The organism is Stenotrophomonas sp. P2112 (assembly GCF_041897515.1).
Lineage (GTDB): Bacteria > Pseudomonadota > Gammaproteobacteria > Xanthomonadales > Xanthomonadaceae > Stenotrophomonas > Stenotrophomonas sepilia.
This window is the reverse complement of sequence record NZ_CP169216.1, coordinates 3,080,441-3,135,992: the sequence shown is the minus strand read 5'-3', so window position 1 is coordinate 3,135,992 and position 55,552 is coordinate 3,080,441. Positions and strand designations below refer to the sequence as shown.

Here is a 55,552-nt window from a genome sequence, read left to right as displayed (position 1 = left end):
CAGCAGCTTGACCAGCTCCATGCCGATGTGGCCCAAGCCCTGCACTGCGATGCTGGTCTTGCCCACTTCCTCATGGCCGAACTTGAAGCGCATCGCCGCCATCAGCGCCTGCAGCGCACCGTAGGCGGTGAACGGGGCCGGATCGCCGGATCCGCCATGGACCTGGTGCACGCCGGTCACGAACTGGCTCTCCAGGTAGATGTTCTCCATGTCGTTGACGTCGGTACCGACGTCCTCGGCGGTGATGTAGCGCCCTCCCAGCGAGTCGACATAACGGCCGAAGGCGCGGAACAGTACTTCAGTCTTGTCCACCTTCGGGTCGCCGATGATCACTGCCTTGCCACCACCGACGTTGAGGCCGGCCAGCGCATTCTTGTAGGTCATCGTCCGGCTCAGCCGCAGCACGTCGGCCAGCGCCTCGTCGGTGCTGGCATACGGACGCATGCGCACGCCACCCAGGGCCGGGCCCAGGGTGGTGTTGTGGATGGCGATGATCGCCTGCAGGCCGGCATCGTGGTTGTGGCAGAACACCACTTGTTCGTGGCCGGTGGTGGCGAGGGTTTCGAATAGCATGGCGTCTCCGATGGCGCGATCAGCGGCGAACTGCAGCGAACGGCCAGTGAACGGTAGGGTCCCAAAACAAAAAAAGCGACGTCGTCATGGCTGGGGGACGGGTCGCGCGGCGCCATTCTAGTCCATTCCCCTGGCCGGTGCCGTCGACATCGCATGCCTTCCGGTTAAAGAAGATGAAAGTGCGGCCGATGCTGCGACGACGGCGGGTGGCCGGATTGGCGTGAAGAGGCGGGCGGTCAGTGACGGCAAGGACATTGCAACGACAGGGCGGGCGGCGATGACAGCGGCCTGGTGGCGATCGCTGCGCGGCTGGCTGGCGCGTTCGACCGGGGCGGCACCGTCGCGGCTGGTTGCTGCGTCCCGCCAGGCGGTGGCCGCCGCAGCGGCGAGCCTGCAGGGCGAGGCGCTGCCCCCGGCCGAGATCGCTGCACATCTGCAACGTGGCCTGCATGCGCTGGCCCTGTACCCGCGTCTGGCCGGTGAATCCACGCCCGTGCAGGCCGCAGGGCTGGGCGAGGCGGTGGCGCGCGCGCTGCAGGACCGCAACTGGGCGGCCAAGCAGCTGCCCCGCCGGCCGCAACTGCTGCCGCAGCTGATCCAGACCGTCAACGACGATGCCGCCTCAGCGCGGGTGATGGCCGCGATCATCGGTCAGGACCCGGTACTGACCGGCAACCTGCTGCGCATCGCCAACAGCCCGGCCTACAAGGTGCATGAGCGCCCGGTCGAAAGCCTGCAGCGGGCGGTGACACTGGTGGGTACCGACGGCGTGCGGCAGATCATCAGCGCGGTACTGGTGCAGCCGGTGATGCAGGTGCAGTGCGAAGTGTTCCCGCAGTTCAGCACGATCATCTGGGAGCACGCATTGCTGGCCTCGCGCGCGGCTGCAGACCACGCACGCACGGTTACCTTCGGTGATGCTTTCGCCGCGCAGTGGCTGGGCCTGGTGCAGGGACTGGGCGCGTCACTGGTAATGCGCCAGCTGCTGCAGGAAGCGCAGGCCCGCGGCGAGGCCGTGGAGCCGGCGTTGGCCCTGCAGATGTTGCAGCAGTGGTCGTTGCCGTTGGCGCAGCGGGTCGCCGCCGCATGGGAGCTGCCTGAGCCGGTTCACCAGGCCCTGGCGGTGGATGCAGAAGGGGCGCTGGCCGACAGCCTGCGCCTGGCCAGCGCCGCCGCAGCGGCCAGCCTGTTGTGCCGCCATGGGCATGCCAGCCAGAGCCGCATGCTGGCGCTGCTGGAGCAGCTGCCTTCAGCGCCGCCGCATGCATTGCGCTGGATCTGGCGGCGCCTGCATGGGCGCAGCGTGGAAACGCTGGATGATGCCGGACAGGACCAGGCCGGCCCGGCGGCCTGAGTACTACAGCTGCGATTCGACCGGCAGCCAGCTGATGGCCCGCGCGGTCCAGCGCTTGCCCAGGCTCGCGCCGGGTTCGGCCTCCACCCAGTGCGGTGGCGGTTCACGCTCCAGCCAGCGTAGCCGGCCTCGGTCGTCCAGCGCCAGCCACCAGCTGTGCCTGGGGTCCGCCAAGCGCAGGTACTCATCGCGCAGCTGCGCCCCCAGCACCGGGTCGTCGAACAGTACGCCCATTTCGGTGTTGAGGTAGGCCGAGCGAGGGTCGAGGTTGAACGAGCCGACGAAGCCGCGGCGGTCGTCGACCACGAACGCCTTGGTGTGCAGGCTCGCGCCGCTGCTGCCGAACATGCCGGCATCGCCGGACTGCCCCTGCGCCTTCAGTTCGTACAGGTGGACGCCCGCTTCGAGCAACGGCACGCGGTAGCTCATGTAGCCGCCGTGCACGGCGGCGACGTCGTTGGCAGCCAGTGAGTTGGTCACCACGCCGACCTGCACGCCCCGCCCGGCCATGGCCGAAAAGCCATCCAGGCCTTCGTTGCCTGGCACGAAGTAGGGTGAGATCAACAACGTTTTGTGCCGGGCGGCCTGCAGCTCGCTGATCAGGGTCGACACCAGCCAGGCAGCGCGATCATCCCTGCGATGCTTCATCGGCGGGTCCGAGACGATGCGCACTGCACTGCTCCAGTGCAATGGCTCGGGACTCGGGCGTTGCCGCTGGCGCGATTCGGCCACGCGCGCAAGGTAGGGCCGGGCCACGTCCCGCTGCGCCTCATGATCCGATTCGCGCACCAGCAGGCGCAGCTGTGCATCGGTATGGAAGGCAAGCGCGGATACCGGAATGGCGGCCTCGCTGTTCCAGTAGTCGTCGAAGATCCGGTTGGCCTGCTCCACGGCAGGGCCGGCGACCAGCAGGTCCAGATCCTGGAAGTTCACATCGGTGCGCGCGCTGAAGTACTCCTCGCCGATGTTGCGGCCGCCGACGATCGCGACGCGGCCATCGGCGATCCAGCTCTTGTTGTGCATGCGGTGGTTCACGCTGAAGAAGCGTTGCACCATCTCCACCACGCGCAGGATGCCGGTCCGGTTGCGGAACGGGTTGTAGAGGCGGATTTCAATGTTGGGGTGCCGGTCCAGCGCCATCATCAGCGCGTCCTTGTCCTTGGCGTTCATGTCATCGAGCAGGATGCGCACGCGCACACCGCGCTCGGCGGCGTCATGCAGCGCCTTGGCCATCAGGTGGCCGATCAGGTCGTCGTGCCAGATGTAGTACTGCAGGTCCAGGCTGCGGCCAGCGTGCGCGGTGATCATCGCGCGCGCGGCGAAGGCATCCATGCCATCACTGAGGAACGCTACGCCTGATTGCCCGGGATGCGCGTCCTGCAGCGGCACGATCTGCTGGTCGATGCGGGTCTGCGCCGGCTGCAATGGCAGTACATGCGAGGGCGCGCCCTGTGCCTGTGGCGTGAGATGGTCGGCCAGCAGCAGCCCGGACAGGACCAGCAGCAACAGCGCGGCGAGGATGATTGCAGCGACGCGCAACAGGCGTCGCCACAGGGGCATGGGCAGGCTCATGCCTCGATGGTAGATCCACGCCCTGCGTGAAGGAATGCCTGCAGGATCGATAGGGCGTCAGCGCCCTTGACTTCGGCAAGGGATCCGACCCCGCGGGCGTCACGGATGGGGGGCGGACCCGTTTCTGCAGGAAAGGGCCCTGACCCGCAGGCCTCAGAACCGCTCGTCGCTGCCCAGGTAACGCCACTGCGCCGGCGGCAGCGGCCCCAATGCCACGCGGCCGATGCGCAGTCGGCGCACGGCCAGCACCTGCAGCCCGGCGGCGGTCACCGACACGCGCAGCCCCTTGGCGGTCAGCCCCTTGCCGGCAAAGCGCAGGCGCTGCTCGCTTTGCCAGCTGACCTTCGCGCCGCCGGATTCCTGCTGCAGCCGCGCCAGCAGCCACGGTCCTCGCTCGGGGCCGCCTTCGGCCACTTCGATCAGGTATTCCTGTTCGGTGCGGCCCAGATTGCGCTGTAGATGGGCCAGCGTGGCCGGATCCTGGCTGACCACCACCAGGCCGCTGTCGCTGGCCGGAAGTGCAGCGGCCAGCTGCAGGCCGTGGAAATGGCGCTGCAACGGACGGATGTCGCTGGCATCAAGTTCGCTGCGGCTGTCACTGCTGACCAGCGCACACAGGGTCTCAGCAGCAACGCCGGCCGGCTTGTGCAGCAGCATGCTGACCCGCTCGGCCTTTTCATCACTGGCCTGCTCGGCCACGACGATCACCACGCTGTCATCGACCGGGCGCTGTGGCTGTTCCACCACTTCGCCGTCGACCGTTACCCAGCCGCCTTCGATATAGCGCCGCGCTTCGCCGCGGGGGATGCCGAGCAGGGCGGACAGGCGTTTGTCGAGACGGATCGGTTCCATGGCGGGCAGGTCGGGCAGGGGGCGCGCAGTGTAGCTGCTGCGGCCGGTCAGCGCTGGCTGCGGTTGGCCAGCTCGGTCAGGTACAGACGGGTATCGAACTCCAGCTGCAGGTAATCCGGTTCCATGTGCTGGCACAGCTGGTAGAAGGCCTTGTTGTGGTCGGCTTCCTTCAGGTGGGCCAGCTCATGCACCACGATCATGCGCAGGAACGCAGCTGGCGCCTGGCGGAATACCGCAGCGATGCGGATCTCGCGGCTGGCCTTGAGGCGGTTGCCGTGCACGCGGGAAATGGCGGTATGCGTACCCAGCGCGTGCTTGATCACTTCCAGGGTGTTGTCGTAGCAGACCTTGTTGAGCGGCACCGACTTGCGCAGGTAGCGATCTTTCAGCGCCTGGGTGTAGTCGTACAGCTGGCGGTCGCTGCGCACCTCGTGCGGGTCGGGATAGCGCTGCTGCAGCCAGGGGCCGAGCTTGCCCTGCGCCAGCAGTTCGCTGACCTGGGCGACCAGGGGTTCGGGGTAGCCGGTGAGGTACTTCAGGACTGCCATGCAGGGGCGGCGGGGCGTCGGTAGAATGGAAGCATCCAAGATTACACGCGGTATGTACCAACCATGGCAAAGCCCAACGCGCTGCAGGAACAATTGCTCAAGGCAGGTCTGGCCAAGAAGTCGCAGGCCAGCGCCGCCGCGCGGGAGCAGGCCAAGGCCCGCCAGGGCAAGGCCGAATCGGCCTCGGCCGAGGTCCAGCGTGAGGCTGAACGTGCCCGTGCCGAGAAGGTCGAGCGCGACCGTGCGCTGGCCGCCGAGCGCAATGCCCAGGCCAGGCAGGCGGAACAGAAGGCACAGGCGAAGCAGATCATCGCGGCCCATGCAGTACCCCACAAGGGCGATGACGAGTATCGCTTCAGCGATGGCGCGGCGATCCGCACCCTGCTGATCGACCCCAAGCTGCGCAAGGCGCTGTCGGTGGGCGTGCTGGTCATCGTCGCCAATGGCGAGGGTTACGCCCTGCTGCCGCGCGCCGCCGCCGAGAAGGTGCGCGAGCGGGCCCCGGAGGCGATCATCGTCGACCACGGCCAGCCGGGCTCGACTGCCGAGATCTCCACCGGCAACGCCGAGGACGACGCCTACTACGCCCAGTTCCAGGTGCCGGACGACCTGATCTGGTAAGCAAAAAGGGGACGGAGGGGATTAAGTCGCGATCGCCCCGATTGGATCCGTTGGCGTTCTGCTCAGCTTGCTGAAGGCGCACCGGGCACGGCTCGGCGCAACACTGGCCTGCTCCTTTGTGGGCGGGTGTATCGTCCCCATATCAGGCGACACACCTGCGGAGGAAGACCATGGCCACCGGTTGGGCGGGAGATGGAGCGGTCCAGGACCAGATCGACGCCACCGTCGACGATGCGATCGCCCGCGCGCGCCGCCAGCTGCGGCAGGGCCCGGGCCTCGAGCACTGTGAGGAATGTGAAGCGCCGATTCCGTTGGCGCGACGTCGTGCTGTGCCGGGAGTTCGCCTGTGCGTGGCGTGCCAGCAGGCGCATGACGAAGAAGAGCAGGCGCATGCCGGTTACAACCGGCGTGGCAGCAAGGACAGCCAGCTGAGGTAAGGGGTGCTCGGCAGGGCTGCGCCATGCACCTGCTTGGAGCAACGGCAACGGCAACGGCAAAAGCGTGCTATCCGTGGGATGGCGGGGTGGGTCCGATTGAGGGGGACGCTGCAAGTACGTCCATGTAAGCTCGTTCGCCGCATCCATGCGGCTCACGCCCCCTCAACCGGACCCACCCCGCCTTCGACAGATTTCCGCGATCTGTTGGAACTTGCTGCTGATGGTGGGTGCCGACCGTTGGTCGGCACGGGGTCGGATCCAATTCTGACTATCGATATCTGACAGATGTGCCGACCAACGGTCGGCACCCACCAACAGCGCGCGGAATCTGTCAGAGGTGGGGCGGTGTGGGTGGGCAGGACCGTTGGCGCCATGGATGGCGCCATCGAGCCCCCATGGATGGGTTTACGGCGTGTCCTGACCACCCACACCGCCCCGCCATCCCACGGAATGCCGCTCTTGATCTTGCTTCGGCTTCGGCCTCTGCAGGTGCAGGGCGCAGCCCTGCCGAAAACCCCACCCTCAGCCGTCGCCCTGGATGCCGCCGGGGGCCTGCGCCGGGTCGCGCCAGCGGCGCACCGTGCGCTGGAAAAACAGGTTGTTCGGCAGCTGCAGCACCGTACCCTCATGGCCGTCGCCGGTTTCCTGCAGCGTGGTGTAGATCAGGTTCACGTCGATCACCCGCCCCTTCAGTCCCGGCTTCTCGCCGTTCTCCAGCACTTCGATGTAGTCATGCAGGCGGAACGGGCGAGTGGTGAAGATCAGCAACGTGCAGAAGATGTTGGAGAGCACGCTCCAGGCCGCGAAGAAGGCCACTGCGCCCACGGCCGCGAAGCCGGTGAACGCGGTCCACAGCACTGAAGGCTTCGCGCCGAGCAGGCTGAGGATATACAGCAGGGCGCTGAAATAGACCACGAAACTGGTGATCCGGCGCGCGCCCATCACCATTTCAGGTGGCAGCGTGTAGTGCTCGGCAAAGCGCCGGATCAGGCGACGGGCCAGTACCCGCAGCAGCCAGGCGACCAGCAGCACCAGCACGATCTGCAGGGCCACGCCCGCGTAGTTCAGCCATGGGTGGCTCCAGGCCGGCAGGTGATCCTTCAGCGACAACATCATGGGGGCGAGAACAGGTGGCGGGAACGGCCTCGATGTTACCCGGCGCGTGCCGGGGTTTCGACCATCGGCGACCACGCCAGGCAGACTAGCTCCTGTCGATGCTGCTGCAGGCAGGCGCGGCCGTTGTCGGGGCACAACCGCAAGGACAGGCCCGATGCCTGCAGCACGACGCAAGCGACGATTACCAGCAGGGCGGCGCAGGACGGGCTGGACATGGCGGAACTCCCTGGAGGTGTTTTCTCGAATGACCTTCCATGGATGCAGCCATCGTCGAAAAGGTTGCATGGCCTTGATCGGCGATCGGCTCTAAACCTTTTTCCGGGTCGCCGCATCCAAGCGATATGCTCGACACCACCATGCCAGCGCCGCCTGCCGCCCACGCCCCTGTCGACGAACCCGCCCTGGTGCGGGCGGCCGCCGCCGGTGACACTGCGGCCTACGAACTGCTGTACCGGCGCCATGCGCCGCGCGTGTTCGCTGTACTGTGGCGCCTGTGCGGGGGCCAGCAGGCGCGTGCCGAGGATGCCCTGCAGGAAGCGTTCCTGCAGGCATGGAAGGCGCTGCCGGGGTTCCGGTTCGAAAGCAGCCTGTCGACCTGGTTGCACCGGTTGGGCGTCAACGCTGCACTGATGGAACTGCGCGGGCGCGCCGCCGGGCAGGACCACGACAGTCTGGAGGAGGTCGACGGCGGCCTGCAGGAGCTGGCGGTGCACGACCGTTGTGCCGGTACCGAGCGCGACCTGGAGCGCGCACTCGCGACGCTGCCTCCGAGGGCGCGTGCGGTACTGGTACTGCACGACATCGAAGGCTGGAAGCACCAGGAAATCGCCGAGCAGCTGCAGATGGCCGTCGGCAGTTCAAAGGCACAGCTGCATCGTGCGCGCGGCCTGCTGCGCGCACGGCTGGGAGACATGACATGAGTACACACGAACACGATTCCGATCACGATCTGCTGGCCCGGCTGCGCGCGTTGCCCAGCGAGCGAGATGTTCCCGCCGATGGCTGGGCGCGCCTGTCGGCGCAGCTGCCGCCGCGCGAGCCGCAGGCGGCGCCTGTGCCGGCCGACAACGTGGTGGCGCTGCCAGCGCGTTCGCGGCGCCGCTGGTGGTTGCCGGCCGGCGCTGTCTTGGCGGCCAGCCTGGCGCTGTACGCGGTGGCGCCATGGCGCCACGTGCAGCCGGATGCGCCGGTGCCGTCTACCCTGCAGTTGCAGGCTGCGGCGATGACCGAGCAGTACCGGCAGGCGGTGGCCTCGCTGCCCTCAGGCCGGGCACCGGAATGGCAGCCGGCCCTGCACGAACTGGATGAAAGCGCGGCACAGATCCAGGCCGCGCTGGCGCAGGATCCACGTGCGCCTCACCTGCTTGGCCAGCTCAAGCGCACCTATGCGCTGCGGCTGGAACTGACCCGGCAGGCGGCCTATGCCGCCGAGTACGGCCTGACGACCTGAGGAGACCCCCATGACCCGAACCCTGATTTCCTGCTGTGTCGCACTGCTGCTGTCCCCTGCCGTGGCGCTGGCCGACACCCGCATCGACGAGCGCCACACCTTGGCTGCGGGCGGTCGCATCGAACTGAGCAACGTGGCCGGCAAGGTGACCGTGCGTGGCTGGGACCGCAATGATGTGCAACTCACCGGCACGCTCAGCGATGGCCTCCAGCTGCGCCAGGAGAAGAGTGCCAACCGCGTACGCTGGGAAATCGAGTATCCGCGTCGCAACAACAACGGTGGCGCGACGCTGGTGCTGAACGTGCCGCGTTCGGTGGAACTGCTGCTGAGCACGGTCAGTGCCAACCAGGACATCAGCGGCATCGATGTGCGTCGCCTGCAGGCCGACACGGTCAGCGGCAGCCTGAGCGCCTCCGGTCGCAGCGGCGACAGCAAGCTCAACACGGTCAGTGGCGGTGTCAGCGCGCGCCTGCAGACCCCGAAGCTGGATGTGAATACGGTCAGTGGCCGGATCGAGGCCGGCGGCGGCGTGTCAGGTGACATCGGTGCACAGACGGTATCCGGCCGGGTCGAGGTCGATGCCGGGCGGGTGCAGCGGTTGGCGGTGGAAACCGTATCGGGCAGCATCGATCTGTCGGCGGCCGGGCTGGCGCCGGGGGGCCGGATCAATGTCGAATCGGTGAGTGCGTCGGTCAACCTGCGCCTGCCACGCGCGGTTTCGGCGCAGCTGTCGGTGAACAGCTTCAGCGGGTCGATCAACAGCGATGCCGGCCAGGTGGAGCGGCCGCGCTACGGCCCCGGCAGCCATCTTGATACGCGGCTGGGCAGCGGCGACGGTGATATCCGCATCCAGTCGCATTCGGGCAGTGTTCGGGTAAGCCTGGATCGCTGAGCGCGATCCGGCAGGCCGCGGCGGCAGCGCCGCCGCGGTCGGTACTGGGTCAGCTGGCTTTCTTCAGCGCCCAGGTGGTGCCGAGGACTTCGATCTTGCCACCGGCCTTGCGGAACGCTGCCAGGTCCGAAGCGATCGAATCGCTGCTGACCACGGTGCTGGCGGCCGCGCCCTTGCGTTCGCTGCGGATGCTGTTGCTGGCCTTCGCGGGGGTCTTTGCCTTGCGGGGCATGGTTGCTCCTGTCAGGTGGAAGGGGAGGAAAGCGCCCAGGCATCGGCCTGGCGCAGGTAGTCCTGCCGCTCACGGCGGCAGTCACTGCCGCCCATCGAGAACTGGCGGCAGATCGCCGGGCGCTGCGAATAGATCGTGCAGCGCAGGTGATAGGGATCGATCGCCGCACACCAGCCTTCCTCGTTGCGCGCCATCACGGCACGGCCGTGGGTGTCGCGTGACAGGAACTGGCCGGGCACGTGGTCGCCGGGCTGCAGCAACACGGGCAGCCGGCAACAGACCGCGTCACAACGGCGGCAGTCGATGGGTGCATGTGCTGCGTCAGGTTGTAAGGCCTCAGGGGCCTGGCGGGTGCCCAAAGCGGGTCTCGATGGCGGCTCCGGTGGTACGCGGACCATGAACGAGCCAGGAAGGCATGGCCGCTAGGCCCGCAGGGCGGGCCAGGCTGCACCGTGGACACACACCGGCGTGGCCGGTGGAAGGTGCAGCAGGGTTCTAGCCGACCAAGAGTAACTTAGATCGCGTAACGTTTTGTTAATCCTGGCTTGCTGCCGCCAAAGCAAGGCCCTGGACCACGCCCAGCGAGGGCTCGCCGTGGACCATGCGGGCGCCCGGGAAGGCCTCCGCAACGGCCTGGCGCAGATACCCGGCGCGGGACATGCCGCCGGTCAGGAACACCGCGTCCGGGTCGCCGCCGATGTCGCTGCGGACCTGGGCCAGCAGCTCCCGGAGCTGCTCCAGATAACCATGCGCGGCTGCGGCCAGGCCGTCGGCGCTGCTGTCGGCATGCAGGTCGCGGGCGATGTAGTCCAGCGTGCTGCGATGTTCGCTGGCGGCGCTGAGGGCGATCTTGGCGCGCTCGACGTCGCGGTACAGGCGGGCGGTATTGCCGGTGTCCTGCAGGGCCTGCAGGCGCGCGCCCCACGGATTGTCGACATCGTCATACTTGTGCTGGCGGAAGTCGCGCTGGCGGGTCATGTCCTGCACGGTGGCCGCTTCCACATAGTGGTGGGCGGGCACGCGGGTGATGCCGCGGCCGAACAGCGGCATGTAGCTGGACAGGCTCAGCGCCAGGTCGATGTCGGTACCGCCGCGGGCGATGCCCCAGGCGCGGTGGATGCGCGGGGCGTCGTCGCCGCCGACTTCGGCGTGGGCGATATCGGTGGTACCGCCGCCGATGTCGACGATCACGGCCTGGTGCCGTTCGCGGCTTTCGGCGTGATAGTGCATGGCCGCCGCGGCCGGTTCCTCGAGGAAATCGATCTGGTCGAAACCGGCCTGGCTGGCGGCTTCGCGCAGGATGTCCAGCGCCTGGTCATTGCCGGCCGCACCGATCGAGCTGCGGAACTGCACCGGACGCCCAAGCAGGGCCGCTCGCAGCGGCTGGCCGAGCTGGGCGCTGGCGGTCAGGCGGATGTGTTCGAGGATGTGCGCGGCGATGCCGGTGATGGTCTGCTTGGCGCGCGGGTGCAGGTTGTAGCCGAGCATCGATTTCGGGCTCTGCACCAGGTTGCCTTCGTGTTCCTCGAAATAGGCTTCCAGCGCTTCGTCACCGTAGACCGCATTCTGCAGCAGGTCGCTGGCACTGCGTTCCTTGCCGGCACGGGCTTCCATCCATTCCCGGCGCAGCGCGCGCAGGGCTTCGCGGCGCAGCGCCTGCGGCGTGCGTTGCTGGCCGGCGGCGCGCGCCGCACGCGCAGCGCTGTCGATCATCTGCTGCAGCTGGTGCTCCTGGCCGTCATCGAGCTGGAAGTCATCCGGGTCGGGCACCACGCCGGGGAAGTACACGCTGGTACGGAACTGCTCGGCGTCGCCGAAGCGGATCGGCAGCAGTTTTCCTTCATGCACGATGGCGGCGGCGGAGTTGCTGGTACCGAAGTCGATGCCGAGGCGCATGGGGAGTTCCGGGGGGGCGATCAGGGGCCGCGCACTCTGCTGCAGTTCGCCGCTGACTGCAAGGTCCCGCGGTTTCCTGTTCCGGGCCGGGTCAAGGAGGTCGCGGCGTACTGCCCGGAAAATGCCGGGGGAGCCGGGCGGTTACAATGGCAGCTGTTGATTCACTTTGAGGTACTTGCTGATGTCTTCTGCCCCTGCCTGCCCGCAGTGCACCCTGGAAAACACCTACGCCGATGGCGCGCTGTGGATCTGCGCCGACTGCGGCTTCGAATGGACCGCCGAGGAAAGTGCCGGTTCGACCCTGGTCGTGCGTGACAGCAACGGCAATACCCTGCAGGCCGGTGACACCGTCACCGTGATCAAGGACCTGAAGGTGAAGGGCTCCTCGATCCCGCTCAAGCAGGGCACCGTGATCCGCAACATCCGCCTGGTCGAGGACGATGCCGAGCACATCGAAGGCAATTCGGACAAGATCAAGGGCCTGGTCCTGAAGACCTGCTTCCTCAAGAAGGCCTGACCGGCCTTCAGCGCCGGGCCTGCTGCTGTGCGCGCCAGCGGGCCAGGCTGTCCAGCTTGGCCTGGTAGCGCGCCTGCTGCGGCGCCCCGCCCAGTTCCTGTGCACGCAGCAGCTCACGATCGGCGTGCTTGAGCTGGCCCGCCAGGAAATAGACCCGCGCCAGCCCGAAGTGGAACTGGTGCGCGGTGTCGTACAGGCGCACGGCCTGCCGGTAATAGCGGATCGCCTGCTGCAGTTGCCCGGCGCGTTCGGCCTCGGCACCGAGCATGTACTGCGCGAACGGGTCTTCGCGCTGCACCGATTGCAACCGCTGCTCCAGCGCCTGGGCCTGCGCAATCATGCCGAGCTTGCGGTAGAGGGCGCTGGCGTTGGTGAGTGCAGCATCCTGGCGGCCGTCCAGTCGCAGCGCCCTTTCCAGAGCCCGGCGTGCAGCGGCGGTATCGCCCGTGCGGTTTTCCAGCACGCCCAGGTTGTTCCAGGTGGCAGCGAAGCTGCCGTCCTGCGCCAGCGCGGTATCGAAGAAGGTACGTGCGCCCGCCAGGTCGCCGCTGGCCATGCGTTCGGCACCGCGATTGTTGTAGAAGTGCGCCAACGCCCGCGCCTGGCTGATCGGCAGCGGCCCGCGGCGGTCGTACAGCACATTGCGATCCAGATCGACGGTGGCGAAGCGGCCGGCAAAGCCGACCCCGGCATTGACGTGGCCTACGCTGTAGACCAGGCCCTGGGCCTGGTCCTGGTACCACGACACCACCTGGCCAACTTCCTGCACGCGCGCCTGGATGCCGGCTTCGCGTGCCAGTGCGACGAACATCAGGGTAAAGGCCAGGCAGTTGGCGCGTCGCTGCTGCCAGATCTCGCTGACAGTAAGGGTCGCGTCGGCGTCGTACTGCAGGTCCATGCCATGGCGGTCGAAGATCATCTCCACCAGCGCCTGCAGGCGCTGCTCGCGCGAATAGCTGCGACGGGTCACCTGGGTGTGCAGCATATCGAGCATGGCCGGTGGAATCGCGAACACCTGCTGCGGTGTTGGAATCGTCGGCGCGGTGGTGCTGGCAGCGACCGCAGGGGCTTCGCTCGCGTCAGGGTTCAGTGCGATCGCGGAGGGTGCCGCCAATGCGGCCAATGCGAGCAGAACGGATCGGGCGGCAGGACGGTACATGACGGCTCCCGGCAGCGGCGGGCGCTCCCGCCTGAGGCGAGTGTAGACCTGTGCGCGCACCCCTGCAGTGACCGCTGGTCGGTCCGCGCGTTCATCCACAGCCGGTGTGGACCAGCGCTCGACAAAGCTGTGGACAACCGCGTTGGGGCCCCGTGCGGAGAGCGTTGTGAGGGTGTGGTGAAAAAATGGCCGGCTTGCCCGCTACCGGCGCAGGCGGGATGATCCGGTCATGGACTTCTCCCCGCTGACGCTCGCTCCGGCGCAGTGGCAGGCGCTGCAGGACAGCTATGCAACGCCACCACGTGCCTACCATCACTTCGGCCACGTGCGTGCGGTGCTGCAGCACTGCCAGGAGGTTGCCGACGGTCCAGGCTGGCAGCAGCCGGCCGAGGTCTACCTGGCCGCGCTCTACCACGATGCGATCTATGTGGCGGGGCGAAAGGACAACGAAGCGCGTTCGGCGCAACTGGCCCTGCAGGCGATCGCACAGGCGCCGGAACTTGCCATGGTCGACGCGGCCCGGGTCGAGCAGCTGATCCTGCTGACTGCCCGCCATGGCGAGCTCGCCCCGGACGATGTCGATGCCGAGGCCGCGTTGTTCCTGGACTGCGACATGGCGATCCTGGCCGCGCCGGAGCCGGTGTTCAGCGCCTATGACCGCGGCGTGGCCGAAGAGTACAAGGGCGTGGTGCCAGGCTTCCTGTATCGCGCCGGCCGCCGCCGTTTCCTGCAGGGCCTGCTGCGTGCACCGCGCATCTTCCTCAGCGAATTCTTCCACCAGCGCCTCGACTCTGCCGCGCGCGACAACCTGCGCCGGCAGCTGGGCCGCTGAACCAGCCCGGTACACTGGGGCCCGTTTCCACCGATTGCCGCTTCCAACCGTGTCCGTCCCTGATCCCGATCCCCGTCCGCTGCCGCCGGAAGAGCCCGGTCCGAACGAATGTTGCGGCAGCGGTTGCCCGCTATGTGTGCTGGACCTGTATGCCGACGAGCTGCAGCGCTATCGCAAGGCGTTGGCCGAATGGCTGGCGCGGCACCCGGAGGCGTCCACATGAGCCGCGCGCGCCCAGCGGCACTGCTGGCGCTGGCGGCGCTGCTGCTGTTCGTGGCCACCGCGCTGTGGACCCAGTTCGCACGCACCGATCTGGACTGGGTGCGGGCCACGCTCAGCCTCTATCTGCACGGGCCGTGGGGGCTGGCATTGCGCGCGGCCTACTGCCTGCTGGCATTGGCGATCGCCCTGCTCGGCATCAGCCTCTACCGGGGCAGCGTCGGCCCGCGGCGCAGCGCGGCGGCGCCGCTGCTGTTCACTGTCTCGGCACTGGGCCTGGCCACGGTCGCCATCGGTGACAGCTGGCTGCCGGAAGCGACGCCGCTGCTGGCACCGTTCATCCACGGGCTGGCGGCCAACACGGCGTTCCTGTGTGCCAGCGTCGGCATGCTGCTGCAGGCCTGGTACCTGCGCCGCGAACCGGGTTGGCAGTCCGCCGCGAGCCTGCTCTGGGGCTGGGCCTGGCTGGCGTTCGTACTGTTGTGGCTGCATGTGTTGTGGCGCGCCGGTCCGCCGCGCGGGCTGGGCCAGAAGGTCGTGATCGTGGTGATCGTAGGCTGGCTGCTGTACCTGGCGCTGGCACTGTACCGGCGCAGTCGGCGTACCACGGCCGACTGAATCGCCAACGGCCTGCACCGGTACGTGCCGTGCACGCGGTGGCGGCGTATCGTGTGCGCATTCCATCGGGGATGCGATATGAAGCGTGCAGGGCTGGGCAGGGCAATGGGTGTGGTTCTGGCGCTGGCGGCGCTGCCGGCAATGGCGGCGGCCAACGTGCAGCAGTTCAGCCACGGGCGGTTCGAGCAGATTGCGGTGCACATGCCGGCCGGCACGCCGCAGCGGGTGGTGATCTGGTTCCACGAGCCCACCCCAGGGGGTGACACCAGCCGCCTGCCGATCGAAGCCCTGCGTGCCGACGGCGCCATCGTTGCCGCTGTGGACATCGCGCACCTGCGCGGGGTGCTCAAGCGCGAGGGTGATCCGACCTGCTCGTTCGGCGCCGGTGACGTCGAGAACTTCTCGCGCTGGCTGCAGGCGTCCCTGCATCTGCCCGGCTACCACCTGCCGCTGGTCGGCGGTGACGGCGAGGGTGCCGAGATGGCCTATTCGCTCGCGGCGCAGGCCGACACCCAGGTGTTTGCCGGCCTGCTGACCACCGGCTTCTGCCCGGACCACAACCATGAGCGCATGGTCTGCGGCGATGGTGTGAAGCACAACACGCTGCAGCCCGCCGAACTGAATTTTCCGTGGTTGAGTGCCGCTGGCGATCACGGCTGCAAGGTGGGCGAGGCCAGCCGGTTCGTTCAGCAGGTCGCCATGGCACGCGAATTCAAGCGAACCGCGCGCGGTGATGCCTCACCCGGTCTGGTGGCCGCGGCGCGGGTGATCGGCGCGCAGGCCGGGGTCAGTCTGGCACCGCCGCCGGCCGCGCTGAAAGGCCTGCCGGTGGTGGAAGTACCGGCGACCGGTAGCGGCGATACGCTGGCGGTATTCGTTTCCGGCGATGGTGGCTGGGCCGGCCTGGACAAGGACGTGGCGTCGTCGCTCAACGAGCACGGCGTGGCCGTGGTCGGCATCGACTCGTTGCGGTACTTCTGGAGCGAGCGCACGCCGAAGGGCTTCGCCGCTGACCTGCAGAAGATCATCGACCACTACCGCCAGCAGTGGCACCGCGACAAGGTGATGCTGATCGGTTTTTCGCAGGGTGCCGACGTGCTGCCGGCCACCATCAACCAGCTCGACGCGGGTACCCGAGAGGCGCTGGACCGCATCGTGCTGCTGTCGGTAGGCAGGAAGGCCGACTTCGAATTCCATGTCAGCAACTGGCTGGGCGGCGGCGGCGATGGCCTGCCGATCGCTCCGGAAGTGGCCAGGCTGCCGGCGGAAAAAACGTTGTGCGTGTACGGCGACAAGGACGAGGACGCACTGTGCCCGGACCTGCCGGACAATGACGGCGTGAGGAAGGTGAAGCTGCCGGGCGATCACCATTTCGGGGGGGACTACGATCGCTTGGCCGAAGTGATCCTCAAGGGCGGGGCGTGAAGCGGAGAGCGTGCGAACCAACGGTTCGCACCCACCAGAACGAGCCGCGGTAACGCCGGGCCACGCCCGTCAGCGTGTTGGCGCTGGCGTGTCGACCAAGGTCGACACCTGCCGGGTGGTGCGGGTCGTCAGTTGCGCCGCGGGTCCAGAGAGATCAGGCGCGTGGCGTCCAGCAGCGCCGCCGGCAGGTGCATGCCGCCGGGCGCGGCGAGATAGCGCGGCCGCCATTGCGGATCGAACTTCGACTTGAAGCGGCGCAGGCCACTGAACCCGTAGAAACGTTCGCCATGCCGCGCCAGCAGGCCGGCCAGCCGGTTCCAGCGGCCAGCCAGACGATGCTGTGCCAGCCCGGAAAGCGGCGCCATGCCCAGCGAGAAACGTGCATAGCCCTGTGCGCGGCCCCACAGGAACAGCTCGATGAAGAGGAAGTCCATCGTGCCCTTCGGTGCTTCGCTGACGTGGCGCATCAGGTCCACCGACAGCTCGGCGCCTGCCGGTGCCTGCCACAGGTTGGCGAAGGCCACGATCTGGCCTTCGGCCTCGACCAGCGCCACCGGGAAGCGCACCAGGTAATCCGGGTCGTAGCTGCCGAGCGAGAAGCCCTTTTCGTCGCCGGCCTTGTCTTCCAGCCATGCGTTGGAGATCGCGTGCAGGCGCGGCAGCAGGCTGGGAACTTCCTCCACGGGCGCCACGCGGAAGGACAGGCCACCCCGCTTGCCCCGGTTCCAGGCCTGGCGCAGGTCGGCGCGCTCGCGCCCTTCCAGGCCGAAATCATGCAGCGGCACCATCGCTTCTTCGCCCAGCTTGACCAGCCCCAGGCCAAGGTCGAGATAGGTCTGCCAGTAAGTCTCGCCGACCTGGTAGAAGACGGGGCGCAGGCCGAGGCGGTCGGCTTCCTCGCGGAAGCGCCAGATCAATGCGCGGGCGACGTCCGGCGGGCCGACCGGGTCGCCCATCGCGATCAGCGAACCCCCATAGCGCTGCATCATCACGAAGCCGAGTTTCGCTTCATCGCGCAGCACTGCCTTGTCAGCGGTCAGCACCAGGCAGGCCTGGGTGTCGGTGGCACCGGCCAGGACCGGCGCCAGCGATTGCAGCGTCGCTTCATCGGCGGCGGGCAGCGGGCTACGCGTGCTGTGCAGCAGCCGCGCCAGGCCGAACATCACCAGCGCGATGGCCACCACCAGCAACGCGCGCAACGCGCGCGGTGCGTTGCCGGAGACCGCGAACTGCCACCACAGCTCGTTCTGGTATTCGACATGGCTGTAGGTGAAGAACAGCAGCCAGGTCACCGCCACCAGCACCAGGCCCAGGTTGCGCAGCCACGGCCAGGACCAGGCTTCATCCAGCAGCGCACCCTGGCGGTAGAACTCGCGGCGCGCGGCCCACAGCGCCATCGCCACCAGCACCGCCGAGACGGCGATCAACGGTTGGCCACCGCGCAGCCACAGCGGCAGCGGGGTGACCACGCACACCGCCATCGCCAGCATCCACGCCGCGTGGCTGCGCCGGGCCAGGCCCTGCCCGATCAGCAGCAGCGCGACACCACTGAGGCTGCCGATCAGGTGCGAGGTTTCCAGGATCGGCAGCGAGGCATTCACCAGGTGCCGGCGTGGCGTGGGCAGCGTGCCGTCGATGACCAGCGCGGCGCCGATGCTGAACACCGCCAGCGCGATGATCTGCGGCAACCATGGGCGCAGTGCGTTCCAGCCGGCGCGGGTTGCCCCGGCACTGGCCTGCAGCGGCTGGCGCAGCGCGGGCGCAAGGGCGAGCAACGTGGCCAGCACCAGCGGTAGTACGTAATAGGTCACGCGGTAGATCAACGCGGCCGCCAGCACCGCCGCCGGTGCCACCTGGGGCAACAGCTTCAACAGGCTCCATTCGAACACGCCCAGGCCGGCCGGCACGGTCGAGACCAGGCCGGCCAGTACCGCGACGAGGTACAGGCCGACGAAGCCGGGCAGGCCGGTGGGCGTCGAGTCCGGCAGCAGCACATAGAACGCGGCGCTGGCCAGCACCAGCTCGATCACGCTGAGCACGGTGACGCCGAGCATGGTGCGGCGGTCGGGTAGCCACAACGCATGGCCGAACACGCTGAACTGCCGTCCATCGCGACCGACCAGCAGCACGGTACCCAGATAGGCGAGCAGGGCGACGATGCCGACGATGCGCACGGCATCGGGATTCAGTGGCAATGCCAACGCCGCTGCCGCCGGTTCCATGCAGAGCGCCACGCTGATCAACAGCCACGCACCGAACACGAAACCGAGCGTGCTCATCAGCACCACCTGGCCGATCTGCGCCAGGTCCAGGCCGGCGCTGCGGTAGCCACGCAGGCGCACTGCGCCACCGGTCAACGCGGCAAAGCCCACCGTCTGGCCCAGCGTATGCGCAAGGAAGGCGGTAATGCCGATGCGTGCCGGATGCACGCGGATGCCGCTGCGGCGCAGGCCGATGGCATCGAAGCCGATCAGGCAGGCGTAGCTGGCCAGGCCGAGCATCACGGTGAGCGTGATCTGCAGGCCACTTAGCTGGCGGAACGCCTGGCGGATGGCGCGGTAGCCGTGCTCATCGAATTCACTGGCCAGGCCATGCAGGGCCAGCGAGAGGATCAGCAGTGGAACGACAATGGTGAGGACCCGCTTCCATGCCGGGGTGGAGGAAGCGGCGGCGGGGTTGGTGGCTGCGGTCATCGGCGCAAGGGTGCGTCAGGAGGGGCGAGTGCGGTGTCAACGCGGGGCGTGGCGCATCGTGCGCCTGTCGCCGCCATTTGACCAGCAGATGTGTCGGAGCCCGGTAGTGACGCGTCGCGCGGGGGACCCGTGCACCCACCGTTGACCGGATTGGAGGACAATGCGGGCCTGATCACCCGCAGGAGCCACGCCCATGATGGAGCGTTACGACGTCGGACCGCGCATGTCCGAAATGACCGTGTACAACAAGGTCGCCTACCTCTCCGGCCAGATTCCGGAAGACACCAGCCAGGACATCACCGGCCAGACCCGGCAGGTGCTGGCGGAGATCGACAAGCTGCTGGCGCTGGTCGCCAGTGATCGCCAGCACGTGCTGCGTGCGGAAGTGTTCCTGGCCGACATCGCCGACTTCGACGGCATGAACAAGGCGTGGGACGAGTGGGTGGTCGAGGGCGCGACTCCGGCCCGCGCAACCTTCGAAGCCAAGCTCGCCCACGCCGAGTGGAAGGTCGAGATCGTGGTGACGGCAGCGGTGCCGTAACTGCGGGATGGGGTCAGATCCCTTTCCTGCGGAAAGGGATCTGACCCCTGTTACAGGCGCACCAGCTCGATGCAATCCACCGGGCACGGGGGGATGCACAGCTCGCAGCCGGTGCACAGGTCGGCAATGACCGTGTGCATGTATTTGGCGCCGCCGACGATGGCGTCCACCGGGCAGGCCTGGATGCACTTGGTGCAGCCGATGCAGTCGGCTTCGACGATCAACGCCACCTGGGCCGCCTTGTGCTCGCCGCGCGAACGATCGAACGGAATCGCCGGTACGCCGAGCACCTGTGCCAGCGCCCGTGCACCGGCGTCGCCACCCGGCGGGCAGCGGTCCACACCGGCCTCGCCACGTGCCATTGCCTGCGCGTACGGGCGGCAGCCGTCATAGCCGCATTGCCCGCATTGGGTCTGCGGCAGCAGGCGGTCGAGGCGTTCGGTCAGGGGCGGGATCAGGCTCATGCGTGGCGAAGGCTGCGCGTTGGGTTATTTCAGGGGCTTGCCGCGGAACCAGCGCTCGTGGGCCAGCGCCAGCATCGGCTTGTCTTCGGAACTGTCACCGTAGGCATGGATGCGCACGTAGCGCGACAGATCGAACTGGCGGCGGATGTGCTCGACCTTGCGCGGGCCGCAGTCGCCACCAGCGTAACGGCCGGTCAGGCGGCCGTCCTGGCTTTCCAGCCGGTTGCAGATCAGCTGCAGGCCCAGCTGCTCGCACCACGGCCGCAGGTACAGGTCCAGCGAGCCGGACACGATCACGACGGTGTGCTGCTGTTCCTTGTGCCAACGGATCTGCTCCAGCATTTCCGGGCGCACCACGTCGGGCAGGAACTCGCGCGAGAAGCCTGCGGCCAGCGTGGCGATGTCGTCGCTGTGGCGGTCACTGAAGGTCAGGCGGGTGACGCGTGCACGGATGCGTTCGGCCGAGATCAGCTTCAACCTGTACGCGGCCAGCCACGGCCCGACTTTCCACCATGCCTGTGCCAGCTGTTCGGCGGTGGCCACGCGGCGCAGGAAGCGGCCATAGGTATCGCAGGTGGTCACGGTGTGGTCGAAGTCGAACAGCGCCAGTTCCATTGCGTTGCTTCCCATCGCGTTGCCTCCCGGGGCCGGAGCTGCCGGCGGGCGCGGCCGTAACCACGCCCGCTGCAGGCATCAGCGAACCGGCATGCCCGGCTGCGCGCCGCTGTCGGCGTCCAGCAGCGCCAGTGCGCCACCGTCGAAGCCGGCCGACAGGATCATGCCTTCGCTCAGGCCGAAGCGCATCTTGCGCGGGGCCAGGTTGGCGATGAACACCACGCTGCGGCCCACCAGCTTCTCCGGTTCGCCGTAGCTGCCACGGATGCCGGAGAAGATCTGGCGCTTGCCCAGCTCGCCGGCGTCCAGTTCGAAGCGCAGCAGCTTGTCCGAACCTTCCACGAACTCGCAGACCAGCACCTTGCCGATGCGCAGGTCGAGCTTGGCGAAATCGTCGATGCCGATGTAGGCCGGCGCGTCGGCGCTCTTTGCTTCGTCCTTGGCCGGGGCCGGGGCCGGGGCCGGGGCCGGGGCGGCCGGCTTGGCAGCGGGGGCAGCGGCAGCCGCCGGCTGCAGGGTGTCCTTGGAGGCGTCGATCATGGCGTCAATCTTCTTCGGGTCAATACGGGTGAACAGCGGGGTGTACTCGGTGATGCGGTGTCCCAGCAGCGGTTGCACCAGCTCGGTCCAGTCGTTCACCGGCGCGGCCAGGAAGGCCTCGGCCTGCGCGGCGGTGGCCGGCAGCACCGGCTTCAGGGCGGTGACCAGCACGCGGAACAGGTTCAGGCCCTGGCTGCATACGGCCTGCAGCTGTGCGTCGGCGCCTTCCTGCTTGGCGATGACCCACGGCTTGACGTCGTCGATGTAGCGGTTGGCTTCGTCGGCCAGGGTCATGGTCAAGCGGATCGCCGCAGCCGGGTCATTGCGCTCGTAGGCTTCACGGATCGGCGCCAGCCCATCGACGAAGCGCTGGTACTGCGCCGCGTCGGGCAGCTGCGCGGCCAGCTGGCCGTCGAAGCGCTTGCTGATGAAGCCGGCGCAGCGGCTGGCCAGGTTGACGAACTTGCCGACCAGGTCGGCGTTGACGCGGGCGATGAAGTCGCCCAGGTTCAGGTCGAGATCGTCGACGCCACCGCCGGACTTGGCGGCGTAGTAGTAGCGCAGCGCTTCCGGCTCCAGGCCGGCATCGAGGAAGGTACGGGCCATCACGAAGGTGCCGCGCGACTTGCTCATCTTGGCGCCGTCCACGGTCAGGTAGCCGTTGACGTGCAGGCGGGTCGGCGCGCGGTGGCCGGTTCCGTGCAGTACCGCCGGCCAGAACAGGCCATGGAAGTTGACGATGTCCTTGCCGATGAAGTGGTGCAGTTCGGTGGCGGTGCCGGCACGCAGGTGCGCTTCGAAGTCCTCACCGATCCTGCCGCACAGGGTCTGGAAGCTGGACAGGTAGCCGATCGGTGCATCCAGCCAGACATAGAAGTACTTGCCCGGCTGGCCGGGAATCTGGAAGCCGAAGTACGGCGCATCGCGCGAGATGTCCCACGCGCGCAGGCCACCCTCGGCATTGAGCCACTCGCCCAGCTTGGCCTTCACGCCCGGCAGGGCGACATCGCCGGCCAGCCATTCGCGCAGGAACGCATCGAAGTGACCCACCTCGAAGAAGAAGTGCTCCGAATCGCGCATTTCCGGCGTGGCACCGGAGATGACCGAACGCGGTTCCTTCAGGTCGGTCGGTGCGTAGGTCGCGCCGCAGACTTCGCAGTTGTCGCCGTACTGGTCGGGACTGCCGCAGTTCGGACAGATGCCCTTGACGTAGCGGTCGGGCAGGAACATGCCCTTGGTCGGGTCGTAGAACTGCGCGACCGAACGGCGGCTGATGTGGCCGGCCGCTTCCAGCTTCAGGTAGAACTGCTCGGTCAACGCCTTGTTGGCCGCCGAATTGGTCGAGTCGTAGTGGTCGAAGGCCACGCCGAAGGCGGCGAAGTCACGTTCGTGGCTGGCCTGGATGTTGGCGATGAAGGTTTCCGGGGTGACCCCGGCCTTTTCCGCGGCCAGCATGATCGGTGTGCCGTGGGTGTCATCGGCGCAGACGAACCAGGTCCTGCCGCCGCTCATTCGCCGCGCACGTACCCAGATGTCAGCCTGGATGTAGCCGACCAGGTGGCCCAGGTGCAGCGGGCCGTTGGCGTAGGGCAGGGCGGTGGTGACGAGCGCGGTACGGGTCATGGTCGCGGGTGGATCCGAGGGGAACCGCAGATTATCGCATGCCCGCAACGACGTGACCCGGCCGGGGCCGGGTCACGGGTTGACGGAGGTGCGGGGCGCTTATTCGCGCTGCCAGGTCTGCGCGCGGCAGATGAAGGCGATGCAGCCGGACACGTCCAGCCGGGTGCCGCCGGGCTGCAGTTCCATCTTCGACTTGTAGGTCTTGCCGTTGGCCGGGTCGAGGATGGTGCCGCCGGACCACTTGTTGGCGCCGTCGGCCTTCAGGTTCCAGAGGATGGTCATGCCCTTCACCGGCTTGTTCCTGTTGGCGCCTTCACAGCCGTCACAGACCGGGTTCGGGCCCTTGTCCGAGTGCAGGATGTCGACCACCTTGCCGGTCAGCGTGCCGTTGGGGGCCTGGGTGATCTCGACGATCGACTTCACCTTGCCGGTCTTGTCATCGATGGTCTTCCAGCGGCCGGCGGCGCCGTCGGCGGCCTGCGCCGAGAGTGCGGCCAGGCACATCGGCAATGCCAGCAGCAGGGTCTTGAAGGTCTTGCGCATGGTCCCCTCCCAGGGTTCATTCCGGCACGGTGCCGGCATGGGTCGACTGTATACCCATTCGGCGGAGTATGGGGAAGGGGGGCGTTGCAGGGTTGCGCCCTGCACCCGCGGTAGTGCCGGCCGCTGGCCGGCAACCTCAACGGCGGGATTCCGTGGGATGGCGGGGCGGTGTGGGTGGGCAGGACACGCCGTAAACTCCGCTCCGCGGTCCGGCCCAGCCGCTGGCGGCTGGGCGTTCGGGCGCTTGCGAAGCAGTGCTTCGCAAGCAAAGCGCCCTCACCCTTGGGGGCTCGATGGCGCCATCCATGGCGCCAACGGTCCTGCCCACCCACACCGCCCCACCTCTGACAAATTCCTTCGGCTGTTGGTAGGTGTCGACCTTGGTCGACACGGTAGATCCACGCCATGCGTGGATGATGTTTCCGGTGGCGGCGATGGGGTCGGCGATGGGGTCAGATCCCTTTTCCGTCGGAAAAGGGATCTGACCCCCGGGGCCTCAACCGACTTCGTACAGCTCCAGCGGCAGGCCATCCGGGTCGGCGAAGAAGGTGAAGCGGCGGCCGGTGTATTCGTCCACGCGGATCGGTTCGCAGTCCACGCCGTGGCTGGCCAGGCGTTCGATGAACGGCTCCAGCGCAGCGACCCGGAACGCGAGGTGGCGCAGGCCCTGGGCCTCCGGGCGGCTGGGGCGGGGCGGTGGCGAGGGGAACGAGAACAGTTCCAGCTGGCTGCCGTCGGGCAGGGCCAGATCCAGCTTCCAGGAGTCTCGCGCGGCGCGGTGGTTCTCGGCCAGTATGCGCAGGCCGAGGATACGGACGTAGAAGTCTTTTGAACACGCATAATCGCTGCAGATCAGTGCCGCGTGGTGGATGCCCAGCAGGGCGTCGGAACCGGTGTTCATTGCAGGGTGTCCAGCCAGCGCTGGGCGATCTTCTGCGCCAGCGGGTACGGTTCGGGATCGTTGCGATTGGTCAGCACGATCACGGTCAAGTGCTTTTCCGGGTATCGCACGATCACATTTCGGAAGCCGATGCTTTCGCCGCTGTGCCATTGCACCGGGCCGTTCAGGCGCCATCCGAAGCCGTAGTGCGGCACATCCGGTTCGGATGTCGATGTGGCCGGGCTGAACATCGCGCGGCGCGAGGCCTTCGACAGCAGGCGGTCGTCGTACAGCGCCGCATCCCAGCGGGCGAGGTCGTCCAGCGAGGAGTAGATTCCGCCATCGCCGAGCACGGCACTGGTGGCGCTCTGGTCGGTGCGCTGCCAGCGGCCATCGATCCAGCTGTAGCCATAGGCGCGTGCGGCGATGGTATCGATGCCGTCCTGATGGGCCACGGTGTGGGCCATGCCTAGCGGGCGGAAGATGCGCTGTTGCAGGAAGGCTGCGAAATCCAGGCCGGAGGCGCGGCCGACGATCAGTGCCAGCAGCGCATAGCCGCTGTTGCTGTAGTGGTACTGCGTGCCCGGCGCGAAGTTCAGCCGGTCCTGGCGCGACAGCAGGGTCAGCACATCGGCGTCATGCACCTGCCGAGTGTCAGCCGGATCCATCAGGTCTTCGTAGTCGAGCAGGCCGCCGGTGTGCGAGAGCAGCTGGCGGATCGTGATGGCCGCGGCAGCCGGGGGCAGTTCGGGCAGCCACTGCCGGGCAGGTTGATCCAGCCCAAGCCGGCCATCCTCCACCAGCAGCAGCACCGCCGCAGCGGTGAACTGCTTGCTGACCGAGGCCAGCCGGAAGTTGCTGGCCGGGGTGACGGCGGTGCCGTCCTCCACCACCGCCAGGCCGTAGCCACGACGGAACACCGCTTGCCCGTCGTGCAGCACCAGGACTGCAGCGCCGGGTACCTGGCCGTCGTAGGCCTGCATCAGCCCGTCGATGCCCGCATCCGGTGGTTTCAGCACCGGTGCGGCGATACCCGTTGAAGGCAGCAGGCCCAGCACGACGGCGAACAGGGCGACGGCAGGGCGCATGACGGCTCCGGAGGGGTCAAGGTGAAGGCGTGGGCGTAGTGCTGGCCGGCTGCACCATCCAGCGTTCCATCTTGCGGTCAAGCACGTCCAGCGGCATCGAGCCGTCCTTCAGCAGTTCGGCGTGGAAGCGGCGCAGGTCGAAGGCGGCGCCCTGGCGCGCCTTGGCCTTGTCGCGCAGGGCAACGATGGTGGTCAGGCCGGCGACGTTCGACAGTGCCTGGCCGGGCTGGGCCATGATCCGCTCGACTTCGGCACTGGCGTCGTCGCTGCTCATGTCCACGGTCTTCTGCAGGTAGGTGACAGCCTGCTGCTTGCTCCAGCCCTGGGCGTTCACGCCGGTATCGGCTACCACGCGGGCGGCGCGCAGCAGGCGCGAGTACAGGTAGCCGATGCGGTCGTAGGGATCGGTGTAGATGCCCAGGTCCTCGCCCAGCGTTTCGGCGTACAGGCCCCAGCCTTCGACGAAGGCGAGATCGCCACCGAGGCGGCGGAAGCGTGGCAGCTTGGCCAGCTCCTGCTGCAGGCCCAGCTGCACGTGGTGGCCCGGGATCCCTTCATGCAGGTACTGCACCGGCACGTTCCAGCGCTTGCGGCTGGGCAGGTCGCGGGTGTTGATGTACAGCACGCCCGGTTGCCCGGCCGCCGACGGCTGATAGGCGGCAGCGGCGGCGGTCAGTGCGCGCTCCGGCTCCACCGCACGGACCTCCAGCGGTGCCTTCGGCAAGGTATCCAGCACCTGCGGCAGGCGTGCGCTGACCTGCTGCTGCACCTGGCGGTAGCGGTTGATCAGCGTGTTGGCGTCGCCGTACTGGAACTGGCGGTCGTTGCGCATGCTGCGCAGCAGCTTGGTGGGAGAGCCGCGCAGCTTGGCATCCTTCATCACCGTGGCGATCTGCGCCTGCAGTTCCTGCACGCGCTGTTCGCCCAGCGCATGCAGTTGTGCGGCGGTCTGGTCGCTGGCGGTGGTCTGCACGATCAGGTTGGCGTACCAGGCCTGGCCATCGGGCAATGCGCCCAGGCCGCTGCTGGTGCGTGTGGCCGGCAGGTATTCGGTGGCGATGAAGCCGCGCAGGGCGCGGTAGGCCGGCATGATGCGCAGCTCGATCATGCGCTTGTATTCGGCGCTGATGCGCGCCTTGTCCTCAGCCGGGATGGTGTTCGGCATGGTGCGGATCGGCGACCAGAAAATGCTCTCCTCGGCGGTCGGCTTGATCACCGCATCCAGCTGCGGCAGCACTTTTTCCATCAGGTCGCGTGGTTGCACCACGCCGGCCTTCATGCCCTGGCGCATGTTGTCGATGGCCTGGTCGAACAGCTCGGGAATGCCCAGCGAACGGCGTGACCAGGTGTCGTAGTCCTGCACGGTGTTGAATGGCTGCGCGCCCGCACCGGAGCCGAGGATCGCCATGATGCTGCCGATGTTGTAGTACTGGCTGATCGGCATCATCCAGCTCGGGTAGCGCTCGGCGGCCAGTGATGCGCGCGCGTCGCGCACGAAGATCTCGTAGCTGAGCAGGTCCTGGCCCTGCAGGCCGTCACTGCCGAGCTTCTCGACCTTGCCCAGCCATTGCGTGGTGAAGTCGTGCGACTGTTGGCGCCAGGCGGCGGACAGGATGTTGGGCAGCTGGTCGTTGTAGCGGGCCTCGCCCTGGAAGGTCGCCTGCAGTGGATTCAACCGCATCGAGGCATCCCAGTATTCGTCGTACAGGCGCTCCAGCTGCACCTGCTTGGGTACGGCCCGGGCCGGGGCGACCGGGCGGGGCGCGGCGCGGCGCGCCGAGCTGCCACGCGCCGGCGCGGTGGCGCGGGCGGGCCTGGCCTTGGGCTTGGCAGCCTGGCGGGTCTGCGCAGCGGCAGGGCGGCTGGCCTTTTTCTTCGCTGCTTCGGCCGACGGCATGGCACTGAACAGGAACAACGCGGCAATGGCGGCGGCCAGGGCGCGGGTGGGATGCGGCATCAGGAGCTTCCGTGGAACACAGACCGTGGAGCTTGCACGATCCGGCCGCGTACGGCCAGCGTGAAGGCGCAGTCAGCTTTTTGCCGCTGGGGCTTCAGTCAGCCGCGGCCGCGGCGCGCAGGGCGGCGGCCCTATCGGCACCCAGGTAGCGGGTGATCGCACGCCGCATCAGGTACAGCAGTGGAATCAAGGCAATCGCAAAGCCCATCTTGTAGATGTAGTTGACGCTGCTGACGGCCAGGAACAGCGAGGTCGGCCAGTGCTGCGGGCCGAGCACGAAGGCGATCCAGATCACCACGAAGCTGTCCACCACCTGGGAGATCGCGGTGGATCCGGTCGCACGCAGCCACACGTGGCGCTCGCCGGTGGCCTGGCGGATGCGATGGAACACGGCCACGTCGATCAGCTGGCCGAGCAGGAAGGCCACCAGCGAACCGGCGATGGTCCACATGCCCTGGCCGAACACCGCGGCGAATGCCGCCTGGTAGTCCGGCACGCCGTGGCCGTCCATCGAGGTGACCCACCAGCTGGCCGGCGCCAGCGAGATCGCTGCGAAGGCGAACAGGAAGCCATAGGCGATCAGCACCACGGCCAGCCACGAGATGAAGCGCACGCCGCGCTTGCCGAAAAACTCGTTGATCGTGTCGGTCATGATGAACACCACCGGCCACAGCAGGGTACCGGCGGTGAAGCTGAGCGAGCCGGTCTGGCCAAACAGGTTCCAGTTCAGCGGATCGATGCCGAGGGTGTCTTCCAGCGCGAAGATCTTCACCCCGATCAGTTCGGCCAGCACGGCGTTGCCGCAGAAGAACGCGGCCAGCACGATGAACAGCAGGACCGCGCGGTCCTGCAGCGGGCGCTCGATCGGCGCCGCGGTTGTCATTCGCTGCGTTCGCCTGCGCGCGTGAACGGAACGCTGGACGGTGCGACGGCACCGCCGGAAATGATGAAGCTCATGGCCTGGTCGACGGTCCAGTCGGTCGGGGTCAGCAGCTCCACCGGCACGATCTCCAGGTAACCCGAGGTCGGGTTCGGTGTGGTTGGCACGTACACCGCGGCCAGTTCACGGTCGGTGCCGTGCTCCTTGATCACGCGGGTGACCAGCCCGACCGACTTCATGTCGCGGTGCGGGAAGTCGATCAGCACCACGCGCTGGGTGCTGCCCGGTTCGGTCTGCAACATGTCCAGCAGCTTCTTGGCGCTGTCGTAGATGATGCTGGCCAACGGAATGCGCTTGATCACCGCGCCGACCCAGCGCAGCAGGCGCTGGCCGAGCACGCGGCGGCTGGCCACGCCCACCGCCAGGATCACCAGCAGGGTGGCCAGCAGGGCGATGGTGTTCTGGATCCATTCGGCACGGACCCAGCCGAGGTAATGCGGGAAGCTTGTCGCGATCTGCTCGGAAAGCGGCACCACCAATGGGCTGGAAATGCCCGAAAGCAGCACGAACACGAACTTGACCACGACCCAGGTCAGCCAGATCGGCAGCAGGGTCAGCAGGCCGGTAAGGAACAGGCGCTGCAGGGAGGGGCGGGGGACCAGGGCGGGGGCTTCGAGCGACATGCGCGCATTGTAGCGGCCACGGCCGGTCGATTACGCTGGGGGATCGACTGCGGCAACGATGCATGGAAGGGAAGCTGTGTTGAAGATTCTGCGCGGACTGGGCTGGGCCCTGGCAGGACTGCTGGTGCTGGCCATCGTGGTGTGGTGCGCCTCGCGCATGTGGCCGGTGCCGGAATCACGGCTGCAGGCCCAGCAGCGGTTGCAGGCCCGCCTGCCCGCTGATGGCCGCAACGGCTTTGCGCTGCTGTGGACACTCGCGTTCGACGATCTCGACCCGGACCAGCGCGATCAGGCGTTGGCCCGGGATGTACAGCGCTGGGAGGCGGATCCGCGCGGCAATGGCGGCGCCCGTCCGCAGCTGGCAGAAGACCACGTCGAGCTGCATTCACGGCCTTCGGCCAGCTGCGGACCGACCGCCAGTGACTGCCTCGGCCAGGTGCGTGCGGACCCGCAGCGCTTCGTCGATGCCCACGCTGGCCACCAGCAGCTGCATGCGCGCCTGGACCAGCTGGCCGATGCGGATCACTTCGTGTCGCCGTTCCGGCCAAAAGGGGAAGGCATCCTGGTGCCGATGCCGGCCTATGGTTTGGTGATCGACGCCACCAGCGCACGCGCGCTGGCGTATGTGCAGGGTGATATCGACGGTGCGCTGCGTGGCAGTTGCCGGGGGCTGCAGCTGGGCCGCCGGCTGGTGACGGGCGGCAGCTACCTGGTGGAGAGCATCATCGGTGCCAGCCTGGTGCAGGCCAATGCCCAGCTGCTGGCCGACATGCTGGTCGAACTGCCGGCCGACCAACCGCTGCCAGCGGAATGCGAGCAGGCGATGAAGCCGATGCGGGCCGCCGAACAGAGCCTGTGCCGTGCGATGCAGGGCGAGTATGCGATGAGCAGGGCTGCGATCGAAACCTCGGCGCAGGAGTTCGGTGGCGTGCTGGTACTCGATCGCAGCAGCACCCTGGCGCGAGTGGCGGGCAACCTGGGCTGGGCCTGTGGCGCGGCGGCGATGACCGCGCTGGAGGCGGATCGCCCGCTGCCGGTGCCGGCACCGCCGCAGCATGACTTCGGCTGCCTGTCGAACGTCATGGGGTGCGTGCTGGCCGATATCGCGGGCCCGGCCTATCCCGCGTATTCGTCACGGCCCCAGGATGCCGCCGCGATGGTGCGGCTGATCGGTGCGCAACGCTGGCTGCGACAGCAGGCCGAGGACCCTGTGGATGCGCTGAAGCGCTTGCCTGGCCAGTTCCGCTCGCAGGTGCGGACACCGCAGTTGTCGGCCGATGGCCGCCGCCTGCAGGTACCGCGGCGCTCAGCGCCGCGCAGCACCGACGAGAGCCCATGGTTGTCGGTATCGCTGGTGGCAGGGGACGCCCCGGCCGCCGCCGCGCGCGACTGAGCAGCGGCGGCCAGTGCGCGCTGTCCTCGTCATCCTCGCGGCTGCCTTCGCTCCGCGTCGCACCGCAGGTGCACGCGCATACGCGCGCATCGGAGCCTCCCTGCCAGGGCAGCAGAGGACAGCGCCCGCGCCGGATCAGCGCGCGTGTGGCTTCAACCGCAGATAGACCTGCTTGCGCACCTGGGCGACCACCTCGCCGCTTTCGTCGACGACGTCGTTGCTGAACCAGCGCAGCACCTTCTCGCCGCCCGCCGCTTCGGCACGCAGTTCGGACAGCAGCGCATCGTCGATGCGGAACGAGGTGCGCACCGTGCCCCGGCCAGGCTTGAGGAAATCGATCGCACCGGCCCGGTCCCACACGTAGTAGTCACGGCCGAGGATGTGCAGCAGGCCCAGCATCCAGAACGGGTCGGTCATCGCGAACAGGCTGCCGCCGAAATGCGTGCCGACGTAGTTGCGGTTCCACGGCCGCAGCCGCAGCTCGACGTCGATCTGCCGGTAATCGGGCGTGATGCGGGTGACATGGATGCCGGTGAACAGGAACGGTGGCCACAGGTTGATGCCGAAGCGGAACAGGCGGGCGTTCATGCGGGTCCGGGGCGCGAGGCGAGGTGCCCAGTCTAGCCATTCGCATGCGTATGTTGCACCCCGGGCGTGTGTCCAACGGCGGCGTGCATGTCCTGCCTCATGGGCCGTCGATCATGTACCCGTCGCGGCCGTTGGCCTTGGCCTGATAAAGGGCGGTGTCGGCGCCTTCCACGAAATGGTGGGGCTGCAGTTCGCCGTCGGGCACGCGGGTGAATACGCCGATGGTGAGCGTGACGGTATCGTCGCTGCCATCGCCCGGCGCCGGCAATGCGCGCACGCAGGCAATCAGGTCCTCAATCACCTGGCGTGCGCCCTCGGCCGGTGTATCCGGCAGCACCAGCGCGAATTCGTCGCCACCGTAGCGTGCCGCCATGTCGCGCGGGCGGCGCGCATGGGCGCCGATCAGGCGGGCGACATCACGCAGCACGCGGTCGCCCACCTGGTGCCCGTGGCGATCGTTATGGCGCTTGAAGTGGTCGACGTCGATCAACGCCAGGCTCAATGGCTTGCCGCTGCGCCGCGCTGCATCGCATTCCTGCTGCAGCGACTGCTCGAAGCGGAGGCGGTTGCCCAGGCCGGTAAGGGCGTCGCGGTTGGCCTGGCGGTGCCAGGCCGAGATCCGCCACACCGCCCAGACCAGCAGTGCCAGCGTCACGCCCAGCATCGCGCTGGCCGGCGCCCACCACAGGTCACTCGTGCGCAGCAGCAGCCAGCTCAGCAGGGCAGGCATCGGCAACGAACACAGCGCGACCAGCCAGGGCAGGCGCAGGCCGAGCAGGATCACGCACAGCGCTACCAGCACACCGCTGATGGCGTGCTGCCAGGCATGCGGTAGAACATCGATCTGCTTGTGCTGCAGCAGCATCGAGGTGATGTTGGCCTGGTACTCGCTGCCGCTCATCCAGAACTCGCGGGTGGTCGGGGTCAGCAGGCGGGGCGCGATGCCGCTGGCCGTCATGCCAACTACGATGCGGCGGCCATGCAGCATCGCCATGTCCACGTGGCCATCGAGAACGTCCGCATAGGACACCTGTGGCAGCCGCTCGGGGGGGCCGGCGTAGCGCACGCGAACGTAATCGTCGCGACGCCATTGATAGGGCGAGCCCAGTTCCGGGTCGGGATCGGGCAGGCCGCGTACGGCACCGGCAGGCAGGTCGGCCAGTGCCAGGCCCAGTGCCGGCCAGTGCGGCTGGCCGATACCTGCGTGCAGATAGACGCCACGGGCGACGCCGTCGCCATCCACCTCGACATCGGTGTGGCCAATGGCGGCAGCACTGGCAGCGATCTGTGGGATCGGCAGCATTTCCTCGGCCATGCGGTCGCCGGCCGCCGGTGCGGCCAGCACCGGCAGCACCACCCGGCCATTGCGTCGGATGGCGGCCGCCAGTTGATCATCCTGTCGGCTGTCACGGCGATCCGGTTCGGACAGCATCAGGTCCAGCGCGACGCGTTCGGCGCCGGCATCGGTCAGGCGGTCAAGCAGGCGTGCATGCACCGAGCGTGGCCAGGGCCACTGGCCGATGCGCTGCAGGCTGCCTTCGTCGATGGCGACGATCAGCACGCTGGGATCGGGGCGGTACTCCCAGTTGCCGACCAGCGCATCATAGGCCGCCTCGTCCTGCCGCCACAGCCATTGTCCCTGGCTGGCCACGATGGTCAGCCCGCCGGCCAGCAGGGCCAGCAGGATCCGCTTCGACCATGGCAGCGGCGAGCGCCTCACAACAACAACCAGAGCAGCAGGGCACCGCCACCCGCGCCGTAGCACAGGCGGCACGGCAGCGGGACCTGCTGGGCAGGCGAGAACGCGCTGGCGTGGCCGTCATCGTCGATGTACTGCACGCGTACATGCAGGGTGCCGCTCCACGGGCGCTTGAAGCTCACCTGCGGCTGATCCACGGTTTCGTCGACCAGCGGTGCCTTGAAGTCGCCGCGGCGATCCACCTGCACCCGGTAGCGTTGGCCTTCGCTGCCGGCCTGCCAGCGCAGCGTCAGCTCGCCGTGTGCGGCCTCGGGCGGTTGCAGTGCCGGGTCCACTGGTTCATTGCTCAGCTGCAGCGGCAACGCCTGGCCATAGCGGCCCTGTCGGCCTTCGCCATCGCGCGAAGCCACGCGCCAGTAGTACTGGCCGGGCGGCAGCGGTCGCGTCAGGCGCAGGTCGGTCGCATGGGTGGCCTGCTCCTGCAGGGGCTGCAGGAAGCTGGGCTCGGTGGCGATCTGCAGGACGCTGCTGCGCGCACCGGGGGCCTGGCTCCAGCGGAAACGCGGGCGGTCGCTGTTGATCGTCTGCCCATGCAGCGGCGATACGGTCAGTGGCGGTGGTGGCTGGTCACCGAGCTCGAAATCGGCGCTGGCATCCAGGCCTTCGACCCCCTGGGCGTCGACCGCGCGCAACAGGATGCGCAGCTGGCCAGGCGGCAGGTCGCCGATCGCCAGCCGGGTGTCGGCGGTGGTGGCGGCGAACAGGAGGATCTCCGGCGTTGCCGCCTGCACCACTTCCACCCGGTAATGATCGGCGCCATTGACCGGTTCCCAGGCAAGCAGGGTCGGCAGCGGCGCCAGGCGCAGCGCGTCATTGCGCAGCGCCGGCGCCGGCAGCAGTGCAGAGACCGCAGCGGGCGCCGCATCGGCACTGCTGCTGCGGGTGGCCTGGCCCGGCCGGACCAGGCGCTGGCCATGGGAGTTGCCGACCTGCACCTTGCCCTGCAGGACCTCGGTGGCACCGACGTGCCCGTCATCCCCGGCGCTGACCCGGAACACCGTGCCGCGCACGCTGCTGGTCGCGGTGGGCGCATCGATGATGTAACGCGAGGCGGGACCGTGCGCCGGCGTCACCCGGTTGCTGGCTCGCCCCTGCTGCAGGCGCAGTCGGGTGTCGACCATGCCGGTGTGGCCGTAACGGCTCAGCTGATCCAGGCGCAGGCGCGAGTACTCGCGCAGCTGCAGGCGCGAGGCATCGGCGAATTCCAGGGTGATGCTGGAGTCGCCTTCGGTCTCCACGGTGTCACCGATATGCAGCTGTTCGCCGGCCTGGAGCGCGCGGGTCGCCGTGCCATCGGCGCCTGCCAGCGCGACCTTGCCGCGCACGGACAGCACCCGGGCCGGCGCCGGTTCGGTGCGCAGCCAGCTGATCGGGAAGCGCAGCAGCTGGCCCGGCGGCAACTGGTAAGGGTTGTCGATGCGGTTGTGCTGCTGCAGCTGCTGCCAGCGTACCGAGGGCTTCAGGTAGAGCCCGCCCAGGTCCCACAGGGTATCGCCGGGCCGGACGCGATAGTTCCAGTCCTGGGCGCCGGCAAGGGCGGGCATCAGGAAGAGGGCGCAGAGCAGAGCGCCCGTTAAATGCATGGCGAACGACAGAGAGCGGACGACGGTCACAGTTTGCAATCCCGGCAATGCGGGGGTGCAGCTGCAAGACCCCATGGCCCCGACCTCATCCCCCCGAACGGATCGTGGCGACCGCATGGCCACCAGCGCGCGCATTATTGCCCGCGTTCAGTGCAGGGATTCTGAACGGGGCGGGCTCCCGTTCAGAACAGCAGCGACGCCATCCTGCGGCGGTACTGGCCGACCAGGTCCTCGTCGGAGATCACATTGAAGGCGTCGATCAGCGCCTTGCGCGGCAGGCCTTCCTCGAATCCGCGGTCGATCCGCAGCATTTCGAGGAACTGGGCCAGCGCGGCCTCGTCATGACCGCCGAGCAGCAGTTGCACGCCGCGCAGGTGGCGGGCCTTGAGGTCCTTGCCGTCAGCGGCGATGCGTGCCTCCAGCACCTCGGCGGCCGGGGCATCTTTCAGCGCGGCGGCGAAGGCCAGGCGGGCGCGGGCACGCACGGCACGGTCGTCGGTGGCCAGATTGGCAGGCAGGCCGTCGATCAGGGTGCCTGCCTCGTCCACGCCACCGATCTGCAGCAGGGCCAGGGCCAGGTCGAGCTTCAGTTCATCCTTGTCCGGCTCGGCGGCGATCTGCGCACGCAGCACATCGACCTGCGCCTGCGGATCCAGCGGGGTGTCATCTTCGGGGACAGCATCGCCCACATCGGCCGGTACGATGCCGTGCTGGGCCAGGAACTCACGCAGCTGGCCTTCCGGAATGGCGCCCGGGAAACCGTCCACCAGCTGGCCGCCCTTGACCAGGAACACGGTCGGCACCGAGCGGATCTGGAAGGCCGCAGCGATCTGCTGTTCCTTGTCGACATCGACCTTGGCCAGCTCGAACGCACCGTTGTACTCGGCAGCCAGCTTTTCCAGCATCGGGCCGAGGGTCTTGCACGGCCCGCACCAGGTGGCCCAGAAGTCGACCAGCACCGGCGTCTGCAGCGACTTCTGCAGGACTTCGGCCTCGAAGGTCGCAGTGGTGGCGTCGAATACGTAGGTCGTCTCGGTCATGGGGAAAGCATCGCTTGGCATCTGGAGACCGATTCTATGGTGACGATCGATGTCCGTCTCAACCCTGCCATCACATCGCGCGCGACGGCCTCGGGGGCGTGGCACGCAGTACAGCTCGTGGATCACCCGCTTTCCGGAGCTGACCGGCGTAGTGGTCGCGGTGCGCCGGAAGCACCCGGCCTCGGTCGCGCGCTTGGCGCACCGCGTCGCTGCCGCGACAATGCGCTGATCCATTCTTTTCCGGGTGACTGCGCGCAATGTCCATGGTCCGGCTTGATCGTTGGTTGGGACTGCTTGCTGCAGTCGTGTTCGTCCTGGCTGTGTCTGGCTTCGGTGCCGGCCTGGAGGGTTATGCACAGGCGCGCCACCCGGTGGCGCTGCTGGGTGCGCGGGGTGTACCGCATGCGCTGGCCTTCAATCTGCTTGGATTTGTGCTGCCCGGCGTGCTCGCCGCGGTGGTGGCTGAGCGCCTGCGCCGCAGCCTGCCCGCCACTGCCGGCTGGGCATCGAGGGTCGGCAGCCAGATGCTGCTGCTGGCTGGCCTGGGCTTTGCCGCGATGGGCTTGCTGCCGCTGGACGTGGACGATCTGCATGGGCCGGCCAGCCAGCTGCATGCCAGTGCCTGGATGATCTGGGTGCTGGGCTTCGTCGCCGGAACCCTGTTGCTGGGCACGACACAGCTGCGTCAGGCGCATGGCCGCGCCCTGGGCGCCTTGGCCCTGGGCTGCGGCATGCTGGCTGCGGTGGCCGCGTTTGCCCTGCAGGGCGTCCTGCCGGCGCCGCTGGCACAACGGCTGGCGTTCGCCTGCTGGGTGGCCTGGCTGGCCACCGCACTGCCGCTGTCGCGCCAACGCTGAGACGGCTCCCGGGGCATCGCGGCGCCCACCCCCAGCAGGCAGGATTGGAGACGTTTGCCGCACTGCGGTACGCTGTACCGCTTTGCCGCCGCATCCGCGTGTTCCATGACCAGCGCTGAAACCAACGCCTACGACCCGCAGCAGGTTGAATCCGCCGCCCAGCAGTACTGGGACGCCACCCGTGCCTTCGAGGTCGACGAGACCTCGGACAAGCCGAAGTACTACTGCCTGTCGATGCTTCCGTACCCGTCCGGTGCGCTGCACATGGGCCACGTGCGCAATTACACGATTGGCGACGTGATCAGCCGCTACAAGCGCATGACCGGCCACAACGTGCTGCAGCCGATGGGCTGGGACGCGTTCGGCCTGCCGGCGGAAAACGCCGCGATCAAGAACAAGACCGCGCCGGCGGCGTGGACCTACAAGAACATCGACCACATGCGCAGCCAGCTGAAATCGCTGGGCTATGCCATCGACTGGTCGCGCGAGTTCGCCACCTGCCGTCCGGACTATTACGTCCACGAGCAGCGCATGTTCACCCGCCTGATGCGCAAGGGCCTGGCCTATCGCCGCAACGCGGTGGTGAACTGGGACCCGGTCGACCAGACCGTGCTGGCCAACGAGCAGGTCATCGACGGCCGCGGCTGGCGCTCCGGTGCGCTGGTGGAGAAGCGTGAGATCCCGCAGTGGTTCCTGCGCATCACCGACTACGCCCAGGAACTGCTGGATGGCCTGGACGAGCTGGACGGCTGGCCGGAATCGGTCAAGACCATGCAACGCAACTGGATCGGCCGCTCGGAGGGCCTGGAAATCCAGTTCGACGTGCGCGACGTCGATGGTGGCGTGCTGGATCCGCTGCGCGTGTTCACCACCCGCCCGGACACGGTGATGGGCGTGACCTTCGTGTCGATCGCCGCCGAACACCCACTGGCGCTGCACGCAGCGAAGAACAACCCGGAACTGGCCGCGATGCTGGCCGACCTGAAGCAGGGCGGTGTGTCCGAGGCCGAGCTGGAGACCCAGGAAAAGCGCGGCATGGACACCGGCCTGCGCGCGCTGCACCCGGTCACCGGCGAGCCGGTCCCGGTGTGGGTCGCCAATTTCGTGCTGATGGGCTACGGCACCGGTGCGGTGATGGCGGTGCCGGGCCATGACCAGCGCGACAATGAAGTGGCCAACAAGTACGGCCTGCCGATCAAGCAGGTCATCGCGCTGAAGGACCCGCGTACTGAAGAAGAACGCAACTGGGACGGTAGCCGCTGGCAGGACTGGTACAGCGACAAGAGCCGTGCGTTCGAGCTGGTGAACTCGGCCGAGTTCGACGGTCTGGATTTCCAGGGGGCCTTCGAAGCCCTGGCCGAACGTTTCGAGCGCAAGGCCCAGGGCCAGCGCCGCGTCAACTACCGCCTGCGCGACTGGGGCGTGAGCCGCCAGCGCTACTGGGGCTGCCCGATTCCGGTGATCTACTGCGACAAGTGCGGTGCGGTGCCGGTGCCGGAGGAGCAGCTGCCGGTGGTACTGCCGGAGGACGTGGCGTTCTCCGGGACCGGTTCGCCGATCAAGACCGACCCGGAATGGCGCAAGACCACCTGCCCGGAATGCGGTGGCGCCGCCGAGCGCGAGACCGACACCTTCGACACCTTCATGGAGTCGAGCTGGTACTACGCCCGCTACACCTCGCCCGGTGCCCGTGACGCTGTCGACAAGCGCGGCAACTACTGGCTGCCGGTCGATCAGTACATCGGTGGCATCGAGCACGCGATCCTGCACCTGATGTATTTCCGCTTCTACCACAAGCTGCTGCGCGACGCGCGGATGGTGGACAGCAACGAGCCGGCGCGCAACCTGCTGTGCCAGGGCATGGTGATCGCCGAGACCTACTACCGCCCGAATCCGGACGGTTCGAAGGACTGGATCAACCCGGCCGATGTGGAAGTGCAGCGTGACGAGCGCGGCCGCATCACCGGCGCCACCCTGATTGCCGACGGCCAGCCGGTGGTGGTCGGTGGCACCGAGAAGATGTCCAAGTCGAAGAACAACGGCGTGGACCCGCAGGCGATGGTCGGCAAGTACGGCGCCGACACCGTGCGCCTGTTCTCGATGTTCGCCGCGCCGCCGGAGCAGTCGCTGGAGTGGAACGAGGCCGGCGTGGACGGCATGGCGCGCTTCCTGCGCCGGCTGTGGGCCCAGGTGCAGAAGCATGCTGCCGACGGTGCCGCCCCGGCGCTGGACGTTGCAGCACTGGATGCCAACCAGAAGGCGCTGCGCCGCAAGACCCATGAAACCATCGGCAAGGTCGGTGACGACTACGGTCGCCGCCACAGCTTCAATACCGCCATCGCAGCGGTGATGGAGCTGATGAACGCGCTGGCCAGGTTCGAGGACGACAGCGAGCAGGGCCGCGCGGTGCGCCAGGAAGCGCTGCAGGCCGTCGTGCTGCTGCTGAACCCGATCACGCCGCATGCCAGCCACGCCCTCTGGCAGGTGCTGGGCCATGGCGAGACGCTGCTGGAAGACCAGCCGTTCCCGCAGGCCGACAGCAGTGCGCTGGTACGCGATGCCCTGACCCTGGCGGTGCAGGTCAACGGCAAGCTGCGCGGCACCATCGAGGTGGCGGCCGATGCCGCGCGCGAGCAGGTCGAGGCGCTGGCGCTGGCCGAGCCCAACGCGGCCAGGTTCATGGAAGGCCTGACGGTGCGCAAGATCATCATCGTCCCGGGCAAGATCGTGAACATCGTCGCCGCCTGATGTACCTCGCACCGGCCACCCGCGCGGTGGCCGATGCCTTTCCAGAAGCAGGGCCGGGTGCTTGATGGCCCTGCATTCACGCGGCTTCGGGCACGCTGTGTGTTGCCGTGATCGCCCGGCTCCGCCAGACTGTCTCCATGACCCGAATCCTGCTTGCCCTCGTTCTTGTCCTCGGCCTCGCCGGCTGCGGCTTCCATCTGCGCAACAAGCTGATGCTGCCGACCGACACCGCCCCGGTGAAGGTGGTATCCACCGCCCCGTACAGTGAACTGGTCAAGCTGCTCAATCGCAGCCTGCTGGCCTCTGGTGCCAGGCTGGCCGATGAGGACAGCAAGGAACCCAGTACCCAGCTGCAGGTGTTGTCCGAGCGCTGGGGTGACCTCCCGATCGCCATCGACTCGCAGGGTCGTGCGCAGGAGTACAGCCTGCGCTATGCGGTGATCTTCATCTTCCGCCGCGAGGATGGCAGCGAACTGGTGCCGCAGCAGGTGATCGAACTGTCGCGCGACTACGTGTCGCCGCCGACCGACGCCACCGGTACCACCACCGAACGCGAAATCCTGGCCACGGAGCTGCGCCGGGAAATGTCCGCCTCGATCATCCGCCGTATCGACAGCGTGGTCCGCGCCGAGATCGAGAAGGGGGGCAGCCTGTCCGCGCCGAAGGCCAAGCCGATCGAGGGCGCGGTGCCGGCAGAGCCTGCCGCCGCCGTCAAGCACTGAGCGGCAGCGACGATGGAACTGCGTCCGGAGCAGCTGGCCAGCCAGGGCGCTGACACCGCGTTGGCGCCGGTGTACCTGATCGCAGGCCCGGAAACACTGCGCGTACTGGAGGCCGCAGATGCCATCCGCGCGCGTGCGCGCGCCTCGGGCATCGGCGAACGCGAAGTGTTCGATGCCGACGGGCGTGATTTCGACTGGAACCAGCTTGACGCCAGCTTCAATGCGCCAAGCCTGTTCAGCGCCCGCCGCCTGGTCGAGGTGCGCCTGCCCAGCGGCAAGCCGGGCAAGGAGGGCGCCGAGGTGATCAGCCAGTTCTGCGCCAACCCGGCACCGGACGTGGTGTTGATGATCACCGCCAATGAATGGAGCAAGGCCCACCAGGGCAAGTGGGCCGAGGCGGTCAGCCGCATCGGCGTGCTGTCGGTGGCATGGGCGATCAAGCCGCACGAACTGCCGGACTGGATCGAGCGCCGCCTGCGCGGCAAGGGCCTGCGTGCCGACCCGGCCGCCGTGCAGCGCCTGGCCGAGCGGGTGGAGGGCAACCTGCTGGCCGCCGCCCAGGAAATCGACAAGCTGGCGCTGTTGGCCGACGGCCAGCCGTTGGATGTGGAACGGATGGAGTCGCTGGTGGCTGACGCTGCCCGCTACGACGTGTTCCGCTTGGTGGAGGCGACGTTCTCCGGCCAGCCGCCGGCGGTGCTGCGCATGCTGGCCGGCCTGCGCGGTGAAGGGGAGGCGGTGGCCGCATTGATGCCGATCGTGATCCGCGAACTGCTGGCGGGCGCAGGCCTGGCCCGCGTGCAGGCGCGTGGTGGCAACCTGGCCGCTGAAATGAAATCGCGCGGCATCTGGGAATCGCGGCAGGCGCCTTACAAGCGCGCGCTGCAGCGGCACCCGGAAGGCAAGCGCTGGGAGCGCTTCGTGGCCGAGGCGGGGCTGGTCGACCGCATTGCCAAGGGGCGCGCTGACGGCGACGCCTGGCTGGCGCTGGAACGCCTGCTGGTGGCCGTGGCCGAGCCGCGTGCCGTGCGCCTGCTGGTGCGGGCCTGAGTGATGAGCCTGCGGATCTACTACGGGGGCACCTTCGATCCGGTGCACCTCGGGCACCTGGCGATCGCGCGTGCGGCCCGTGATGAACTGCAGGTCGCCGTGCGCATGCTGCCGGCCGCCGATCCGCCGCACCGCGCGGTGCCCGGTGCCACTGCTGAGCAGCGCTGCACGATGTTGTCGCTGGCCATCGGCGACGAGCCGGGGCTGCTGCTGGACCGTCGCGAACTGGATCGTGCCACCCGCTGCCCCGGTCGCCCGTCGTACACCGTCGACACGCTGCGCGAGCTGCGTGGCGAGCTGGGCCCGAGCCGGCCGCTGGCCTGGCTGGTGGGCGCCGACAGCCTGCTGGGGCTGTCCGGCTGGCATGAATGGGAGGCCCTGTTCGGTCTGGCCCACTTCGTGGTGGCCGAACGGCCGGGCAGTCCGTTGCAGGCGTCGATCGATGGCGAGCTGGGGCGCGCCCTGCAAGGGCGCTGGGCCGACAATGAGCAGGCCCTGTTCGCCAGCCCGGCCGGGCGCATCCTGCGCCTGCACCACCCACTGCGCGAGGAATCGGCCAGCGCCGTGCGCTCGCAGATTGCCGCTGGCGGTCCCTGGCGCGCACTGCTGCCACCGGCCGTGGCCGACTATGTCGCTGCACACGGGCTGTACCGCCCGGCCACGGCGTGAATGGCGCGGCCGCGCCATCCCCGTATAATCGCCCCCACGTTTATCGAGTCGATCCATTTTGAGCAACCAGACCCAGCCCCAGACCATCAAGGTCGATCTGCCCAGCCCGCCGCCGTCCGTGCCGGAACTGCTGGCCAGCGTCCGCCAAGCCACCGAAGACCTGAAGGCCAAGGACCTGGTCGAGATCGACGTGCGCGGCCGGTCCAGCGTTGCCGACTACATGATCGTCGTTTCGGGCACTTCGACCCGCCACGTCAAGTCGATTGCCGATGAAGTCGTGCGCTTCGCCAAGAACATCGACGTGATGCCGCTGGGTGTTGAAGGCGAGCGCGAAGCGGAGTGGGTGCTGGTCGATCTGGGCGACGTGATCGTCCACGTGATGCTGCCGCGCGTGCGTGAGTTCTACGCGCTCGAGCGCCTGTGGACCGTCGGCGACCAGCCGCCGTCCAGCGACGACGAAGTGGCCTGAGCCGCACGTTGACGCATCCCTTCGACGGCGCCGATGGCGCCGTCGACGTTTTGGAGGACCGTTGATGAAAGCCCGCCTGATCGCCACCGGTGAACGCGCGCCCAGCTGGGTCGCGCAGGGGTTCGCCGAATACCAGAAGCGGCTGTCGCATTGGCTGCCGTTCGAGCTGGTGGAAATCGAACCCGGCCTGCGCGGCAAGGGGCGCGATCCGCGCCGTGCCACCGAGGATGAAGGCAAGCGGGTCATCGCCGCGCTGCCGAAGAACGCTTACGTGGTGGCACTGGACGTGCCGGGGCGGCAGTTGAGTTCCGAGCAGCTGGCGCAGCGCCTGGAGCATTGGCGCGGGCAGGGCCGGGACCTGGCGTTCCTGATCGGTGGCCCGGAAGGGCATTCGCCAGAGGTCTCCGCGCTGGCCGACGAAAAGTGGTCGATCGGACCGCTGACGCTGCCGCACATGCTGGTGCGTCTGGTGGTGGCCGAGCAGCTGTATCGGGCTGCCGCAATGATTGCCAATCACCCCTACCATCGCGCGTGAAGAGTGGTTATACTAGTCGTCTGCCCGAATAGCTCAGCCGGTTAGAGCACTTGACTGTTAATCAGGGGGTCGTTGGTTCGAGTCCAACTTCGGGCGCCACCTTGAGAAACCTGCATCGCGAGATGCAGGTTTTTTTTTGCCGTGTTGTGGCGGCGAGCCCATGCTCGGCTGCATCCTCCAAGCCGGGCACGCGCTCGCCGCTACAGCGTGATCCGGCCCTTCCAGAACGCTGCCAGCGTGGCGATTGCTACTGCCAGGATCGCGCCGAACAGCGCCCACTCCCAGTGCGTGAAAACCGGCTCGCCGCGCTGGCGCCGGGTCTGCGCAAACAGAACAATGCCGGGCACGTACAGCAGCACCGACAGCAGCAGGTTGTTCAGGCCGCCGGCATACACCAGCCACAGCGCGTAGGCGCTGGCCAGCAGCGCGACCACGAAATCGCGCCAGCGCACGCGTGGCTCACCCGCGTAGGACTGCCCGCGCCAGGCCAGTTGCACGCCGAACGCGGTGGACAGGAAGTAGGGCACCAGGCTCATCGATGCGGCCAGCAGCACCAGGCCGGTGTAGCTGCCCGCATTGAACAGCACCAGCAGCAGGAACAGCTGGATCAGCCCGTTGCTCAACCACAACGCATTGGCCGGCACGCCACGCGCATTCTCGCGTCCCAGGAAGGCGGGCATCGTGCCGTCGCCAGCGGCGGCATACAGCACTTCGGCACACAGCAGCACCCAGGCCAGCAGCGCGCCCAGCACCGAAATGATCGAACCGGCGATGATCACCGTCGCGCCCCATTCGCCGACGATGGCGCGCAGCACGTAGGCCATCGACGGGTTGGGCAGCCCGGCCAGTTCGGCCTGCGACAGCACGCCCATCGACAGCAGGCTGACCAGGACCAGCAGCAGCCAGACCCCCAGGAAACCTATCACCGTGGCACGGCCGACGTCGGCACGGCGCGCGGCACGCCGCGAATAGATGCTGGCGCCTTCGATGCCGATGAACACCCACACGGTGACCAGCATCATGCCGCGCAGTTGCTGGCCGAGGTCGCCGAGCGCAGGCGTGCCGAAGAAGTCGGCGCGGAACACCTCCATGCGGAACGCGCCGGCGGCCAGCACCAGGAACAGTGCGATGGGCAGCAGCTTGGCCACCGTCACCAGGCCGTTGACGATGGCTGCCGTGCGCAGGCCGCGCAGCACCAGCAGGTGGACGGTCCACAACAGTACGGACGAAGCGGCCACGGCGGCTGGCGTGTTGCCTTCGCCGAACACCGGCATGAAATGGCCCAGGCCGCTGAAGATCAGCACGAAGAAGCTGGCATTGCCCAGTACCGAAGCGACCCAGTAGCCCCACGCCGCGGAGAAGCCGATGTAGTTGCCGAAGCCTTCGCGTGCATATGCGTAGATGCCGGTGTCCAGGTCCGGACGGCGGTTGGCCAGGGCCTGGAACACGAAGGCCAGCATCAGCATGCCCGCACCGCTCAGCGCCCAGCCGATCATCGCGGCGGCCGGGCCGGCACTGCGCGCGACGTTCTGCGGCAATGAGAAGATGCCGGCGCCGACCATCGAGCCGACTACCAGTGCAGTCAACGCCGGCAGGCCGAGGCGTTGCGATGTCGTGGCCATTGAGATCCCCTGCGGCCCGGATGCCGCGAGCACACCCTAGCCATGTACTCGTGAACATGGCTGCAAGGCCGGGTGTGCGGGAGCCGGCATGGACAACGAACAGCCAGGAAACGACGAAGGCCCGGGCAACAGCCCGGGCCTTCGAAGCAAACACAGCAGCGGGATTATTTGAACGTGTACTTGGCGCCGACAGTGAAGTAGCGGCCAATCGCACCACTGAAGTGCAGCGGGTTGTAATTGACTGCACCGTAAGTGCTCGGGTCGAGCGGCGCGATGCGGTCGAACACGTTCTGCACCGAAGCGTTCAGCTCGAAGGCTTCGGTGATGTTCCAGCGGCCGGACAGATCGAAGGTGGTGAACGAGGAGATCTTCTCTACCGGCTCGCCGTCTTCATAGAAGGCCAGGTAGTCACCGCCGCGGCGGTCCTTGTTCTCCAGCTTGCTGATGTAGTTGGCCACGCCGCTGATGCTCCACGGGCCCTGCTTCCAGGTGGTGCCGAAGTTGATGCGGTCCTTCGGCGTGCCGATGCAGTTGGTCACGTCGCAGTTGCCGTGGGTGCCCACATAGTCGACGGTGGTATCACCCTCGGTGCGCTCGAACTTGAGCACGTGGCTCCACTGCAGGTCCATTTCCAGCTGGCCCGGGCCGATGTCGAAGGTCTGGCGGATGTCGGTGTCGATACCGCGGACGCGCGAGGAGTTGGCATTCACGTAGGCGGTATTGACGGCCAGGATGGTGCCGCTGTTGGCGACTCCGCCGATGTTGTTGGCATCGCGGAGAACGTTGCCCGCGGCGATGGCGTCGGCCGTGCTGCCCTGCGCGATTTCGTTGGTGCGCTTGATTTCCCACGCATCCACAGTCAGCGAGGTGGTCGAGGTTGGCTGCAGCACGATGCCCACCGAGTAGCTCTTGGACTCTTCCGGCTTCAGGTCCTTGTTCGGCCGCGTGATGATCGCCACCGAGCGCGCGGTGCATTCGTTGGCCGGGTCGATGGCGCAACGCACCGGATCGCGGGCGTTGGAGAAAGCGGCCAGGCCACCGTCACCGTTCTCGGCCGGGTTCGGCGCACGGAAGCCTTCAGCGTAGCTGGCGCGCAGTGCGATCCAGTCGGCCGGGGTCCACTTCACGCCCAGCTTCGGCGTGGCCTTGCCTTCGCCGCTTTCGTACTTGTCGTAGCGGACCGCAGCGCTCAGCTCCAACTGCTCCAGCACCGGTGCGGACAGTTCGGCGTAGCCGGCATACACATTCTGCGTGCCGTCGTAGGCCGAGTAGCCCAGGCCGATGATCTGGCCGATATCGGTGAAGGTCTGCGGCGTCAGGCTGTTGCTCGTCTTGCGCCACTCCGTACCGAAGGCCAGGCCCAGCGGACCGCCCTTGAGATCCATCAGGCTGCGCGAGATGGTGAAGTCGAACATGTCCAGGCTCGACTTGGCACGCGCGCTGATGGTCGGGCTGATGGCATCGTAGACCGACTGCGGCGTCTGCGAGGCATTGTCGCCGATGCGCCAGGTGCCATAGGGGCAGGCCGGATTGCCCAGCACGCAGCGTACTGCGTCATAACGCAGGAAACCCGTGCGCTTGTTGACCAGGTCGGTGCCGGAATGCAGGTAGGCGGTGTCGTAGCTCCAGTCGCCCCAGTTGCCCTTGACACCCACCAGGAAGCGGTTGAACTCATTGGTATTGTCGGTCACGCGCGGGCCCACGTCCCACGCGCTGTAACGCAGGCGGGCCGCGGTGGGCAGCGGGTTGTCCGGATGACCTGCATACAGCTGGGTCGCACCGGCACCGCTGTTGGCGTTGACCGGGCCGCCAGGGTAGCCCCAGCCGCCGGATACGCCGGATGGCGTATTGCTGAAGATCGTTTCCTTCTTCGAGTAACCGATCTCGGTATAGACCTCGCCGCCTTCACCAAACGCGAAGCTGGCGCGGCCGAACACGTTCACGTACTTCTCTTCCGGGCTCAGGTCGCGGTACTGCTGCGCCGGATCCCACAGGCAACCCTGGGCCTGCGCGGTCGCGTCACTCTGCCCGGGAATCGTGGTCAGCCCGGCGCAGCCCGGCAGGGCAACCAGATGGCCGGTGGCATCGAACACCGAGCCATTGGGACCCACGCCGCCGGCGGTACCGCCCGACAGGTAGGCACCGCCCAGGAACTGCGCGTCTGCAGCGTCGTAACCCCAGCGCCGGATATCGCCGGTGCCGATCCACTTGCGGTTCTTGCGGTCGCTGATCTTGATCGCGTCGGTCTTGCCGACGTCCAGGCTGAAGAACGCATTCCAGCCATCGCTGGACAGGTCGCCGGTGCCGGCAGTGAGGGTCGCCTTCTTCGCGTCGCCATCGCCGTCACCGGAAATGCCGTAGGAACCGCGCAGGATGGCGCCTTGGAAGTCGCTGCGCAGGATGATGTTGACGACGCCGGCGATGGCGTCGGAGCCATAGATCGCCGAGGCGCCGTCCTTGAGCACTTCCACGCGCTCGACGGCATCGAGCGGGATGGTGCTGAGGTCGGTGAAGACCTTCTGGCCGTCATCGGCCAGGCCGTAGGTGGCCATGCGGCGGCCGTTCAACAGCACCAGCGTCGAGCCGGCGCCCAGGCCGCGCAGCGAGATGCCGGCGCCGCCACCGGCGAAGCCGTTGCCGAAGGTCTTGGGAATGGAGCCTGCGCCGTCGGCGGTCAGGGTCTGCAGGTACTCGGCGACCGTGGTCTTGCCGGTGCGGTCGATTTCCTGGCGGGTCACCACCTGCACCGGCGACGGTGTCTCGGTGTTGGTGCGCGGGATGTTGGAGCCGGTGACCGTGATGCGGTCGAGGTTGGTGGCCTGCTCCTGTGCAAAGGCTGAGGAAGAAGCCACGGCGCCGACCAGCAGCAGGGTGCTGCCAGCAAGGATATGGGTGATGGACGATGCCAGGGTGGTGCGGCGGCGGCTGGCGGGCCGTTGGATCGGGTGTTTCACAGCTTCTCTCCTAACTGGAAAACCGTAGCGTTGAGGGCTGTCGCCGGATCGATACCGGGACGCGCCAATCTAGGTTTCCAGCAGGTGACGAAGACGTGAATTTTTGCTTAATCAGTAACGCTTGGCTCGGGCATGTCCGCATTTGTCGGGCATTGGCAGGGGCCGGCCCGGCGCGGGGCCGGGCCGGTGGGACGCTCAGTCCGGCAGCGAGAACTGCACCGGCACCATGCCGATGGCCGGAACCGCCACGCCGTCACGCTGGGCAGGCTCGAAGCGCCAGTGCTTGAGCACCTGCTGGCGGGCGGCCTGGTCCAGGTTGCGCGAGCCGCTGCTGCGCTCGACGCTGACCGCGACCGGCTGGCCACGGGTGTCCACTTCCACCCGCAACAGCACCGTGCCCTGTTCGTGGTTGCGCAGGGACTGGATCGGATAGGTCGGCGGCGGAGCACTGCGGTACTGCAGCTGGGCGCCGGCCAACGGGGTGGAAGTGTCGATGCTGGGCGCCAGCTGCGGCGGAGCCGGTTCGGCGGCCGGCAATGCGATGCCCTGGGTCTCTTCCACGGTCGCGGTGGGTGCGGGCAGTGGCGGTACCACCGGCTGCGTCCGGGGCTTCGGTACCACCTGGACGATCTCTTTTGGCGGGACTGGAGCCGGCGGCGTCGGCGGTGGCGGGATCTTCTCGATCAGCCGGACCGGCGTCTTTTCACGCGGGGCCTGCACGGCCTGGTAGGTCGCAGGGATGAGCAGCAACAGGAAGGCCAGCAGGTGCAGGGCGATCGCTGCACTCCAGGCGGCTACGCGGGCGGGGTCGAAGTGCGGGGATGCAACGGGATAGGTACGAACCATGATCCACCTCCATGCCAGTGACGAAGTCCTCAACACACCAGGGTCCGTGGCGGGGTTGCCGCACGCGGCTGGCAGTCCATCAGTAGCGCGGCATGGCGGCCACTGCCTAGAGGCAGGGGCATGCGCGTTGGGCTGGCCTTCAGCCAACGCCGCCGGAATACACGAAAAAGGCGGGCCCCTGCGGGACCCGCCTGCGTCGGCCGTGCCGGGCGCGATCAGCGGCCCAGTTCGAACACCACGTCCAGGTTGACCGAGACGGTCGATTCACCCGGTGCGACCGGGGTAGCCTTGTCCATCGCCGCGCCGGCGGCGATGGTGCGCATCATCGGCATCGGGCGGAAACCGCCGTTGCTGTTTTCAGAGATGCTGACGATGCGGCGCACCTGCAGGCCCAGCGATCTGGCATAGGTCTGGGCGCGGGCCTGGGCCTTCTTCAGGGCGGCCAGGCGGGCTTCGTCATAGACCGGTTCGGGCTGGTCGATCTCAAACTGCGGACCGTTGATCTGGTTGGCCCCCTGCGCGGCCAGCGCGTCGAGCACCTTGCCGAGCTTGGCGATGTCGCGGACCTTCAGGCTGACCGTGTTGCTGGCCTGGTAGCCGGTGATCTTCGGTGCCTCATTGTCGGCATAGCGGTACTGCGGGTTGAGGCTGACGCCGCTGGTCTGCACGTCGCGCTCGGCGATGCCGGCGGCCTTGATCGCGGCCAGCACCTTGTCCATCTGCTGGGCGTTCTGGCGCATGGCGCTGTTGCCGTCGGCAGCCTGGGTGACCACACCGGCCGACAGGGTGGCGACGTCCGGCACGCGGGTGGCCTCGGCGTTGGCCGAGATGTTCAGCAGGGTGCCTTCGGCCGCGGCGGCGATCGACGGCGACGACGGAGCGGCATGAGCAGTCATCGAGGTTCCAAGGGCGAGGGACAGGGCAAGCAGCAGCGGGGTGGCGGTCAGGCGCATGGGATCTCCTTGTTGTGCCGGTGAGGGTGGTGTCGTAGCGATGAACGCGCTGTGAGCCTGTTCGGGGTTGTACGCGTTCCGTAACGGGTTGCCGACGATTCAGGTGGCGGCGTCAGGTTATGCTGTGCCGATGCTCTATCTTGCTTCCCGCTCCCCCCGACGCAACCAGCTGCTGGCCCGACTCGGACGCCCCTTCCAGGCCCTTGACCTGGAGGTCGTCGAGCAGCGCGCGGCCACTGAAAGCGCCGAACAGTATGTATGCCGGGTCGCCGCCGACAAGGCGCGCGCCGGGCTGGCCCGGGTGCTGGCCGACGACCCGCAGGCGCGGGTGCTTGGTTCGGATACCGAGGTGGTCCTGGACGGCGAGGTCTTCGGCAAGCCGGTCGATGCCGCTGACGCGCGGGCGATGCTGGCGCGGCTGGCCGGGCGCACCCACCAGGTGATGACCGCCGTGGTGGTGGTCGGTGCGGGCGGCCTGGACAGCGAGCTGGTCATTTCCGAGGTGACCTTCGCCCCGATCGACGCCGCCGACATCGCCGCCTATGTCGCCACCGGCGAGCCGCTGGACAAGGCCGGTGCCTACGCCATCCAGGGCGGGGCCGAACGCTGGATCGAACATCTTTCCGGCAGCTACTCCGGCGTGATGGGGCTGCCGCTGCTGCATACCGATCGTCTGCTGGCGCGCTGTGGCGTGCCGGTCCCCACTGCCGATGCCGCCAGGGAGGCTGCCGATGTCTGAGGAAATCCTGGTCAATGTGACCCCGCGCGAGACCCGGGTCGCGGTGATCGAAAACGGCATGCTGCAGGAACTGCACATCGAGCGCGGTTGGCGCCGTGGCGTGGTCGGCAACATCTACAAGGGCAAGGTGCAGCGGGTCATGCCCGGCATGCAGGCCGCCTTCGTCGAAGTCGGCCTGGAGCGCGCCGCGTTCCTGCACGCCAACGACGTGGTGCGCCCGGCACCGGTGGCCAGCGCCGACACCGAGAACACCACCCTGCCGCCGCCGGCCAGCGTGCCGATCGTCGAGCTGCTGCGTGACGGCCAGGACATCGTGGTGCAGGTGGTGAAGGACCCGATCGGCACCAAGGGCGCCCGCCTGACCACGCAGATCAGCATTCCCTCGCGCTACATGGTGCTGCTGCCGCAGTCCAAGGTAGTGGGCGTGTCGGCGCGTATCGAGGACGAAACCGAGCGCGCCCGCCTGAAGGCGCTGGTGACCGAACTGTCGGCACAGCATGGTGGCTACGGTTACATCGTGCGGACCAACGCCGAAGGGCAGCCGGCCGAGGCCATCGCCGAGGACATCGCCTACCTGTCGCGCGTGTGGAACGTGGTCGAGCGCCGCGGCCGCGAGGCGCCGTCGTGCAGCATCATCTATGAAGACCTGAGCCTGCCGCTGCGGTCCGTGCGCGACCTGATCCGCAAGGACGTGGACAAGGTGAAGGTGGACTCGAAGGAGACCTTCGGCCAGCTGCAGGCCTTCGTCGCCAAGTACATGCCGGTGCTGGCCGAAAAGCTGGAGCTGTATTCCGGCGACCGCCCGATCTTCGACATGTTCGGCGTGGAAGACGAGATCGGCCGCGCGCTGGACAAGCAGGTGCCGCTCAAATCCGGTGGCTACCTGGTGATCGACCAGACCGAGGCGATGACCACCATCGACGTCAATACCGGCTCGTTCCTCGGCCAGCGCAACCTGGAAGAGACGGTGTTCCGCACCAACCTGGAAGCGGCGCAGGCAGTGGCGCGTCAGCTGCGGCTGCGCAACCTGGGCGGCATCATCATTATCGACTTCATCGATATGGATGATGCAGAGCATCGCCGTCAGGTGCTGCGCACGCTGGAAAAGGCGCTGGCCCGCGACCATGCCAAGACCACGGTGTACGACTTCTCGCCGCTGGGCCTGGTGGAGATGACCCGCAAGCGCACGGTCGAAAGCCTGGAGCGCCAGCTGTCGGAAACCTGCCCGCAGTGCAGCGGCCGCGGCAGCATCAAGACCACCGAGACGGTGACCTACGAGATCTTCCGCGAGATCACCCGTGCCGTGCGCCAGTTCGATGCCGCGCGCCTGCTGGTGATCGCATCGACCAAGGTGGTCGCGCGCATCACCGATGAGGAATCCTCGGCGGTGGCCGAGCTGGAAGAGTTCCTCGGCAAGAGCATCCGCTTCCAGGCGGACGAGCAGTACCTGCAGGAGCAATTCGATGTCGTTCTGCTCTGATCCTCGCCGGCTGCAGGCCGGCGGTGGCCGATGAGCGCGCCGCCGCGCCTGCGACTGCGAAGGATCCGCCGTCATTTCATTGCCGCCTGTGCGGTGGGCCTGGTCGGGCTTGCACTGCTGGTGGGCACCTTCAGCCAACTGCTGCCGCTGGCCGAGCGTCATCCCGACAGGATCGCCGCCTGGCTGAGCGAGCGGGCTGGCCAGCCGGTGCGTTTTGACCAGCTGCAGACGACCTGGACCCGTCGTGGCCCGCTGCTGCAGCTGAAGGGCCTGCGCATCGGTGCCGGGCAGGGCCTGGCGATCGGCGAGGCCGAGGTGCTGGTATCGATGTACAGCGGGCTGCTGCCCGGGCGCTCGCTGACCGAACTGCGCCTGCGTGGCCTGGCCCTGGACCTGCAGCAGGGCGAAGACGGACGCTGGTCGGTGCGCGGGTTGCCGCAATCCGACAACGGGGGGGATCCGCTGGATGCGTTGCGCCGGCTCGGCGAGCTGCAGGTGATCGGCGGCCGCCTGGGCGTGCACGCGCCGGGGATCGGCATCGACACCACGCTGCCGCGCATCGACCTGCGCATGCGGGTCAATGGTGATCGCCTGCGCGTGGGTGTACGCGCCTGGGCCGATGCACAAGCGCTGCCGCTGACCGCGGTACTGGACGTGGACCGTGCGCGTGGCAACGGCCAGGCCTGGCTCGGCGCCGACCCGGTCGATTTCCATGCCTGGTCGCCCTTGCTGGCGGCCGGCGGCGTGCGCCTCCGCGAGGGCAAGGGCGAGCTGAACCTGTGGCTGACCCTGCGTGATTTCGCGCCGGTCGCGCTGACCACCGATTCGGACCTGCGGGACGTGCGCGTCGACGGTGCACCGCTGCCCGGCGTGGCAGCGCCGCAGCTGCAGCTGCAGCGGCTGCAGGCCCGCCTGCGCTGGCAGCGCCAGGCCGATGGCTGGGCGTTGCAGGTGCCGCGCCTGCGCCTGAAGACCGAAGATGGCGAACAGCAGCTCGATGGCCTGCAGCTGCAGATCGGCAAGCAGCTGCGGGTGAACGCCGGTGCGGTGCAGGCCGGCATCGCACTGCGTGCGCTGGCTCTGAGTGATCGCCTTGAGCCGGGCCTGCGTCGCTGGCTGTTCCTGTCCAGGCCGCAGCTGGACGTGCGCGCGTTGCAGCTGTCGGGCGAACACGATGGCCCCCTGTGGGCGCAGGGTGAACTGCAGTCGCTGGGTTTCGCCAGCGTGGGCAACTCGCCCGGCCTGCGCGGCCTGGGCGGGCGCTTTGAAGGCGACGCCGATGGCTTCAGCCTGCAGCTGCAGCCGCAACGGCAGCTGCAGTTCGATTGGCCGACCGGCTTTGGCGTGCGGCATGACCTGCATCTGGCCGGACAGGTCGTGGGGTGGCGCGACGAGGGCGGCGGTTGGCGGATCGGAACGCCGGCGATGCGCGTGGAAGGCACCGACTACGCGGCCGACGTGCGCGGCGGCGTCTGGTTCCAGGGCGACGGTACGCGGCCGTGGCTGCAGCTGGCCGCCAAGCTGGACGACGTGCCGATGACGGCGGCCAAGCGCTTCTGGATCCACTCCAAGATGAGCAAGGGCGCCACCGACTGGCTGGACATGGCGCTGGCTGGCGGCCAGGTGCGTGGTGGTGTCGGCCTGGTCACCGGTGACCTGGACGACTGGCCGTTCGACAACAATGATGGCCGCTTCGAGGCCACCGGCCACATCACCAATGGCGACATCCGCTTCCAGCACGACTGGCCGCTGATGAGCCAGGTCGACGCCGACATCGCCTTCATCGGCCCTGGCTTCGACATGCGTGGACGGGGTGATCTTGCCGGCGTGGCGGTACAGAAATTCGAAGCGGGCATTCCGGACTTCGGGCACCAGCCGTTGTACGTACGTGCCGACGCGCCGAGCGAGGCCGGCAAGCTGCTGGCGATGCTGCGCCAGAGCCCGTTGCACAAGGATTACGGCGATACGCTGGACAACCTGGCCGCCAGTGGTCCGGCCCATGTGACCTTCGATCTGCTGCAGCCGCTGCATCAGGACGAGGGCGAGGGCCACCTGCAGGGCACGGTCGATCTGGCCGGCGTGAAGCTGGTCGACAAGCGCTTCCAGCTGACCTTTGACAACATGCACGGGCAGGCGCGCTACAGCAATGGCGGTTTCGGTGCCGAGGACCTGGCGGTGCGCCACCTCGGCCAGGAAGGACGGCTGAGCCTGCGTGCCGGCGGCTACGTGCACGACAGCACGCGCGCCTTCGAGTCGCAGCTGACGGCCCGCCTTGATGCCGGCGTGCTGATCGACCGCGCACCGGAAATGACCTGGCTCAAGCCCTACATCACCGGCACTTCTGCGTGGACCATCGCGGTCAACCTGCCCAAGGTGGCCCCGGGCGCGCCTGCGCCGCCGAGTGAACTGCGGTTGAGTTCGGACCTGGTGGGCACCCGGCTGGACCTGCCGGCACCGCTGGACAAGCCGGCCGCCGAAGCGCTGGCGACCACGGTGGCCACGCAGTTGCCGATGGGCGCCGGCCGCATCGATGTGGCCTTCGGCCAGCGCCTGGCCCTGGCCGCACGCAGCCACAACAACCAGACCGGCGTGCAGGTCACGTTGGGCAGTGATCATGTTGATCGTGAGCCGCCGCCGAGCGGGCTGACGGTCAATGGCCGCAGCGCGACCCTGGATGCGCTGGAGTGGATCGGCCTGGCGCGGGGCGGCGGTGACGACGATGCGATGCCGCTGCGAGCGGTGGACGTCCAGGTCGGCCAGTTGAAGCTGATCGGCGGCGTGTTCGAGCAGACCCGGCTGCAGCTGCACCCGGGCTCACAGGCACTGGATGTGCGGCTGGACGGCCCGTCGCTGGCCGGACGCCTGACTGTCCCCAATGCGGACGGTGGCACGATCAGTGGCCAGCTTGACCGCGTGCACTGGCAGTCACTGCCGGCGGCACCGGGCGCGCCGGTTGCACCGGCGCGGGTACAGGCCGGTGCCAACGACATGGACCCGGCCAAGCTGCCGCCGTTCGCGCTGGACATTGCCGACCTGAAGTTCGGCAAGGTGGTGCTGGGCCAGGCGGTGCTGCGCACGCGACCGTTGGCCAATGGCCTGAACGTGGATGCGCTGCGTTTCCGTGCGCCGGACCAGGAGATCGACATCAGCGGTCGCTGGCTGGGCCGGACCGGTGGTGCCCGAACCGAGTTGACCGCACAGGTGCGCAGCGAGGATCTGGGTGGGTTGATGCAGAATCTTGATTACGGCGGCCAGTTGCGCGGCGGTTCCGGCCAGGCGCAGTTGCAGGCCTCGTGGAGCGGAGGCCCGTCGGACTTCCAGCTGGGCAACCTGCAGGGCAGTCTCGACCTGCACGCGCGCAATGGCCAGCTGCTGGAGCTGGAGCCAGGCGCCGGCCGCGTGCTGGGCCTGCTCAGCGTCGCGCAGCTGCCGCGGCGCCTGATGTTCGACTTCCGCGACTTTTTCTCCAAGGGCTTCGCGTTCAACCAGATCGACGGCAGCATGCAGTTCGGCCAGGGCATGGCGCGCACCGACAAGGTGCTGATCGAAGGCCCGGCGGCCAACATCACTATCCGTGGCCAGGCCGACCTGCGCAACCAGCGGTTCGACCAGACCATCGACGTCAACCCGCGCGCGGGCAACCTGCTGACCGTGGTCGGTGCGGTGGCCGGCGGCCCGGTGGGGGCCGCGCTGGGCGCGGCCACCAATGCGGTATTGTCCAAGCCGCTGGGCGAGATTGGCGCCCGAACCTACAAGGTGACCGGTCCATGGAAGGAACCGAAGGTGGAAGTGATCGAGCGCAGCCGCGACAAGACCCCATCACCGCCCGTGCCGGCGTCTGCACCGGCCATTCCGCCGACCGTCACCGACCTGCCGCGCTCGCGCTGAGCGCGGTTCCCTGTTCACGGGGCTTGCCTGAGCGCCCCCGCACCCCCAGATCGAAACCATGACTGATATCGCCCTGACGCTTGCCCAAGACCGCCTGCTTCGCCCCGGCGGCCTGGATACCGCTGGCCTTGAGCGCACCTTCGGCCAGTTGCTCGGCCCCGGTGTCGACTTCGGCGACCTTTATTTCCAGCACGCCCGCCGCGAGAGCTGGAGCGTGGAAGACGGCATCGTCAAGGACGGTGCCCATTCCATCGAGCAGGGGGTGGGCGTACGTGCGATTTCCGGCGAGAAGACCGGATTTGCGTACTCCGATGACATCCATGCCGACGCGCTGCTGGCGGCGGCGCAGTCGGCGCGCGCGATCTCGCGTGAGGGCGGTGCGCAGTCCGGGCGATCGCTGCTGCGCGGCAATGCGCGCGCACTGTACCCGGCGCTGGACCCGATCGATGGTATCGGCAACGAAGCCAAGGTCGAGGTGCTCAAGCGCCTGGATGGTTACCTGCGTGCCGCCGACCCGCGCGTGAGGCAGGTGATGGTGAGCCTGTCCGGCGGCGTCGATACGGTGCTGATCGCCCGCAGCGACGGTGTGCTGGCGGCCGATGTGCGTCCGCTGGTACGCCTGAATGTGCAGGTGATCGTCGAGCACAACGGCCGTCGCGAGTCCGGCTATGCCGGTGGCGGTGGCCGTTATGGCTACGAAGACCTGTTTGCCAGCGGCCGCCCCGAAGCCCTCGCCCAGGAAGCGCTGCGCCAGGCGCTGGTGAACCTGGAAGCAGTGCCGGCGCCGGCCGGCATGATGCCGGTGGTGCTCGGCCCGGGTTGGCCGGGCGTGCTGCT

General features: G+C 67.9%; 52 protein-coding genes and 1 tRNA gene (2 of these 53 cut by a window edge). 25 read left to right on the top strand and 28 right to left on the bottom strand.

All coding sequences use genetic code 11. The features are described from left to right. Positions 1–573, bottom strand: the 5' portion of a protein-coding gene (locus ACEPA4_RS14625) for a Glu/Leu/Phe/Val dehydrogenase dimerization domain-containing protein (protein ID WP_004153019.1). 525 nt of this gene lie to the left of the window's left edge; only the first 573 of its 1,098 coding nucleotides appear in the window; it begins with the start codon at positions 571–573; the stop codon falls past the left edge of the window. 277 nt (positions 574–850) lie between these two features. On the opposite strand from ACEPA4_RS14625, the gene ACEPA4_RS14620 reads away from it, so the two are divergent. Then, a complete protein-coding gene (locus ACEPA4_RS14620; RefSeq protein ID WP_262090246.1) occupies positions 851–1,927 on the top strand; it encodes an HDOD domain-containing protein in 1,077 nt (358 codons plus the stop codon). Between the two features lie 3 nt (positions 1,928–1,930). On the opposite strand, the gene ACEPA4_RS14615 is transcribed toward ACEPA4_RS14620, so the two are convergent. From ACEPA4_RS14615 to ACEPA4_RS14605, 3 genes are all read right to left on the bottom strand, one after another. Then, positions 1,931–3,487: a phospholipase D family protein gene (locus tag ACEPA4_RS14615; RefSeq protein ID WP_231114083.1), complete on the bottom strand. Its 1,557-nt coding sequence runs from the start codon at positions 3,485–3,487 to the stop codon at positions 1,931–1,933. Between the two features lie 165 nt (positions 3,488–3,652). Further along, entirely contained in the window at positions 3,653–4,351 is a 699-nt protein-coding gene (locus ACEPA4_RS14610) for an RNA pseudouridine synthase (RefSeq protein ID WP_065185471.1), read from the bottom strand. Positions 4,352–4,398: 47 nt separating this feature from the next. After that, positions 4,399–4,899 carry a M48 family metallopeptidase gene (locus ACEPA4_RS14605; RefSeq protein WP_139727470.1) on the bottom strand — a complete coding sequence of 167 codons (501 nt, stop codon included), beginning with the start codon at positions 4,897–4,899 and terminating at the stop codon, positions 4,399–4,401. A 63-nt stretch (positions 4,900–4,962) separates the two neighbouring features. Here ACEPA4_RS14605 and ACEPA4_RS14600 point away from each other — a divergent pair, with 63 nt between their 5' ends. Beyond that, the gene (locus tag ACEPA4_RS14600; RefSeq protein ID WP_005418186.1) at positions 4,963–5,520 is read left to right on the top strand and encodes a DUF2058 domain-containing protein; all 558 of its coding nucleotides are present in this window, start codon (positions 4,963–4,965) and stop codon (positions 5,518–5,520) included. 170 nt (positions 5,521–5,690) lie between these two features. After that, positions 5,691–5,957 carry a DksA/TraR family C4-type zinc finger protein gene (locus tag ACEPA4_RS14595; protein WP_005418184.1) on the top strand — a complete coding sequence of 89 codons (267 nt, stop codon included), beginning with the start codon at positions 5,691–5,693 and terminating at the stop codon, positions 5,955–5,957. A 522-nt stretch (positions 5,958–6,479) separates the two neighbouring features. Here ACEPA4_RS14595 and ACEPA4_RS14590 read toward each other — a convergent pair. Beyond that, positions 6,480–7,073 carry a mechanosensitive ion channel family protein gene (locus ACEPA4_RS14590; protein WP_005418176.1) on the bottom strand — a complete coding sequence of 198 codons (594 nt, stop codon included), beginning with the start codon at positions 7,071–7,073 and terminating at the stop codon, positions 6,480–6,482. 35 nt (positions 7,074–7,108) lie between these two features. Further along, positions 7,109–7,288 carry a hypothetical protein gene (locus tag ACEPA4_RS14585; RefSeq protein ID WP_049415771.1) on the bottom strand — a complete coding sequence of 60 codons (180 nt, stop codon included), beginning with the start codon at positions 7,286–7,288 and terminating at the stop codon, positions 7,109–7,111. A 126-nt stretch (positions 7,289–7,414) separates the two neighbouring features. Here ACEPA4_RS14585 and ACEPA4_RS14580 point away from each other — a divergent pair, with 126 nt between their 5' ends. From ACEPA4_RS14580 to ACEPA4_RS14570, 3 genes are read left to right on the top strand one after another with little or no spacing between them, the layout of a single operon-like run. After that, the gene (locus ACEPA4_RS14580) at positions 7,415–7,993 is read left to right on the top strand and encodes an RNA polymerase sigma factor (protein ID WP_005418173.1); all 579 of its coding nucleotides are present in this window, start codon (positions 7,415–7,417) and stop codon (positions 7,991–7,993) included. After that, positions 7,990–8,523, top strand: a complete 534-nt coding sequence (locus ACEPA4_RS14575; protein ID WP_329844429.1) for a hypothetical protein — start codon at positions 7,990–7,992, stop codon at positions 8,521–8,523. The genes ACEPA4_RS14580 and ACEPA4_RS14575 overlap by 4 nt, the downstream gene beginning before the upstream one ends. A 10-nt stretch (positions 8,524–8,533) precedes the next feature. Next, positions 8,534–9,415: a DUF4097 family beta strand repeat-containing protein gene (locus ACEPA4_RS14570; protein ID WP_188239335.1), complete on the top strand. Its 882-nt coding sequence runs from the start codon at positions 8,534–8,536 to the stop codon at positions 9,413–9,415. A gap of 49 nt (positions 9,416–9,464) precedes the next feature. Here the strand turns inward: ACEPA4_RS14570 and ACEPA4_RS14565 are convergent, their stop codons facing one another. From ACEPA4_RS14565 to ACEPA4_RS14555, 3 genes are all read right to left on the bottom strand, one after another. Then, on the bottom strand, positions 9,465–9,647 hold the full coding sequence (locus ACEPA4_RS14565; protein ID WP_005410566.1) for a hypothetical protein: 183 nt from the start codon (positions 9,645–9,647) through the stop codon (positions 9,465–9,467). Between the two features lie 11 nt (positions 9,648–9,658). Further along, positions 9,659–9,952, bottom strand: coding sequence for a YkgJ family cysteine cluster protein (locus tag ACEPA4_RS14560; protein WP_080104338.1), 294 nt, complete (start codon positions 9,950–9,952; stop codon positions 9,659–9,661). A 229-nt stretch (positions 9,953–10,181) separates the two neighbouring features. Further along, positions 10,182–11,543, bottom strand: coding sequence for an Hsp70 family protein (locus ACEPA4_RS14555; RefSeq protein WP_262090244.1), 1,362 nt, complete (start codon positions 11,541–11,543; stop codon positions 10,182–10,184). 181 nt (positions 11,544–11,724) lie between these two features. On the opposite strand from ACEPA4_RS14555, the gene ACEPA4_RS14550 reads away from it, so the two are divergent. Next, positions 11,725–12,060 carry a zinc ribbon domain-containing protein YjdM gene (locus tag ACEPA4_RS14550; RefSeq protein ID WP_010482882.1) on the top strand — a complete coding sequence of 112 codons (336 nt, stop codon included), beginning with the start codon at positions 11,725–11,727 and terminating at the stop codon, positions 12,058–12,060. Positions 12,061–12,067: 7 nt separating this feature from the next. On the opposite strand, the gene ACEPA4_RS14545 is transcribed toward ACEPA4_RS14550, so the two are convergent. Then, positions 12,068–13,219, bottom strand: a complete 1,152-nt coding sequence (locus ACEPA4_RS14545; RefSeq protein ID WP_065179251.1) for a transglutaminase-like domain-containing protein — start codon at positions 13,217–13,219, stop codon at positions 12,068–12,070. Positions 13,220–13,448: 229 nt separating this feature from the next. Here ACEPA4_RS14545 and ACEPA4_RS14540 point away from each other — a divergent pair, with 229 nt between their 5' ends. From ACEPA4_RS14540 to ACEPA4_RS14525, 4 genes are all read left to right on the top strand, one after another. Beyond that, complete coding sequence (locus ACEPA4_RS14540; protein WP_005418163.1) at positions 13,449–14,051, top strand: hypothetical protein; 603 nt, start codon at positions 13,449–13,451, stop codon at positions 14,049–14,051. 49 nt (positions 14,052–14,100) lie between these two features. Next, positions 14,101–14,274, top strand: coding sequence for an oxidoreductase-like domain-containing protein (locus ACEPA4_RS14535; RefSeq protein WP_049415754.1), 174 nt, complete (start codon positions 14,101–14,103; stop codon positions 14,272–14,274). Next, a complete protein-coding gene (locus tag ACEPA4_RS14530) occupies positions 14,271–14,888 on the top strand; it encodes a DUF998 domain-containing protein (RefSeq protein ID WP_005418159.1) in 618 nt (205 codons plus the stop codon). Before ACEPA4_RS14535 ends, ACEPA4_RS14530 begins: the two co-directional genes overlap by 4 nt. Before the next feature lie 78 nt (positions 14,889–14,966). Continuing rightward, complete coding sequence (locus tag ACEPA4_RS14525) at positions 14,967–16,313, top strand: virulence factor family protein (RefSeq protein WP_235646270.1); 1,347 nt, start codon at positions 14,967–14,969, stop codon at positions 16,311–16,313. Positions 16,314–16,441: 128 nt separating this feature from the next. Here the strand turns inward: ACEPA4_RS14525 and mprF are convergent, their stop codons facing one another. Continuing rightward, positions 16,442–19,006 carry a bifunctional lysylphosphatidylglycerol flippase/synthetase MprF gene (mprF, locus tag ACEPA4_RS14520; protein WP_262090243.1) on the bottom strand — a complete coding sequence of 855 codons (2,565 nt, stop codon included), beginning with the start codon at positions 19,004–19,006 and terminating at the stop codon, positions 16,442–16,444. Positions 19,007–19,199: 193 nt separating this feature from the next. Here mprF and ACEPA4_RS14515 point away from each other — a divergent pair, with 193 nt between their 5' ends. After that, the gene (locus ACEPA4_RS14515) at positions 19,200–19,547 is read left to right on the top strand and encodes a RidA family protein (RefSeq protein ID WP_005418155.1); all 348 of its coding nucleotides are present in this window, start codon (positions 19,200–19,202) and stop codon (positions 19,545–19,547) included. Positions 19,548–19,597: 50 nt separating this feature from the next. Here the strand turns inward: ACEPA4_RS14515 and rnfB are convergent, their stop codons facing one another. The 9 genes from rnfB to ACEPA4_RS14470 all read right to left on the bottom strand — a co-directional run bounded on the left by rnfB (position 19,598) and on the right by ACEPA4_RS14470 (position 28,820). Further along, a complete protein-coding gene (rnfB, locus tag ACEPA4_RS14510; protein ID WP_005418154.1) occupies positions 19,598–20,011 on the bottom strand; it encodes an Rnf electron transport complex subunit RnfB in 414 nt (137 codons plus the stop codon). Between the two features lie 24 nt (positions 20,012–20,035). Further along, positions 20,036–20,626: an HAD family hydrolase gene (locus ACEPA4_RS14505; RefSeq protein WP_005418147.1), complete on the bottom strand. Its 591-nt coding sequence runs from the start codon at positions 20,624–20,626 to the stop codon at positions 20,036–20,038. A 78-nt stretch (positions 20,627–20,704) separates the two neighbouring features. Further along, positions 20,705–22,789, bottom strand: a complete 2,085-nt coding sequence (gene metG / locus ACEPA4_RS14500; protein ID WP_262090242.1) for a methionine--tRNA ligase — start codon at positions 22,787–22,789, stop codon at positions 20,705–20,707. 99 nt (positions 22,790–22,888) lie between these two features. Then, complete coding sequence (locus ACEPA4_RS14495) at positions 22,889–23,332, bottom strand: DUF2147 domain-containing protein (RefSeq protein ID WP_065179246.1); 444 nt, start codon at positions 23,330–23,332, stop codon at positions 22,889–22,891. 496 nt (positions 23,333–23,828) lie between these two features. Continuing rightward, positions 23,829–24,233, bottom strand: a complete 405-nt coding sequence (locus tag ACEPA4_RS14490) for a VOC family protein (RefSeq protein WP_262090240.1) — start codon at positions 24,231–24,233, stop codon at positions 23,829–23,831. Next, positions 24,230–25,300: a serine hydrolase gene (locus tag ACEPA4_RS14485; protein ID WP_053498963.1), complete on the bottom strand. Its 1,071-nt coding sequence runs from the start codon at positions 25,298–25,300 to the stop codon at positions 24,230–24,232. The genes ACEPA4_RS14490 and ACEPA4_RS14485 overlap by 4 nt, the downstream gene beginning before the upstream one ends. A gap of 16 nt (positions 25,301–25,316) precedes the next feature. Continuing rightward, complete coding sequence (locus ACEPA4_RS14480; RefSeq protein ID WP_053498961.1) at positions 25,317–27,257, bottom strand: DUF885 family protein; 1,941 nt, start codon at positions 27,255–27,257, stop codon at positions 25,317–25,319. A gap of 94 nt (positions 27,258–27,351) precedes the next feature. After that, positions 27,352–28,140 carry a queuosine precursor transporter gene (locus ACEPA4_RS14475; protein WP_065185485.1) on the bottom strand — a complete coding sequence of 263 codons (789 nt, stop codon included), beginning with the start codon at positions 28,138–28,140 and terminating at the stop codon, positions 27,352–27,354. After that, complete coding sequence (locus ACEPA4_RS14470; RefSeq protein WP_005418129.1) at positions 28,137–28,820, bottom strand: DUF502 domain-containing protein; 684 nt, start codon at positions 28,818–28,820, stop codon at positions 28,137–28,139. Before ACEPA4_RS14470 ends, ACEPA4_RS14475 begins: the two co-directional genes overlap by 4 nt. A 76-nt stretch (positions 28,821–28,896) precedes the next feature. Here ACEPA4_RS14470 and ACEPA4_RS14465 point away from each other — a divergent pair, with 76 nt between their 5' ends. Continuing rightward, positions 28,897–30,213, top strand: coding sequence for a hypothetical protein (locus ACEPA4_RS14465; protein ID WP_065185486.1), 1,317 nt, complete (start codon positions 28,897–28,899; stop codon positions 30,211–30,213). Between the two features lie 135 nt (positions 30,214–30,348). Here ACEPA4_RS14465 and ACEPA4_RS14460 read toward each other — a convergent pair whose 3' ends face one another. The 4 genes from ACEPA4_RS14460 to trxA form a co-directional block, all read right to left on the bottom strand. Beyond that, complete coding sequence (locus ACEPA4_RS14460; protein ID WP_005418128.1) at positions 30,349–30,801, bottom strand: DUF4442 domain-containing protein; 453 nt, start codon at positions 30,799–30,801, stop codon at positions 30,349–30,351. 97 nt (positions 30,802–30,898) lie between these two features. Beyond that, on the bottom strand, positions 30,899–32,521 hold the full coding sequence (locus ACEPA4_RS14455; RefSeq protein WP_005418127.1) for a CHASE2 domain-containing protein: 1,623 nt from the start codon (positions 32,519–32,521) through the stop codon (positions 30,899–30,901). Beyond that, complete coding sequence (locus tag ACEPA4_RS14450; protein WP_315974264.1) at positions 32,518–34,218, bottom strand: FecR domain-containing protein; 1,701 nt, start codon at positions 34,216–34,218, stop codon at positions 32,518–32,520. The genes ACEPA4_RS14455 and ACEPA4_RS14450 overlap by 4 nt, the downstream gene beginning before the upstream one ends. A 107-nt stretch (positions 34,219–34,325) precedes the next feature. Further along, positions 34,326–35,183 (bottom strand): thioredoxin, encoded by an 858-nt coding sequence (gene trxA / locus ACEPA4_RS14445; RefSeq protein WP_005418123.1) that lies wholly within the window; start codon positions 35,181–35,183, stop codon positions 34,326–34,328. Between the two features lie 257 nt (positions 35,184–35,440). On the opposite strand from trxA, the gene ACEPA4_RS14440 reads away from it, so the two are divergent. The 8 genes from ACEPA4_RS14440 to ACEPA4_RS14405 all read left to right on the top strand — a co-directional run bounded on the left by ACEPA4_RS14440 (position 35,441) and on the right by ACEPA4_RS14405 (position 42,332). After that, positions 35,441–36,040 carry a DUF998 domain-containing protein gene (locus ACEPA4_RS14440; protein WP_072168536.1) on the top strand — a complete coding sequence of 200 codons (600 nt, stop codon included), beginning with the start codon at positions 35,441–35,443 and terminating at the stop codon, positions 36,038–36,040. 105 nt (positions 36,041–36,145) lie between these two features. Beyond that, positions 36,146–38,788 (top strand): leucine--tRNA ligase, encoded by a 2,643-nt coding sequence (gene leuS / locus ACEPA4_RS14435; RefSeq protein WP_139727456.1) that lies wholly within the window; start codon positions 36,146–36,148, stop codon positions 38,786–38,788. A 137-nt stretch (positions 38,789–38,925) separates the two neighbouring features. Further along, on the top strand, positions 38,926–39,510 hold the full coding sequence (gene lptE / locus ACEPA4_RS14430) for an LPS assembly lipoprotein LptE (RefSeq protein WP_005418114.1): 585 nt from the start codon (positions 38,926–38,928) through the stop codon (positions 39,508–39,510). A gap of 12 nt (positions 39,511–39,522) precedes the next feature. After that, the gene (gene holA / locus ACEPA4_RS14425; protein WP_235646268.1) at positions 39,523–40,560 is read left to right on the top strand and encodes a DNA polymerase III subunit delta; all 1,038 of its coding nucleotides are present in this window, start codon (positions 39,523–39,525) and stop codon (positions 40,558–40,560) included. A 3-nt stretch (positions 40,561–40,563) separates the two neighbouring features. Beyond that, positions 40,564–41,229: a nicotinate-nucleotide adenylyltransferase gene (gene nadD, locus ACEPA4_RS14420; protein ID WP_072168534.1), complete on the top strand. Its 666-nt coding sequence runs from the start codon at positions 40,564–40,566 to the stop codon at positions 41,227–41,229. A gap of 58 nt (positions 41,230–41,287) precedes the next feature. Further along, a complete protein-coding gene (gene rsfS, locus ACEPA4_RS14415) occupies positions 41,288–41,698 on the top strand; it encodes a ribosome silencing factor (protein WP_005418109.1) in 411 nt (136 codons plus the stop codon). A 64-nt stretch (positions 41,699–41,762) separates the two neighbouring features. Continuing rightward, complete coding sequence (gene rlmH / locus ACEPA4_RS14410; protein WP_005418108.1) at positions 41,763–42,233, top strand: 23S rRNA (pseudouridine(1915)-N(3))-methyltransferase RlmH; 471 nt, start codon at positions 41,763–41,765, stop codon at positions 42,231–42,233. 22 nt (positions 42,234–42,255) lie between these two features. Next, positions 42,256–42,332, top strand: a tRNA-Asn gene (locus tag ACEPA4_RS14405). 101 nt (positions 42,333–42,433) lie between these two features. On the opposite strand, the gene arcD is transcribed toward ACEPA4_RS14405, so the two are convergent. The 4 genes from arcD to ACEPA4_RS14385 form a co-directional block, all read right to left on the bottom strand. After that, entirely contained in the window at positions 42,434–43,855 is a 1,422-nt protein-coding gene (arcD, locus tag ACEPA4_RS14400; RefSeq protein ID WP_262090237.1) for an arginine-ornithine antiporter, read from the bottom strand. 164 nt (positions 43,856–44,019) lie between these two features. Next, positions 44,020–46,809, bottom strand: a complete 2,790-nt coding sequence (locus ACEPA4_RS14395) for a TonB-dependent receptor (protein ID WP_061479655.1) — start codon at positions 46,807–46,809, stop codon at positions 44,020–44,022. A 195-nt stretch (positions 46,810–47,004) separates the two neighbouring features. Further along, positions 47,005–47,655 carry an energy transducer TonB gene (locus tag ACEPA4_RS14390; RefSeq protein WP_005418094.1) on the bottom strand — a complete coding sequence of 217 codons (651 nt, stop codon included), beginning with the start codon at positions 47,653–47,655 and terminating at the stop codon, positions 47,005–47,007. Between the two features lie 215 nt (positions 47,656–47,870). Further along, positions 47,871–48,608 carry an SIMPL domain-containing protein gene (locus tag ACEPA4_RS14385; protein WP_374082872.1) on the bottom strand — a complete coding sequence of 246 codons (738 nt, stop codon included), beginning with the start codon at positions 48,606–48,608 and terminating at the stop codon, positions 47,871–47,873. A 130-nt stretch (positions 48,609–48,738) separates the two neighbouring features. Here ACEPA4_RS14385 and ACEPA4_RS14380 point away from each other — a divergent pair, with 130 nt between their 5' ends. The 4 genes in view from ACEPA4_RS14380 to tldD are tightly spaced (at most 58 nt apart) and all read left to right on the top strand, a layout consistent with a single transcriptional unit that may run on beyond the window. Then, the gene (locus ACEPA4_RS14380; protein WP_065179231.1) at positions 48,739–49,347 is read left to right on the top strand and encodes a Maf family nucleotide pyrophosphatase; all 609 of its coding nucleotides are present in this window, start codon (positions 48,739–48,741) and stop codon (positions 49,345–49,347) included. After that, positions 49,340–50,827, top strand: coding sequence for a ribonuclease G (gene rng / locus ACEPA4_RS14375; RefSeq protein ID WP_005418079.1), 1,488 nt, complete (start codon positions 49,340–49,342; stop codon positions 50,825–50,827). The genes ACEPA4_RS14380 and rng overlap by 8 nt, the downstream gene beginning before the upstream one ends. Positions 50,828–50,857: 30 nt before the next feature. After that, entirely contained in the window at positions 50,858–54,715 is a 3,858-nt protein-coding gene (locus tag ACEPA4_RS14370) for a YhdP family protein (protein WP_262090235.1), read from the top strand. Between the two features lie 58 nt (positions 54,716–54,773). After that, positions 54,774–55,552, top strand: partial view of a metalloprotease TldD gene (gene tldD, locus ACEPA4_RS14365; RefSeq protein ID WP_005418077.1) — the 5' portion only. The gene runs 667 nt beyond the window's last position; only the first 779 of its 1,446 coding nucleotides appear in the window; it begins with the start codon at positions 54,774–54,776; its stop codon lies beyond the right edge, outside the window.

Coding starts and splice junctions, on each gene's coding strand:
- ACEPA4_RS14620 (WP_262090246.1), top strand. CDS start 851: ATGACAGCGGCCTGGTGGCGATCGCTGCGCGGCTGGCTGGCGCGTTCG.
- ACEPA4_RS14615 (WP_231114083.1), bottom strand. CDS start 3,487: ATGCCCCTGTGGCGACGCCTGTTGCGCGTCGCTGCAATCATCCTCGCC.
- ACEPA4_RS14610 (WP_065185471.1), bottom strand. CDS start 4,351: ATGGAACCGATCCGTCTCGACAAACGCCTGTCCGCCCTGCTCGGCATC.
- ACEPA4_RS14605 (WP_139727470.1), bottom strand. CDS start 4,899: ATGGCAGTCCTGAAGTACCTCACCGGCTACCCCGAACCCCTGGTCGCC.
- ACEPA4_RS14600 (WP_005418186.1), top strand. CDS start 4,963: ATGGCAAAGCCCAACGCGCTGCAGGAACAATTGCTCAAGGCAGGTCTG.
- ACEPA4_RS14595 (WP_005418184.1), top strand. CDS start 5,691: ATGGCCACCGGTTGGGCGGGAGATGGAGCGGTCCAGGACCAGATCGAC.
- ACEPA4_RS14590 (WP_005418176.1), bottom strand. CDS start 7,073: ATGATGTTGTCGCTGAAGGATCACCTGCCGGCCTGGAGCCACCCATGG.
- ACEPA4_RS14585 (WP_049415771.1), bottom strand. CDS start 7,288: ATGTCCAGCCCGTCCTGCGCCGCCCTGCTGGTAATCGTCGCTTGCGTC.
- ACEPA4_RS14580 (WP_005418173.1), top strand. CDS start 7,415: ATGCTCGACACCACCATGCCAGCGCCGCCTGCCGCCCACGCCCCTGTC.
- ACEPA4_RS14575 (WP_329844429.1), top strand. CDS start 7,990: ATGAGTACACACGAACACGATTCCGATCACGATCTGCTGGCCCGGCTG.
- ACEPA4_RS14570 (WP_188239335.1), top strand. CDS start 8,534: ATGACCCGAACCCTGATTTCCTGCTGTGTCGCACTGCTGCTGTCCCCT.
- ACEPA4_RS14565 (WP_005410566.1), bottom strand. CDS start 9,647: ATGCCCCGCAAGGCAAAGACCCCCGCGAAGGCCAGCAACAGCATCCGC.
- ACEPA4_RS14555 (WP_262090244.1), bottom strand. CDS start 11,543: ATGCGCCTCGGCATCGACTTCGGTACCAGCAACTCCGCCGCCGCCATC.
- ACEPA4_RS14550 (WP_010482882.1), top strand. CDS start 11,725: ATGTCTTCTGCCCCTGCCTGCCCGCAGTGCACCCTGGAAAACACCTAC.
- ACEPA4_RS14545 (WP_065179251.1), bottom strand. CDS start 13,219: ATGTACCGTCCTGCCGCCCGATCCGTTCTGCTCGCATTGGCCGCATTG.
- ACEPA4_RS14540 (WP_005418163.1), top strand. CDS start 13,449: ATGGACTTCTCCCCGCTGACGCTCGCTCCGGCGCAGTGGCAGGCGCTG.
- ACEPA4_RS14530 (WP_005418159.1), top strand. CDS start 14,271: ATGAGCCGCGCGCGCCCAGCGGCACTGCTGGCGCTGGCGGCGCTGCTG.
- ACEPA4_RS14525 (WP_235646270.1), top strand. CDS start 14,967: ATGAAGCGTGCAGGGCTGGGCAGGGCAATGGGTGTGGTTCTGGCGCTG.
- mprF (WP_262090243.1), bottom strand. CDS start 19,006: ATGACCGCAGCCACCAACCCCGCCGCCGCTTCCTCCACCCCGGCATGG.
- ACEPA4_RS14515 (WP_005418155.1), top strand. CDS start 19,200: ATGATGGAGCGTTACGACGTCGGACCGCGCATGTCCGAAATGACCGTG.
- rnfB (WP_005418154.1), bottom strand. CDS start 20,011: ATGAGCCTGATCCCGCCCCTGACCGAACGCCTCGACCGCCTGCTGCCG.
- ACEPA4_RS14505 (WP_005418147.1), bottom strand. CDS start 20,626: ATGGAACTGGCGCTGTTCGACTTCGACCACACCGTGACCACCTGCGAT.
- metG (WP_262090242.1), bottom strand. CDS start 22,789: ATGACCCGTACCGCGCTCGTCACCACCGCCCTGCCCTACGCCAACGGC.
- ACEPA4_RS14495 (WP_065179246.1), bottom strand. CDS start 23,332: ATGCGCAAGACCTTCAAGACCCTGCTGCTGGCATTGCCGATGTGCCTG.
- ACEPA4_RS14490 (WP_262090240.1), bottom strand. CDS start 24,233: ATGAACACCGGTTCCGACGCCCTGCTGGGCATCCACCACGCGGCACTG.
- ACEPA4_RS14485 (WP_053498963.1), bottom strand. CDS start 25,300: ATGCGCCCTGCCGTCGCCCTGTTCGCCGTCGTGCTGGGCCTGCTGCCT.
- ACEPA4_RS14480 (WP_053498961.1), bottom strand. CDS start 27,257: ATGCCGCATCCCACCCGCGCCCTGGCCGCCGCCATTGCCGCGTTGTTC.
- ACEPA4_RS14475 (WP_065185485.1), bottom strand. CDS start 28,140: ATGACAACCGCGGCGCCGATCGAGCGCCCGCTGCAGGACCGCGCGGTC.
- ACEPA4_RS14470 (WP_005418129.1), bottom strand. CDS start 28,820: ATGTCGCTCGAAGCCCCCGCCCTGGTCCCCCGCCCCTCCCTGCAGCGC.
- ACEPA4_RS14460 (WP_005418128.1), bottom strand. CDS start 30,801: ATGAACGCCCGCCTGTTCCGCTTCGGCATCAACCTGTGGCCACCGTTC.
- ACEPA4_RS14450 (WP_315974264.1), bottom strand. CDS start 34,218: ATGGGGTCTTGCAGCTGCACCCCCGCATTGCCGGGATTGCAAACTGTG.
- trxA (WP_005418123.1), bottom strand. CDS start 35,183: ATGACCGAGACGACCTACGTATTCGACGCCACCACTGCGACCTTCGAG.
- ACEPA4_RS14440 (WP_072168536.1), top strand. CDS start 35,441: ATGTCCATGGTCCGGCTTGATCGTTGGTTGGGACTGCTTGCTGCAGTC.
- leuS (WP_139727456.1), top strand. CDS start 36,146: ATGACCAGCGCTGAAACCAACGCCTACGACCCGCAGCAGGTTGAATCC.
- lptE (WP_005418114.1), top strand. CDS start 38,926: ATGACCCGAATCCTGCTTGCCCTCGTTCTTGTCCTCGGCCTCGCCGGC.
- holA (WP_235646268.1), top strand. CDS start 39,523: ATGGAACTGCGTCCGGAGCAGCTGGCCAGCCAGGGCGCTGACACCGCG.
- nadD (WP_072168534.1), top strand. CDS start 40,564: ATGAGCCTGCGGATCTACTACGGGGGCACCTTCGATCCGGTGCACCTC.
- rlmH (WP_005418108.1), top strand. CDS start 41,763: ATGAAAGCCCGCCTGATCGCCACCGGTGAACGCGCGCCCAGCTGGGTC.
- arcD (WP_262090237.1), bottom strand. CDS start 43,855: ATGGCCACGACATCGCAACGCCTCGGCCTGCCGGCGTTGACTGCACTG.
- ACEPA4_RS14390 (WP_005418094.1), bottom strand. CDS start 47,655: ATGGTTCGTACCTATCCCGTTGCATCCCCGCACTTCGACCCCGCCCGC.
- ACEPA4_RS14385 (WP_374082872.1), bottom strand. CDS start 48,608: ATGCGCCTGACCGCCACCCCGCTGCTGCTTGCCCTGTCCCTCGCCCTT.
- ACEPA4_RS14380 (WP_065179231.1), top strand. CDS start 48,739: ATGCTCTATCTTGCTTCCCGCTCCCCCCGACGCAACCAGCTGCTGGCC.
- rng (WP_005418079.1), top strand. CDS start 49,340: ATGTCTGAGGAAATCCTGGTCAATGTGACCCCGCGCGAGACCCGGGTC.
- ACEPA4_RS14370 (WP_262090235.1), top strand. CDS start 50,858: ATGAGCGCGCCGCCGCGCCTGCGACTGCGAAGGATCCGCCGTCATTTC.